Annotated in this window: 55 protein-coding genes and 7 pseudogenes; 34 read left to right on the top strand and 28 right to left on the bottom strand. The window is 60.3% G+C overall.

The window, feature by feature from the left end:
• Positions 1-65: 65 nt before the first annotated feature.
• The gene (locus tag J8I87_RS23600; RefSeq protein WP_209934376.1) at positions 66-872 is read right to left on the bottom strand and encodes a phytanoyl-CoA dioxygenase family protein; all 807 of its coding nucleotides are present in this window, start codon (positions 870-872) and stop codon (positions 66-68) included.
• 104 nt (positions 873-976) lie between these two features.
• Between J8I87_RS23600 and J8I87_RS23595 the strand changes: the two genes are divergently transcribed.
• Positions 977-1,885, top strand: coding sequence for a LysR family transcriptional regulator (locus J8I87_RS23595; RefSeq protein ID WP_209934374.1), 909 nt, complete (start codon positions 977-979; stop codon positions 1,883-1,885).
• Between the two features lie 622 nt (positions 1,886-2,507).
• Here the strand turns inward: J8I87_RS23595 and J8I87_RS23590 are convergent.
• From J8I87_RS23590 to J8I87_RS23540, 11 genes and pseudogenes are all read right to left on the bottom strand, one after another.
• Positions 2,508-3,281, bottom strand: a complete 774-nt coding sequence (locus J8I87_RS23590) for a polymer-forming cytoskeletal protein (RefSeq protein ID WP_209934373.1) — start codon at positions 3,279-3,281, stop codon at positions 2,508-2,510.
• A gap of 207 nt (positions 3,282-3,488) precedes the next feature.
• Positions 3,489-4,039: pseudogene (locus J8I87_RS23585) on the bottom strand (tyrosine-type recombinase/integrase).
• A gap of 645 nt (positions 4,040-4,684) precedes the next feature.
• Positions 4,685-5,017 (bottom strand): non-heme iron oxygenase ferredoxin subunit, encoded by a 333-nt coding sequence (locus J8I87_RS23580; protein WP_209934371.1) that lies wholly within the window; start codon positions 5,015-5,017, stop codon positions 4,685-4,687.
• Position 5,018: 1 nt separating this feature from the next.
• Positions 5,019-5,375 carry an SUF system Fe-S cluster assembly protein gene (locus tag J8I87_RS23575; RefSeq protein ID WP_209934369.1) on the bottom strand — a complete coding sequence of 119 codons (357 nt, stop codon included), beginning with the start codon at positions 5,373-5,375 and terminating at the stop codon, positions 5,019-5,021.
• Between the two features lie 28 nt (positions 5,376-5,403).
• Positions 5,404-5,859: a Fe-S cluster assembly sulfur transfer protein SufU gene (gene sufU, locus J8I87_RS23570; protein ID WP_209934367.1), complete on the bottom strand. Its 456-nt coding sequence runs from the start codon at positions 5,857-5,859 to the stop codon at positions 5,404-5,406.
• Positions 5,856-7,109: a cysteine desulfurase gene (locus J8I87_RS23565; protein WP_209934366.1), complete on the bottom strand. Its 1,254-nt coding sequence runs from the start codon at positions 7,107-7,109 to the stop codon at positions 5,856-5,858. Before J8I87_RS23565 ends, sufU begins: the two co-directional genes overlap by 4 nt.
• Positions 7,106-8,431 carry a Fe-S cluster assembly protein SufD gene (gene sufD, locus J8I87_RS23560; protein ID WP_209934365.1) on the bottom strand — a complete coding sequence of 442 codons (1,326 nt, stop codon included), beginning with the start codon at positions 8,429-8,431 and terminating at the stop codon, positions 7,106-7,108. Before sufD ends, J8I87_RS23565 begins: the two co-directional genes overlap by 4 nt.
• A gap of 7 nt (positions 8,432-8,438) precedes the next feature.
• Positions 8,439-9,233, bottom strand: coding sequence for a Fe-S cluster assembly ATPase SufC (gene sufC, locus J8I87_RS23555; RefSeq protein ID WP_209934363.1), 795 nt, complete (start codon positions 9,231-9,233; stop codon positions 8,439-8,441).
• Between the two features lie 14 nt (positions 9,234-9,247).
• Positions 9,248-10,696, bottom strand: coding sequence for a Fe-S cluster assembly protein SufB (gene sufB, locus J8I87_RS23550; RefSeq protein WP_209934362.1), 1,449 nt, complete (start codon positions 10,694-10,696; stop codon positions 9,248-9,250).
• Complete coding sequence (locus J8I87_RS23545) at positions 10,693-11,241, bottom strand: SUF system Fe-S cluster assembly regulator (RefSeq protein WP_209934361.1); 549 nt, start codon at positions 11,239-11,241, stop codon at positions 10,693-10,695. The genes sufB and J8I87_RS23545 overlap by 4 nt, the downstream gene beginning before the upstream one ends.
• Positions 11,242-11,374: 133 nt before the next feature.
• Positions 11,375-11,596 carry a hypothetical protein gene (locus J8I87_RS23540; protein ID WP_209934422.1) on the bottom strand — a complete coding sequence of 74 codons (222 nt, stop codon included), beginning with the start codon at positions 11,594-11,596 and terminating at the stop codon, positions 11,375-11,377.
• 585 nt (positions 11,597-12,181) lie between these two features.
• Here J8I87_RS23540 and J8I87_RS23535 point away from each other — a divergent pair.
• The 4 genes from J8I87_RS23535 to J8I87_RS23515 all read left to right on the top strand — a co-directional run bounded on the left by J8I87_RS23535 (position 12,182) and on the right by J8I87_RS23515 (position 17,079).
• Positions 12,182-12,409, top strand: a complete 228-nt coding sequence (locus tag J8I87_RS23535) for a hypothetical protein (protein WP_209934360.1) — start codon at positions 12,182-12,184, stop codon at positions 12,407-12,409.
• Entirely contained in the window at positions 12,402-12,608 is a 207-nt protein-coding gene (locus J8I87_RS23530; protein WP_209934359.1) for a hypothetical protein, read from the top strand. Before J8I87_RS23535 ends, J8I87_RS23530 begins: the two co-directional genes overlap by 8 nt.
• A gap of 1,133 nt (positions 12,609-13,741) precedes the next feature.
• Positions 13,742-14,473 carry a protein-L-isoaspartate(D-aspartate) O-methyltransferase gene (locus J8I87_RS23520; protein WP_209934358.1) on the top strand — a complete coding sequence of 244 codons (732 nt, stop codon included), beginning with the start codon at positions 13,742-13,744 and terminating at the stop codon, positions 14,471-14,473.
• A 101-nt stretch (positions 14,474-14,574) separates the two neighbouring features.
• A complete protein-coding gene (locus tag J8I87_RS23515; RefSeq protein WP_209934357.1) occupies positions 14,575-17,079 on the top strand; it encodes a spermidine synthase in 2,505 nt (834 codons plus the stop codon).
• Between the two features lie 63 nt (positions 17,080-17,142).
• On the opposite strand, the gene J8I87_RS23510 is transcribed toward J8I87_RS23515, so the two are convergent.
• The 4 genes from J8I87_RS23510 to J8I87_RS23495 form a co-directional block, all read right to left on the bottom strand.
• Positions 17,143-18,051: a M28 family peptidase gene (locus J8I87_RS23510; protein WP_209934356.1), complete on the bottom strand. Its 909-nt coding sequence runs from the start codon at positions 18,049-18,051 to the stop codon at positions 17,143-17,145.
• A gap of 397 nt (positions 18,052-18,448) precedes the next feature.
• The gene (locus tag J8I87_RS23505) at positions 18,449-18,661 is read right to left on the bottom strand and encodes a universal stress protein (RefSeq protein ID WP_409518791.1); all 213 of its coding nucleotides are present in this window, start codon (positions 18,659-18,661) and stop codon (positions 18,449-18,451) included.
• 71 nt (positions 18,662-18,732) lie between these two features.
• Entirely contained in the window at positions 18,733-19,131 is a 399-nt protein-coding gene (locus J8I87_RS23500) for a PIN domain-containing protein (protein WP_209934354.1), read from the bottom strand.
• Positions 19,128-19,373, bottom strand: coding sequence for an AbrB/MazE/SpoVT family DNA-binding domain-containing protein (locus J8I87_RS23495; RefSeq protein ID WP_209934353.1), 246 nt, complete (start codon positions 19,371-19,373; stop codon positions 19,128-19,130). The genes J8I87_RS23500 and J8I87_RS23495 overlap by 4 nt, the downstream gene beginning before the upstream one ends.
• 257 nt (positions 19,374-19,630) lie before the next feature.
• On the opposite strand from J8I87_RS23495, the gene J8I87_RS23490 reads away from it, so the two are divergent.
• Genes J8I87_RS23490 through J8I87_RS23470 form a run of 5 tightly spaced genes read left to right on the top strand, consistent with a single transcriptional unit; the run spans position 19,631 to position 24,212 of the window.
• A complete protein-coding gene (locus tag J8I87_RS23490) occupies positions 19,631-20,779 on the top strand; it encodes a c-type cytochrome (protein WP_209934352.1) in 1,149 nt (382 codons plus the stop codon).
• A 13-nt stretch (positions 20,780-20,792) separates the two neighbouring features.
• On the top strand, positions 20,793-22,547 hold the full coding sequence (ctaD, locus tag J8I87_RS23485) for a cytochrome c oxidase subunit I (protein WP_209934351.1): 1,755 nt from the start codon (positions 20,793-20,795) through the stop codon (positions 22,545-22,547).
• Positions 22,544-23,155 (top strand): cytochrome c oxidase subunit 3, encoded by a 612-nt coding sequence (locus J8I87_RS23480; protein WP_209934350.1) that lies wholly within the window; start codon positions 22,544-22,546, stop codon positions 23,153-23,155. The genes ctaD and J8I87_RS23480 overlap by 4 nt, the downstream gene beginning before the upstream one ends.
• A complete protein-coding gene (locus J8I87_RS23475; protein WP_209934349.1) occupies positions 23,152-23,859 on the top strand; it encodes a heme-copper oxidase subunit III family protein in 708 nt (235 codons plus the stop codon). Before J8I87_RS23480 ends, J8I87_RS23475 begins: the two co-directional genes overlap by 4 nt.
• Positions 23,860-23,867: 8 nt before the next feature.
• Positions 23,868-24,212, top strand: a complete 345-nt coding sequence (locus tag J8I87_RS23470; RefSeq protein WP_209934348.1) for a cytochrome C oxidase subunit IV family protein — start codon at positions 23,868-23,870, stop codon at positions 24,210-24,212.
• A gap of 19 nt (positions 24,213-24,231) precedes the next feature.
• Here the strand turns inward: J8I87_RS23470 and J8I87_RS23465 are convergent, their stop codons facing one another.
• The 3 genes and pseudogenes from J8I87_RS23465 to J8I87_RS23455 form a co-directional block, all read right to left on the bottom strand.
• Positions 24,232-24,378: a hypothetical protein gene (locus J8I87_RS23465; protein ID WP_209934347.1), complete on the bottom strand. Its 147-nt coding sequence runs from the start codon at positions 24,376-24,378 to the stop codon at positions 24,232-24,234.
• A gap of 165 nt (positions 24,379-24,543) precedes the next feature.
• Complete coding sequence (locus J8I87_RS23460) at positions 24,544-25,086, bottom strand: hypothetical protein (RefSeq protein ID WP_209934346.1); 543 nt, start codon at positions 25,084-25,086, stop codon at positions 24,544-24,546.
• Between the two features lie 88 nt (positions 25,087-25,174).
• Positions 25,175-25,429, bottom strand: a pseudogene (locus J8I87_RS23455) (DUF1488 domain-containing protein).
• Positions 25,430-25,623: 194 nt separating this feature from the next.
• Between J8I87_RS23455 and J8I87_RS23450 the strand changes: the two are divergent.
• The 3 genes from J8I87_RS23450 to J8I87_RS23440 all read left to right on the top strand — a co-directional run bounded on the left by J8I87_RS23450 (position 25,624) and on the right by J8I87_RS23440 (position 27,341).
• Complete coding sequence (locus J8I87_RS23450; protein WP_209934344.1) at positions 25,624-26,145, top strand: hypothetical protein; 522 nt, start codon at positions 25,624-25,626, stop codon at positions 26,143-26,145.
• 318 nt (positions 26,146-26,463) lie between these two features.
• Entirely contained in the window at positions 26,464-26,640 is a 177-nt protein-coding gene (locus tag J8I87_RS23445; protein ID WP_209934343.1) for a hypothetical protein, read from the top strand.
• Between the two features lie 203 nt (positions 26,641-26,843).
• Positions 26,844-27,341: a DUF2244 domain-containing protein gene (locus tag J8I87_RS23440; RefSeq protein WP_209934342.1), complete on the top strand. Its 498-nt coding sequence runs from the start codon at positions 26,844-26,846 to the stop codon at positions 27,339-27,341.
• A gap of 186 nt (positions 27,342-27,527) precedes the next feature.
• On the opposite strand, the gene J8I87_RS23435 is transcribed toward J8I87_RS23440, so the two are convergent.
• The 3 genes from J8I87_RS23435 to J8I87_RS23425 form a co-directional block, all read right to left on the bottom strand.
• Positions 27,528-27,941, bottom strand: coding sequence for a hypothetical protein (locus tag J8I87_RS23435; RefSeq protein ID WP_209934341.1), 414 nt, complete (start codon positions 27,939-27,941; stop codon positions 27,528-27,530).
• A 358-nt stretch (positions 27,942-28,299) separates the two neighbouring features.
• A complete protein-coding gene (locus tag J8I87_RS23430) occupies positions 28,300-29,019 on the bottom strand; it encodes a hypothetical protein (protein WP_209934340.1) in 720 nt (239 codons plus the stop codon).
• Between the two features lie 212 nt (positions 29,020-29,231).
• The gene (locus tag J8I87_RS23425; RefSeq protein WP_209934339.1) at positions 29,232-29,498 is read right to left on the bottom strand and encodes a hypothetical protein; all 267 of its coding nucleotides are present in this window, start codon (positions 29,496-29,498) and stop codon (positions 29,232-29,234) included.
• Between J8I87_RS23425 and J8I87_RS23420 the strand changes: the two genes are divergently transcribed.
• Positions 29,497-30,117, top strand: coding sequence for a sel1 repeat family protein (locus J8I87_RS23420; protein ID WP_209934337.1), 621 nt, complete (start codon positions 29,497-29,499; stop codon positions 30,115-30,117). The two genes, J8I87_RS23425 and J8I87_RS23420, sit on opposite strands and share 2 nt — an antisense overlap.
• 70 nt (positions 30,118-30,187) lie before the next feature.
• Here J8I87_RS23420 and J8I87_RS23415 read toward each other — a convergent pair whose 3' ends face one another.
• Positions 30,188-30,382, bottom strand: coding sequence for a hypothetical protein (locus tag J8I87_RS23415; protein WP_209934336.1), 195 nt, complete (start codon positions 30,380-30,382; stop codon positions 30,188-30,190).
• 244 nt (positions 30,383-30,626) lie between these two features.
• Here J8I87_RS23415 and J8I87_RS23410 point away from each other — a divergent pair, with 244 nt between their 5' ends.
• Together J8I87_RS23410 and J8I87_RS23405 are read left to right on the top strand one after the other, a co-directional pair.
• Positions 30,627-32,012 (top strand): hypothetical protein, encoded by a 1,386-nt coding sequence (locus J8I87_RS23410; protein ID WP_209934334.1) that lies wholly within the window; start codon positions 30,627-30,629, stop codon positions 32,010-32,012.
• 178 nt (positions 32,013-32,190) lie between these two features.
• Positions 32,191-32,385, top strand: coding sequence for a hypothetical protein (locus J8I87_RS23405; RefSeq protein ID WP_209934333.1), 195 nt, complete (start codon positions 32,191-32,193; stop codon positions 32,383-32,385).
• A 267-nt stretch (positions 32,386-32,652) separates the two neighbouring features.
• Here J8I87_RS23405 and J8I87_RS44865 read toward each other — a convergent pair.
• Both J8I87_RS44865 and J8I87_RS23395 read right to left on the bottom strand, forming a co-directional pair.
• A pseudogene (locus J8I87_RS44865) lies at positions 32,653-32,857 on the bottom strand (DUF2970 domain-containing protein).
• Between the two features lie 161 nt (positions 32,858-33,018).
• A complete protein-coding gene (locus J8I87_RS23395; protein ID WP_209934331.1) occupies positions 33,019-33,744 on the bottom strand; it encodes a cysteine hydrolase in 726 nt (241 codons plus the stop codon).
• Positions 33,745-34,425: 681 nt separating this feature from the next.
• On the opposite strand from J8I87_RS23395, the gene J8I87_RS23390 reads away from it, so the two are divergent.
• From J8I87_RS23390 to J8I87_RS23370, 5 genes and pseudogenes are all read left to right on the top strand, one after another.
• On the top strand, positions 34,426-35,085 hold the full coding sequence (locus J8I87_RS23390; RefSeq protein WP_209934330.1) for a carbonic anhydrase: 660 nt from the start codon (positions 34,426-34,428) through the stop codon (positions 35,083-35,085).
• 39 nt (positions 35,086-35,124) lie between these two features.
• Complete coding sequence (gene cynS / locus J8I87_RS23385; protein ID WP_209934329.1) at positions 35,125-35,595, top strand: cyanase; 471 nt, start codon at positions 35,125-35,127, stop codon at positions 35,593-35,595.
• A 189-nt stretch (positions 35,596-35,784) separates the two neighbouring features.
• Entirely contained in the window at positions 35,785-37,023 is a 1,239-nt protein-coding gene (locus J8I87_RS23380) for an ammonium transporter (RefSeq protein WP_209934328.1), read from the top strand.
• Between the two features lie 243 nt (positions 37,024-37,266).
• The gene (locus J8I87_RS23375) at positions 37,267-37,491 is read left to right on the top strand and encodes a DUF2798 domain-containing protein (RefSeq protein ID WP_209934418.1); all 225 of its coding nucleotides are present in this window, start codon (positions 37,267-37,269) and stop codon (positions 37,489-37,491) included.
• A gap of 140 nt (positions 37,492-37,631) precedes the next feature.
• Positions 37,632-37,712 (top strand): annotated as a pseudogene (locus J8I87_RS23370) (IS6 family transposase); the annotation flags it as partial.
• A 44-nt stretch (positions 37,713-37,756) separates the two neighbouring features.
• Here the strand turns inward: J8I87_RS23370 and J8I87_RS23365 are convergent.
• Positions 37,757-38,458, bottom strand: a complete 702-nt coding sequence (locus tag J8I87_RS23365; protein ID WP_209934327.1) for a FadR/GntR family transcriptional regulator — start codon at positions 38,456-38,458, stop codon at positions 37,757-37,759.
• Positions 38,459-38,725: 267 nt separating this feature from the next.
• Between J8I87_RS23365 and J8I87_RS23360 the strand changes: the two genes are divergently transcribed.
• The 9 genes and pseudogenes from J8I87_RS23360 (at position 38,726) to J8I87_RS23320 (ending at position 48,080) form a co-directional block, all read left to right on the top strand.
• Positions 38,726-40,258, top strand: coding sequence for a sugar ABC transporter ATP-binding protein (locus J8I87_RS23360; RefSeq protein WP_209934417.1), 1,533 nt, complete (start codon positions 38,726-38,728; stop codon positions 40,256-40,258).
• Positions 40,251-41,282 carry an ABC transporter permease gene (locus J8I87_RS23355; protein WP_209934326.1) on the top strand — a complete coding sequence of 344 codons (1,032 nt, stop codon included), beginning with the start codon at positions 40,251-40,253 and terminating at the stop codon, positions 41,280-41,282. The genes J8I87_RS23360 and J8I87_RS23355 overlap by 8 nt, the downstream gene beginning before the upstream one ends.
• Before the next feature lie 34 nt (positions 41,283-41,316).
• Entirely contained in the window at positions 41,317-42,264 is a 948-nt protein-coding gene (locus J8I87_RS23350; protein ID WP_209934324.1) for an ABC transporter substrate-binding protein, read from the top strand.
• A gap of 66 nt (positions 42,265-42,330) precedes the next feature.
• Positions 42,331-43,347 carry an aldo/keto reductase gene (locus J8I87_RS23345; RefSeq protein ID WP_209934323.1) on the top strand — a complete coding sequence of 339 codons (1,017 nt, stop codon included), beginning with the start codon at positions 42,331-42,333 and terminating at the stop codon, positions 43,345-43,347.
• Positions 43,344-43,793, top strand: a pseudogene (locus tag J8I87_RS23340) (amidohydrolase family protein); the annotation flags it as partial. The gene J8I87_RS23345 and the pseudogene J8I87_RS23340, both read left to right, overlap by 4 nt.
• Before the next feature lie 131 nt (positions 43,794-43,924).
• Entirely contained in the window at positions 43,925-44,932 is a 1,008-nt protein-coding gene (locus tag J8I87_RS23335) for a zinc-binding alcohol dehydrogenase family protein (RefSeq protein ID WP_209934321.1), read from the top strand.
• 22 nt (positions 44,933-44,954) lie between these two features.
• Positions 44,955-46,115 carry a mannitol dehydrogenase family protein gene (locus J8I87_RS23330; RefSeq protein WP_209934320.1) on the top strand — a complete coding sequence of 387 codons (1,161 nt, stop codon included), beginning with the start codon at positions 44,955-44,957 and terminating at the stop codon, positions 46,113-46,115.
• Complete coding sequence (locus J8I87_RS23325; RefSeq protein WP_209934319.1) at positions 46,112-47,638, top strand: UxaA family hydrolase; 1,527 nt, start codon at positions 46,112-46,114, stop codon at positions 47,636-47,638. Before J8I87_RS23330 ends, J8I87_RS23325 begins: the two co-directional genes overlap by 4 nt.
• 103 nt (positions 47,639-47,741) lie before the next feature.
• On the top strand, positions 47,742-48,080 hold the full coding sequence (locus J8I87_RS23320; RefSeq protein WP_209934416.1) for an L-rhamnose mutarotase: 339 nt from the start codon (positions 47,742-47,744) through the stop codon (positions 48,078-48,080).
• Between the two features lie 225 nt (positions 48,081-48,305).
• Here the strand turns inward: J8I87_RS23320 and J8I87_RS46365 are convergent, their stop codons facing one another.
• Entirely contained in the window at positions 48,306-48,464 is a 159-nt protein-coding gene (locus tag J8I87_RS46365) for a CBS domain-containing protein (protein ID WP_209934317.1), read from the bottom strand.
• Positions 48,465-49,346: 882 nt separating this feature from the next.
• Between J8I87_RS46365 and J8I87_RS44860 the strand changes: the two are divergent.
• Positions 49,347-49,481, top strand: a pseudogene (locus J8I87_RS44860) (IS3 family transposase); the annotation flags it as partial.
• Between the two features lie 36 nt (positions 49,482-49,517).
• Here J8I87_RS44860 and J8I87_RS23310 read toward each other — a convergent pair.
• A pseudogene (locus J8I87_RS23310) lies at positions 49,518-49,894 on the bottom strand (DUF4158 domain-containing protein); the annotation flags it as partial.
• A gap of 763 nt (positions 49,895-50,657) precedes the next feature.
• On the opposite strand from J8I87_RS23310, the gene J8I87_RS23305 reads away from it, so the two are divergent.
• The 3 genes from J8I87_RS23305 to J8I87_RS23295 all read left to right on the top strand — a co-directional run.
• Positions 50,658-52,859, top strand: coding sequence for a type I secretion system permease/ATPase (locus J8I87_RS23305; protein WP_209934315.1), 2,202 nt, complete (start codon positions 50,658-50,660; stop codon positions 52,857-52,859).
• Entirely contained in the window at positions 52,843-54,261 is a 1,419-nt protein-coding gene (locus tag J8I87_RS23300; RefSeq protein ID WP_209934313.1) for an HlyD family type I secretion periplasmic adaptor subunit, read from the top strand. Before J8I87_RS23305 ends, J8I87_RS23300 begins: the two co-directional genes overlap by 17 nt.
• 151 nt (positions 54,262-54,412) lie before the next feature.
• On the top strand, positions 54,413-55,415 hold a 1,003-nt coding region (locus tag J8I87_RS23295), incomplete at its 3' end, for an Ig-like domain-containing protein (RefSeq protein ID WP_209934312.1).

Below are 55,415 nucleotides of genomic sequence, written 5' to 3'. Positions count from 1 at the left end.
CGGTTGACGTGACTTGCCGCTGCTCGCCAGGTACACGCGCCCTGGCGAGCCACGCCCGCGCAAGTTCAGCCGATCTGAACTCTGTCGAGAATCTCGTCCGACCCAACCTCGAGAGGAGCGAAATTGGTCGAGCGCACATAATCCGGTCGCGGCTGCTCGACTTCTTCAGGTTTGTTCTTCACCTGGTTGTAGACGACATAGGCCTGCCATCTATCGTCGCCCGACAGGTTGTGACCCGACGAATGCACGATGTTGGCGTCGAAGAACACGACCGTCCCCGGGCGGCCGATGATAGGCACGGCCTTGGGATGGCTGGACAAGATATCGAGCATCGTCGGCTTGGGTACCACGTAAAAGCGGTACCCGGTTGCCTCATCGAACGCCGGATCGAGTGAACCCAGTTTGTGGCTTCCAGGGATGAAGTAAAGACATCCGCCCATTTCGGTCGGCTCGTCGAGCATGACCAACGCGGTTGTCATTCGCGGCTCCTTCACGCCGTCGATATGCCAGGTGCCGAAGTCCTGATGCCATTGCCAGACGGAACCGTCGATTGCCGTCTTCAGATTGCACTTCGTGTGATAGACGTAGAGTTCGGGATCGTCGATCAGTTGTTGTGCCGGCTCGAGCAATCTGGGAGAGCGCACTCCGGAGTGAAAAACGGCGGATGCCGTCGGACTTTCGGTCTCGTGCACTTTGTAGATCGTCTTTGCGATGCCGCCCGTTTTTTCACGGACAAGATGGTCGGTGTCGATCTTCTGGATTCGACGCAATTCGCTCTTCATATGCTCGACTTCTTCTTCCGAGAAAAGCTCCGGCAGAACAACGAACCCATCGCGCTCGTACGCTTCCAACTGTGACGCGGTAAGTTTCATGAGGGGATCTCCTGACTCGTTGGTGTGATGTCACGATCCTAAGAGCGATCACGTTCAATGTAAAAGATATAATAAGTTGCGTATCGATACCTAAGAGGTTCCAAATGGAACTGCGTCATCTTCGCTACTTTCTGACGGTGGCACGCACACTCAACTTCACGAAGGCGGCGGATGAACTGCACATGGCGCAGCCGCCGTTGAGCCGGCAGATACGGGAACTGGAAGAGGAAATCGGCGTAGCGCTTTTTGAGCGCCGGGGCAAACGAGTGCTTCTTTCATCGGCGGGCCAGGTTTTCGAAGATCGGGCCAAGCGAATTCTGGCGGAGACGAACTCTGCGATCGTGGATTCGCGACGCGCAGCAAGAGGGGAAATCGGCCGCGTAGCGGTCGGGTTCTTCGAACACATCGCGTACACGCTGCTGCCACCGCTCTTGCGTGAATTCCAGCAGCGTTATCCCGCGGTGACAGTCGAACTTCGATGGTTTTCTTCTGCGGAACAGATCAATGCCCTGAACCGAGGGGACGTCGATCTGGCATTCGTCCGCTCTTTGCCACCGGATACGCAACTGAACAGCGTCTTGTTGCTTCGGGAGCCGTTTTACGTTGCCATCGCTAAGGACAATCCACTCGCCGCCAAACGGCAGATTTCCATCAAGGACTGTATGCAGTTGCGCGTGATCAATTATCAGAAGGATGTCGCGCCGGACTATCACGCCACCATCAACCAGTTGTGCGCACTTGCCGGATTTTCTCCTTCCACGAGCTTTGAAATGGGGCAGATCTACGCGTCCCTTGGCCTCGTAAGCGCCGGGTTTGGTGTGACGCTCGTACCTGCGTCGGTTCAACGAACGCACATGGACAACGTCGTTTATCGTCCGCTGCGCGAACAGCACGCGCAAAGCGAACTCTACCTCGCGTGGAAGGAACCCAACCCGCCCGCTGCGCTAGGCTCTTTTGTTCACCTCGCGTGCGAAATAGCCGCGCACGCACCGGGCAAAGCGAAGGTCGAGTAAGGCAAGCGGTACGACTTCAATTGTGATGAACAGGTTAGTTTTTCCGGTTGAACTGTCAGCACAACTGCTTTGATTTGCGGCCGCCGTATGTAGCGCTGATTTGACTGCTTGTCCGATCGCAGGTGACGGACAGCTATACGGTGCAAAGCCGCCGTTCGACTGTCCTACCATGCCTTGGAAACCAATGACTGCACATGGCCGGTTGCCGAAGATCGCAGTTCGTACGCGGTGCATCCGCTGCAAGCGCGGCACGAACTTCCGGACTCGACCCACTACGGCCGCTCGGTTGAGCTGTGCCCCGACGGCTGCTTGGAAGCTGATAACGGGCTCTCACTGTGGGCGTCGAAAAGAGATCGCGGCCCTCTGAGCTCTGGCCAGCTGCGACAAAATCCTTGAGTGAGAAAGTAGAAGTATCGAATGGCGAGCGTTCCGCCTCCACTTTTTCACGAACTTGCACGGCGCCAGACGTCTTGCTACACAAAGACTTGGCGGCTTCCGCCAATAGTTTGTCGGGACCATTAAAAATATAGTCTGTGTCACCTTGCCACTGTTTAATCAGCTTGTCGGCCTTGTCCGTTTAAGCGTTGCAAACGCTCTATCACAGGAGCGTGTCCATACTGTCTTACGGGACGGTCACGTCAGCCGGCGTGCTCCACAAAAGTCCTGTGTTGTCGTTAGGATCCGCCGTTCTATCCGTAGCCACCAACGTATATCTACCTTCGTTAAGACCTAAAAGGGCTGATTTTCCAGATACAGGGAAATCACTATCGGAGGTCGCCGGATTGCTTTCATGCACGATGATATGGATGTGGTCTATGAAGCCAGAACTCATCTCGATCAGGAAGTTATGTTTACCATTATTAATGTTCGGCGTTATCTTCAGGGTCGGTCGAGTTCCCGGGATCGGCGGACTGACGGGCACCCCAAAATTTGTTCTCCCGCTCGTTGAGCGGATGCTTTGAATTTCGTTCTCAAGTGTCGCAAATTTATCGAGCAGGTTCTGCCCGCTTACGGTGAGGCTTCCCTGGATTTCGGCATTTCCACCTGTAGTGAGTTGTCCCTCGATACCGACGTTTCCCAGAATGCGGCCACCGACTGTGAGATCGTTCTGCACCTCGACGCTCCCCTCGAACTTACCGGCAGGACCAGGACTCCCCTGAGCGAAGAGGCCAAATTGGGTTCCCACTGCGACCACCCCGACCTGACCTTCACCAAAAACTCCAGTGCCGTTTCCATCGGCATTGCCCCTGACTCCAATACCTCCCAGCCCGCTCTCGGGATTGATGCCGTTAGCCTCGGCAAGGATGGCAACGCCTCCACCGTTTGGCACGCGGATTGAAAATGCTTGTTCTGTTGTCGGAAAGTTGGCATCTATAGGCAAATCTAGCGTTCCCATTTGTCCCTCCAGTCTGCAGGCCCCGAAAGATTGCTGAGCTTGCAGCGGAAAAACGAATCCCTTGCTTAGATTTTGAACTCACACTAGCGTGTGGACCCTTAAGGTCCGAACCTTGGCGCAAAAGAGACGCATGAGTATCCGGCGAAGCGATAGCATGAAAGACTACAACTGGCCGGTCAGCGACCAATCGCTAACCGGCCCGACAACCTAGACCTCCGTCTGTTCGGCCATTTCAAGTGCGTCATCTACCTCGATGCCGAGGTAGCGCACTGTACTTTCAAGCTTCCGGTGGCCGAGCAACAACTGAACAGCCCTGAGGTTCTTCGTACGACGATAGATCAAAGACACCTTGGTCCGGCGCATCGTATGGGTGCCGTAGGCAGTGTCGTCAAGGCCGATTGACGCGATCCACCGATGAACCAGCCGGGCATATTGCCGTGTCGACAAGTGCGGAGAGTCGTGAATTCTGCTCGGGAACAGGAAGTCGGTTGCGTGCAAGCCCGCATGCCTGATCCATGCTCCCACGCTTTCACGAGTCTGTTCGGTAATCTCGAACTGTACAGGCCGTTGCGTCTTCTGCTGCATGATCGTCGCGCGGCTAGCGACGTGTTCGCCGTGACAAACGTCGCGCACGCGCAGCTTCGTCAGATCACATGCCCGAAGCTTGCTGTCATGGCGAGATTGAACATTGCCAGATCACGCACGCGGGACGAAAGCTGCAGGCGCACGCGTATCGCCCAAATCTCCTTCAGCTTCAGCGGCGCTTCTGGCCCGTCGCGTCGTACAGGCGCTGCTCAGTAGCGACGAACACTTCGTTTCCAACGCGTAGTGCCGGCAAGGCAACAAGGAGCAACCCGAACGGCAATCTCAAACAACCAGTTTTGCATGGCTGTGAGCACGCCAGTGCCGTGCTCACAGCCATGCCATAGCATGACAAACCGACGGTGCGTCAAGCGTCCGCTTTGCCGGGCTGGCGCCCGCGCTTGACGAGTCACACATTCATGGAGAACTGCACCCGCACAGCGATGACGAAAAAGGTTGAACCAGCACTCTGAAGCCTGTTTTTCGTGCCGGCTGCCGTCTCCCGGCGAGCCGCGATTTTGCTAAGGACAGGGTGCGCGGATCTCATCGAGGCTGCGGGCGTGCTTCAGCAAGCGCCCGACGGGCAAGCCGGATACACATGCATGCAGACCGTTTCGACATCACGAACACGAAGCTTGCAAAAGGCGTCGGGTCCATACAAGCACGAAAAGGACGATTACCCCAGAGTCATAGCGCGAACACAAAGGTGACCTACATGAGGCCGGCATGACGTTTCGATATGGCACCGTGCCCTTCACTGTAGAACACTATTCGTGTAACAGGTCCATACCGCGTCGGTCCGATGCCTCGTCGCCCCCCTTTCAGAAAGCATTCTCGTCCCACCGCGCGTCGCGCACCTGCACGATACCGGCCTCGACGCGCACCGGAAACACCGCCACGTCCTCATAGGCGGGTGGCGCAAGCACCCTACCCGTTCTGATGCAGAAACGCGCGCCATGCCGTGGACACACCACCACGTCGCCCTCTACTTTGCCGCCCGTCAGGATGCCGCCATCGTGCGGGCAGATATCTTCGATCCCGTAACAGGTGCCATCCAGGTTGAACACCGCCACCTGTGCGCCGTCTACGTCGACACTACGCACCGAACCCGGTGGGAAATCCGTCATCGCCGCGACATCGACCCAGTCTGACATCTCAAAGCATCCCCAGTTGCAACCGTGCGGCCTCTGACATCCGCTCTTTTGTCCACGGCGGATCCCACACCAGTTCCACTCGTACGCCGGTCACGCCGGACACCGAATACACCGCGTCCTCGACCGTCGCAGGAAACGTCTGCGCGACGGGACAGCCCGGCGCAGTCAGCGTCATGCGGATCACCACGTGGCCCGCTTCGTCGTCCACTTCCAGGCCATATACCAGCCCCAGATCGTAGATGTTGACGGGAATCTCCGGGTCGAATACTGTTCGCAACGCTTCGACCACGCGCGCCCGCAGATCGCCGTCGGCAGGCTCCAGCGCGTCAGCCCGTTTCAACCAGTCGAATGCGTTCATCGCTTCTCACCTCCTTGCACTCTTTGCGTCACTCCGTCGTTATGGTGCCGCGCTCGTCCTGCAAAGCCGCGCGCAGCGTATGCCATGCCAGCGTCGCGCACTTCACGCGCGCCGGAAACTCGCGTACGCCCGAGAGCACCGCGAGTTTGCCGAGCCCCGCCTCGCGTTGCGTCGGCGCGCCCGCAGGCGTCGTCACCATGTCGTGGAACGCTCCGAAGAGCGCCTCTACTTCCGATTCGGTGCGGCCCTTCAGCGCCTCCGTCATCAGCGATGCTGACGCGATGGCGATCGCACACCCTGCTCCCTCGAAACCCGCGTCTTTCACGACACCGTCTTCAATGCGCAGATACAGCGTGATGCGATCTCCGCACAACGGGTTATGCCCCTCGGCCTTGTGATTCGCGTCCGGCAGCGGATGACAGTTTCTCGGTCGCCGGTAATGGTCGAAGATGACTTCCTGATACAGGTCGCGCAGACTGCTCATGGCCCGAACACCTCCTGCACGCGCGCCATTGCTTCGACGAGCGCGTCGACGTCGGCTCGTGTGTTGTATAGCGCGAATGATGCGCGCACGGTTGCCGGCACGCCAAAGCGTTGCATGACGGGCATCGCGCAATGATGGCCGGCGCGCACCGCGACGCCGCGGGAATCGAGAATCGTGCCGATGTCGTGCGCGTGAACATGATCAAGCACGAACGACAGAATGCCCGCCTTTTCGTGCGCGGTGCCGATCAGCCGCAGATGCGGGATTGCGCACATCGCGTCCGTCGCATACGCGAGCATGTCAGCCTCATGTGCTCCAATCAGTTCGTGGCCGATTTCGCTTACATAGTCGAGCGCCGCCGCGAGCGCGATCGCGCCGCAGATGTTCGGCGTGCCCGCCTCGAACTTCCAGGGGATGTCGTTATAAACGGTCTTCTCGAATGTGACCGAGCGAATCATGTCGCCTCCGCCTTGCCACGGCGGCATTGCTTCAAGCAGGTTCGCCCTTGCGTACAGCACGCCGATTCCAGTCGGGCCATAGACCTTGTGCCCCGAGAACGCGTAGAAGTCGCAATCGAGCGCGCGCACATCGACGGGCAGATGGGCTATCGCTTGCGCACCGTCGAGCAGCACCGGCATGCCGTGCACGTGGGCGGCCTCGATCAGCCTCGCGACCGGGTTGATGCTGCCAAGCGCGTTCGACACGTGTGTGATCGCCACCATGCGCGTACGTGCGCCGAGCATCCTGCCGTACGCGTCGACATCGAGTTCGCCGCTATCGTCGATCGGGACGACCTTCAGGACCGCGCCCGTCTGCTCGCATACGAGCTGCCACGGCACGATGTTCGAGTGATGTTCCATCGCGCTGATCAGGATTTCGTCGCCTGGTTTCGCGGCAGGACGCAGATAGCTCTGCGCGACAAGGTTGATCGCCTCCGTCGTACCGCGCACGAAGACGATTTCCTCTGCGCTTGCCGCATTGACGAAGCGCGCAATCCGTGCACGTGCGCTTTCGTACTCGTCGGTGGCGCGCTGCGACAACTGATGCACGCCACGATGCACGTTCGCATTCATGTGCTCGTAATAGGCGCGCTCCGCCTCGATCACGGCTGAAGGCTTCTGGGCGGTCGCCCCATTGTCGAGATACACCAGCGGCGCGCCGTGCACGCGTTCGCGAAGAATCGGAAAGTCACTTCGCCAGCGCAACACAGTATTGGTGTCCGGGATGCGCACAGGTTCGATTGGCTTCATATCAGCCCCCGAATATGCTCACCTTCCGGCGTACGCGCCAGGAGCAGTTTCGTCAGTCCACTGCGCACGACGCCGATACTGACGCGCTCCACGCTATCGCGCGCAAACGCCCATACCAGCAACGCCCGCGCGATGCGTTCGTCGATACCGCGCGAGCGCAGATAGAACAGCTGATTTCCGTCGAGCTGGCCCACGGTTGCGCCATGCGTGCACTTCACGTTGTCGGCGTGGATCTCCAGTTGAGGCTTCGTGTCGATCTGTGCGTCACGCGACAACAGAAGGTTGTAGTTCGCCTGATGCGTGTTGGTCTGCTGCGCGTCCCGCCGCACGATCACGTTGCCATTGAATACGCCATGCGACGCGCCGTCGAGCACCCCGCGGTAGTATTCCCGGCTCGTGCCATGCGGCTTCTCGTGATCGATGCGCGTGTGATGATCCACATGTTGTCTCGCGCCTACGAAATACAGTCCGTTCAGCTCGGCGCGAGTGTCGACCGCCTGCAGCCGCGTATCAATCTGGGTGCGTGACAATGCGCCGCCGAATGCAAACGAGTGTGAAGTGAAGCGACTCGCCTGTTGCTGCGTGACATCGACGCGTGCAATGTGGAAGGCGCTACGCGCTTCCTGCTGGACGCGACAATGCTGGACATCCGCCTCGTCGCCGGCCACGATTTTCGTCACCGTGTTGAGGAGATACGCGTCATCTGCGATACCGACGTACTGCTCGACAATTGAACAGCGCGAGCGCGCGCCCGCCAATATCACATTGAAAGGATGCATCGCGAGCCCGGCTTCGTCGGTCAGGAACAGCGTGACAAGCGGCGCGTCGATCGCACTGTCCGGCGGCAGCAGGACCACATATCCGTCGCTCAGGAATGCCGTGTTCAGCGCCTCGAAGCCATCTCGCGGCGCCGGCTGTGCAACGATGTCCCTGAGCCGCTCCGGCATCTCGCGGATCGCGCGCGTCAAACCGCCGACGAACGCGCCTTCCGGCAACATCGGCACGCGCGACAGCCTCGGCATATGGCAGCCGTTCACGAATACGAGCCGGCCCACCGTGTTGTCGGGCACGATGTCGTCCACGATGCGGGCAACATCCAGGTCACCACTGCGTGACGACGTGAAGTGCCACGGCCGCTTCGCGATGGTGGCCACATTCGTGTACTTCCAGTCTTCCAACTGCGTCGTGGGAAAGCCGACCGCTTCGAACTGCTCGAATGCGTGGCGCCGCGCGCTGCGCAACCATGCAAGTTCCGCGCCGGGCAGTGTCTTCGACAGCGTCTGGAATGAATGATGGAAGTGCTCGAGCGCCCGTTCACTCATTTGAGGTCTACTCCTTGCGGTCGTGCGCGGCAGGCAGCCCGGACTGCGGCTCAGTGGGTGCATTCGCACTGAGCCAGCCGTAACCCTTGCGTTCCAGTTCAAGCGCCAGTTCGCGCGTCCCCGACTGCGCGATTCGCCCCTGCGAAAGCACATGCACGTAATCGGGCACGACATACTCAAGCAGACGCTGATAGTGCGTCACCAGCACAATCGCGCGGTCGGCGCAGCGCAACTGATTGACACCCCGAGCAACCACCTGCAACGCGTCGATATCGAGGCCCGAATCAGTTTCGTCGAGAATCGCGAGGCGTGGCTCCAGTACCGCCATCTGCAGTACTTCGTTGCGCTTTTTCTCGCCCCCGGAAAACCCTTCATTCACCGCGCGATACAGCAGGCTTTCGTCCATCTGCATGAGCGCCATTTTCTCCTTGACCAGTTGCAGGAATTCCATTGCGTCCAGTTCGGGCTCGCCGCCATGCTTGCGCTGCGCATTCAACGCTGCCTTCAGCAGGTACACGTTGCTCACGCCCGGTATTTCGACCGGGTATTGAAACGCGAGAAAAAGACCTTCCCGTGCGCGTTGCTCCGGCGCTAGCGTGAGCAGGTCATGGCCCGCGTACTGCACGCTGCCGCCTGTCACGCGGTAATGTTCATCGCCGGCCAGTACATGGGCAAGCGTGCTCTTGCCTGAACCGTTCGGGCCCATGAGCGCGTGCACCTCGCCCGCGTTTACGGACAGATCGATGCCGCGCAGAATCGGCTTGCCTTCCACTTCAACGCTCAGGTTGCTGATTTCAAGCATGATCCTTGCCCCTGTCAGCCTGTGCTGCCCTCCAGACTCACGCCGAGAAGCTTTTGTGCTTCGACGGCGAACTCCATAGGCAGCTCCTTGAATACTTCCTTGCAAAAGCCGTTGACGATCATCGACACCGCATCTTCCTCCGACAGGCCGCGCTGCCGGCAATAGAACAGCTGATCCTCGCCGATGCGCGACGTCGAGGCCTCGTGCTCGACTTTCGCGGTCGGGTTTTTCACCTCGATATACGGAAACGTGAGCGCGCTGCACCGATCGCCGAGCAACAGCGAATCGCACTGTGAATAGTTGCGTGCGTTCTCCGCTGACCGGGCCATTTTCACGAGCCCGCGATAGGCGTTCCTGCCATGGCCGGCGGAAATGCCCTTCGACAGGATCGTGCTGCGCGTGTTGCGGCCCAGATGGGTCATCTTCGTGCCCGTGTCGGCCTGCTGATAGTTGTTGGTGAGCGCCACCGAATAGAACTCGCCGACCGCGTTGTCGCCCTGCAGGATCACACTCGGGTACTTCCATGTAATGGCGGAGCCCGTTTCGACCTGCGTCCAGGAAATTTTCGAGTCTGCTTCACGGCAGTCGCCGCGCTTCGTCACGAAGTTGTAGATGCCACCGCGCCCGCGCGCATCGCCCGGATACCAGTTCTGCACCGTCGAGTAGCGAATCTGGGCCCCCTCCAGCGCGACCAGCTCCACCACCGCGGCGTGCAACTGGTTCTCGTCACGCATAGGTGCGGTACACCCTTCGAGATAACTGACGTACGCTCCCTTGTCCGCAATGATCAAAGTGCGCTCGAACTGCCCCGTGCTCTGTGCGTTGATGCGGAAATACGTGGAGAGCTCAATCGGGCAGCGTACACCCGGCGGGATGTAGCAGAACGACCCGTCGCTGAATACCGCGGAGTTGAGTGCAGCGAAGAAATTGTCGGTGGGTGGCACGACCGAGCCGAGATATTGCCGAATAAGTTCAGGATGCCTCTGTACTGCTTCCGAAAACGAACAGAATACGATGCCGAGCGCGCCGAGTTTTTCACGAAACGTCGTCGCGACCGACACACTGTCGAACACTGCGTCCACTGCCACGCCGGCGAGAATCTCGCGCTCCTGCAGCGGCACGCCAAGTCTCTCGTACGTGCGCAGCAGTTCCGGGTCAACATCCTCCAGACTCTTTGGTCGATCTTTCGACGCAATTGGCGATGAGTAGTACGCGATATTCTGGTAGTCGATGCGCGGATGCTCGACCGTGGCCCACTGCGGCTCGCTCATGGTCAGCCAGTGCCGGAAGGCAGCAAGGCGCCATTCGAGCATGAAATCAGATTCGTTCTTCTTTTCGGAAATCAGGCGGATGACGTCCTCGGAAATGCCGCGAGGCAATGTATCCGATTGCACGTCGGTCACGAAGCCATGCGGGTATTCGCGCCGGATCAATTCGTCGATTCTGGATTCGCTGGAACTCACGCCTGACCTCCGCTTTCAACGGTGCGGCCGCGGTGTTGCTGGCTTGCTGGTGAGACCGGAATCACACGCCTTTGGCCGATTCCCGGATGTGCCAGCGGCAGAAGGCGGCGCGCGTGAATCGCGCTGATGTCGCCCTCGCTCAGCGTCGGTCCTGCCATATCGGCCAGCGATACCTGGCGCAGCGCATCAAATATCAGCCGGTTGACCTTCTGCCAGTTGGCGCGCGCACTGCATACCGCCTCCTGCGTGCACAGCCCCGGTAGAGCGCTGCATTCGGTCATCCCGAAGGGGCCGTCGACAGCTGCAATGACGTCGGACAACGTGATCCGCTGTGGAGGAAGCGGCAACTGATAGCCACCGCTCACACCTCGCACCGACACCAGCACGCCACCACGCGTGAGCATCTTCATCACCTTGGACACCGTCGGCGCGGGGATGCCGGTGGTTTCGGCGAGGCTGCCGGCAGTCTTCACGGCCTGTGGATCGCGTGCCATCGTGATCATGATCACTGTGGCATAGTCGGCAAGCTTGCTCATCCGCAACATGGGTGTCTCCCTGCGAATCGGTACCTGTTTAGTCCTGATTCACTGACAACATTAGCACTCCTTTTCACGAATAGACGAAAGACATCACTGCACGTGAGCATTCTTGCTGTGTCGTTACGATCGGCGCGGCAATTCAGGAATCTTGTTCTTTAAGCAGTTTGTTAGCAAGGACGCGCGCTGCGTCTCGTGCCTGATCCTCGTGCACGAAGTCCATTTCGGTTTCGTGCGGATCGTCCGCTTCGGGTTCGGCCCCCACTTCTCGCAGATGAACGATTCCTCGATAAGTGCCCGCACCAGTCTTCATCACACGAACTCGTGCGATGTGCGTGGTGGTTGCGTAGATTTCATCTTTCATGGCGACATCAAATGAATCGCAGCATGAGCACTATTATGGGTTTCTCTGCGGCTACCGTGACCGCCTCGATCGGGAGATAAACGCCACAGGAATCGTCGTGGCCTTCTTCGGCGTCAATCGCTCGCGCGTCCATTCGAGCGTTCGCGAACCGACCGTTCTGAAGTGACCGGCTTCGCTAACCGATGAGGCGTCGCAAGTACATCGCCGGCAACCCGTTCGCATGCCGCATGTCGAAGACCTTGTCGCTGTCCTCGATACAATCGGTCCTGACGACGATCCGCATATTGCAGAGATCCCGGCGATGCTGATCTGCATGGTGCCATGCTGGTAGCGCCCGCGTATAGATGCGGCCTCCGCGATGCTCGGCGCAGCGAACAAGCCGGTGAAGGTATTCGGCCTATGGTGCGGTCCACCTGGTCTGACCGTAAGGACGACGATAGTGACCATCGGAGAAACACTCCATACCATTCGGAAAGTCGTGCGCGACTTTGTGGTGCAAGACAGATGGCACCAGATGAAGACACTGGAGCTGATTGACGAGAGCAGACCCAGCACGAAGTCGATGATGCAGCGAATGTCGGCGCGATGGCAATCTCGCAAGCCGCGCGCGACATTCTCGCCGAGCGTGCGCGCCAAGTGCGGCTAGACGGTTGGACGCTCGAACACGATGACGAGCATGAATGCTGTGAACTTGCCGATGCTGCTGCCTGCAACGCATTGCATGCGAGCGGTGTGCAGATCGCGACGATTGCCGAATACTGGGCCTTCGGACGCGGAATGGTGAAAGGCGACAATGCCACGCCGCATGCGTGAAAATGCAGGCACGCTAATCATCACGGAAATCGACCGCATCGACCGCATCGCTCTATCGGCATCTGCAGAGAATGGTAGCCAATCAATGAGGAAATGCGCCCAGCAATACCGCGAGCTTCCACAAAGCAAGCGCGCACAAAATTCCGAGGATTGTCGCAATGAGAATCTGTCGCTTGCACTGAGCCGGATCGTCGATTGAATGCCGATGGGGTATGTGAATCAGTCGCATTACGGCCACCTCAATCATGGGTTGCCTTGTCCAAATACTAGCACGCGCGTAAATGCGTGATGGCTCCGCAAAGATCGCCCCCTGAGAGAGACCAGTAAAATCCGAACTACCAATGATGTTCGTGCCGCGAACGTCGGCGTGGAGGCCGTCGAATGTATCGCTGCCAATGGCGGGGAACCCTATGTTCAATTTTTCAGTTGAAGGTGACGGCTATTGGCTCCCGGCCAGCATGAGAGTCGCCGGATGCACGATTTCCTATCTCGCCGCCTGCCGCTCCCACCGCGATGGCGAAAGATGTTCAGCGTTATGAATATCTGCTCAACTGCGCGCTGATAGAGGCTCAACGATATGTAGGGGATTTGGATTTCAAAGACTTCAAGGCAAAGCGGCGCGAAAAGCACGATGCCGCTAGGCGAGGGTCTCCTCAAAGATGCGGCGCCATGTGCGCTTGCCGGTCAGGCGGTAGGCATCCGCGTACAGCTTCACAAGCTGGCCGTTGTCAGAGAGCATTTTCTCGAAGTGCGGCACGGCTCAAGCTCAACGTGCGTCGACGCTATAGCGGTCGAGCCCGCCGCCGAGCGGGTCATAGATGCCGCCCGGCCGCCATGTGGTCGAGCGTGCGTTCCAGCGCGTCAAGCAGCGCGGGTTCGCCGGTTTCGTTCAAGACGTGCAGCACGAGGCCATAACAGCTGGGGTTCGGGAGCTTGGGCGCGCCACCCCCATAGGCTTGGTCAGCGTTCCGCACCAAGGCGCGAGCTGTCTGTGCCGGCAAATCTCGACTTGAGGGTATTGCCCGCCCTGGTTTGCCTGGGAAGTGATGCGCTCGCATATTACGGGATCAAGGCCATTGCATCGTAACGGGACGCGCGTCTGTAGCCACTTCCACGCGATGAAGTGGCCCGAGCCTGGCATCCTCATTCAGACGTCTGTCAGCTGTATCAGCACATGCCACCGCGATCGTGCCGCAAAGCAACGAGCGACACGACGAGCTCGGCGGCCGCGCCGCACACGCGGCGTGCGACCGGACCCGCCCTGCCTCGTCGCGTGTGCGGGCGTAGAATTGCAGCAGGTCAGGCTACATGGGCCGCACGGTGAAACCAGTCATGCTGCGCTGGCTGCGCACCCTGATTCCAGCAATCGCATTGGCGTGGATGTCTTCCGGCGTTCACGCGGCCGACGATTTTGCGGCCCTTCGTGCGCAAATGATCAAGGACATCGCGGAGCTCACCGCCGAAACCTTCGTCGCAACCGGCAGACCCGCCATCGATCCACGCGTGCTCGCCGCGATGGAACTGGTGCCTCGCCACCAGTTCGTCCCGGCTGGCGAGGAGCGCAACGCCTATGAGAACCGACCGCTGCCGATCGGCTATGGCCAGACCATTTCACAGCCGTACCTTGTCGCGCTGATGACCGACCTGATGACGATCAAGCCCACTGACGTCGTGCTGGAAGTCGGCACCGGCTCAGGGTACCAGGCGGCGATCCTCTCGACCCTCGCGCGAGCGGTATATACGATCGAAATCATCGAGCCTTTGGGCAATGCGGCGCAGGAGCGCTTGCAGCGGCTCGCGTATAGGCGCGTGGAAACCAGGGTAGGAGACGGCTACTACGGGTGGGAAGCACACGCGCCTTACGATGCCATCATCGTCACCGCCGCCGCGAGCCATGTCCCTCCTCCTCTCGTGCGGCAGTTGAAGCCGGGCGGGAGGATTGTCATTCCAGTTGGCGCACAGTTTCTGACGCAATACCTGCTGCTGATCACGAAGTCGAACGACGGGACCGTTTCCACCCGACAGGTTCTGCCCGTCAGCTTCGTGCCGCTCGTCGGGCACTGATTCTGCGCGTGAATCAGGCGACGCAACGGGACGGCGCGAACCTGCACGGCAGCATTGGCTGAGCGCGCCCCGTCCCGCATCCCCTTCGGGTTCACGCAATCATGCCTGCCGCGCCGCTGTTCGCCCTCTCCCTGCTCTCGGCCGCAGCGCTCGGTTACGAGCTCCTGTTGATGCGACTCTTTTCGATCATCCAATGGCATCATTTCGCGTACATGATGATCAGCGTCGCGCTGCTGGGTTACGGAGCGGCCGGTGCGATGGTCGCCCTGGCGCAGCGCTGGCTCGCGCCCCGGTTCGCGGCCGTGTTCGTCAGCGGCGCGGTCCTGTTCGGCGTTTTTGCGGTCACCTCGTTCGCTTTCGCTCAGCGTGTCGCGTTCAACCCGCTGGCGATTCTGTGGGACCCGCGCGAACCTTTGCGCCTGCTCCTGATCTATCTGCTTCTGCTCATTCCTTTCTGTTGCGCCGCGACCAGCGTCTGTCTCACCTTCACACGGTTCAACGATCAGATCCCCCGCATTTACAGTTTCGACATCGGCGGAGCGGGCGTGGGGAGCGTCGCGATCATTGGTGCGCTATTCGTGTTCCATCCGCTGGATGCGCTGCGATTACTGGGTGCCGCGGGCGTCGCGGCAGCGGCCCTGGCATGCGTCGAATGCCGCTGGCACCAGCAGTGGTTGCCAGCCCTGCTGCTCGGCGCCGCGGCTTTGTTGGCCGCCGGCCTGCCACGCGACTGGCTCGCATTGCGGCCGTCAGAGTACAAGGAATTGAGCCAGGCCCTGCGCATCAAGGACGCGCACGTGGTCGCCGAAAGCTCCAGCCCACTGGGTCTCGTCACGGTGGTGGAGAGCCCCTTGATTCCCTTCCGCCATGCGCCCGGGCTGAGCCTCAACGCGACGAAGGAGCCGCCGCTGCAACTCGGCGTGTTTACCGACGGCGACGGACTGGCCGCGCTCGATCGCTATGACGGACGGCGCGAGCCGCTCGGGTACCTCGACTATCTGACTTCCGCACTTCCCTATCACTTGCTGCGGCGACCCAAAGTCCTCGTTCTCGGCAGCGGCGCTGGCGTCGACGTGTTGCAGGCGTTGTATCACGAAGCGAGCGCAATCGACGCGGTAGAACTGAATCCTCAGATAGTCGAAACGGTGCAGCACCGCTTCGCCGACTTTTCTGGCAAGCCTTACAGCGCACCCAACGTTCGCCTGTTCACCGGCGACGCGCGGGGTTTCGTTGCCGCCCGCGGCGAGCACTACGACCTCATTCAGGTCGCGCTGCTGGATTCGTTCAGTGCCACCTCGGCTGGCCTTTACGCACTTTCCGAGAGTTACCTGTACACGGTGCAGGCGTTTCAGGACTATCTGCGGCATCTCAACCCGGGTGGCATGCTGACGATCACGCGCTGGGTCACGCTGCCGCCGCGCGACGTCCTGAAGCTGTTTGCGACGGGCGTGCTGGCGATGGAGAACGCCGGCGTGACGCAACCGTCTCGCCGGCTCATGCTGATCCGCGGCTGGAACACCGCGACGCTACTGGTCAAGAACGGTGAATTCGACGACGCGGACATCGCCGCGCTGGGCAGCTTCTGCCGTGCCCGTTCGTTCGACGCCGGATACTACCCGGGGATGCAGGCCGCCGAAGCAAATCGCTACAACCTGCTTGATAGGCCCTACTTCTTCGAAGCCGCGCGTGCTCTGTTGAGCCCCGGGCGAGACACGTTCTGGGCACGCTACAAGTTCGACATCCGCCCCGCCACGGACGACAAACCGTACTTCTTTCACTTCTTTAAATGGCGTTCGCTGCCCGAGTTTGTCGCGCTGAAGGGGCGAGGCGGCCTGTCGTTGCTGGAATGGGGCTATCCGGTACTGATCGCAACACTGCTTCAGTCCACGTTAATGGCCATCGCATTGATCCTCTTTCCACTCTGGGTGATGGCGCGCCGCCAGCGCACGGCTCATGGTTCGCCGCTTCTAAGGGCCACGTCCCGCAGCAGTGACGCCACCCCTTCGGTGGCGGGGATATCCGGACGTAGAGTCGCTATCTATTTCGTCGCGGTTGGCTTTGCCTTCATGTTCATCGAAATCGCGTTCATCCAGAAGTTCGTCCTGCTCCTGAGCCACCCGCTGTACGCTGTCGCCGTCGTGCTATGCGCGTTCCTTTCGTTCGCGGGACTTGGAAGCCGGTACGCGCAGCGCCTGCAGGGCCGCAAGGTGCTGGCCAGCTACGCGCTGCGGCCGAGCAGGAACACGAATCGCTGGCCGGTCGTGGCAACGGCCATCGCTGCGATCTCCGGCATCTCGCTCGTCTACCTGCTCGTGCTCCCTGCTCTGTTCCCGTTGCTGATCCCGCTACCCGATCCGGCCAGGATCGTGATTGCCGTGATACTCATCGCGCCGCTCGCGTTTGCGATGGGGATGCCCTTTCCGCTGGGGCTCAGCCGCGTTGCTGCGGGCGCCGAAACGCTCGTGCCCTGGGCTTGGGGCATCAACGCTTGTACTTCCGTGGTGGCTGCAGTTCTGGCCACGGTACTGGCAATTCATCTAGGCTTTACCGCAGTGGTCGAGATAGCGGTCTTGCTCTATCTTGCCGCGGCGGCTGCCTATCCTTGATCCGGAATGATCCCGTTAGATTCGGCGTGGGTTCCGAACGGGCCCGCGCACTCATGAGCGGGATCAAGCTGAGCACATGCCGGGGCCGGTGGGCGTCGGCACCAGCGACGCGACGCTCACTGCGAGGCCGAGCGTCACGGCGGCCATGCGGCCGTAGTCGAGTGTCGCGGGGACATCGTGCGCGGTATGGTAGTGCGGATTGCGCAGATACGCCGTGTCCGTGACCATCACAGCCGGATAGCCTTCGCGCCAAAAGGAAGAGTGATCGCTCAACGCGACGCCCGGCACCCACCACGGCAACGCCGCGCTTTGCAGCGGAAAATCCGACGAGGCCCGAAACGCGTTGGTTAGCCATCTCAGTCGCTGCGCCGAGCGAAGGTTGGAAACGAAGCCGATGAAATTGCCGCTTGACGGATAGAAGTAACGTAGCAGCGGCGGATACGCCTGGGTGCCCGGCTCGTCCCGGTAGTAGCCGAGCATCTCGAGCGACAGCATCAGGCGAATGCGATCCCTTCGCAGGCGCGCGGCCCTCGCATACCGCAGGCTTCCCATGTCGCCGCGGAAGAAAAACGGCGCTTCCTCATTCACGAACGCGACGCAGCGCATCGTGTACAGGGGCGCAAACGCCTGAAACAGGAACATCGTCTCGAGCAGCGCTGCGACGCCGCTGGCGTTGTCGTCGGCTCCCGGACTGCCGCGTACCGTGTCGTAATGCGCACCCAGTACCATGATTTCGTCAGGCTTAACACTGCCTGGTAGCACCGCCTCGATGTTCGCGCACTGGACGCCTCGCACCAGATAGTTCTGACGCGTCACCGCGCAGCCATGTATCGCCCATTGCCGTTCGATATAGTCGGCAGCCGCGTGCAGCGCAGCCGGGCGGAACACGTTGCGCTCGCCGATGTCTCCGGCAAGGACGTTCACATGGCGTTGCAACGCCGCAGCCAGGTCGGACACGCTCGCAGTCAGCATACGACTTCCTCCGCCACGTCGTAATCGGCCGGCAGGGGAGCGGTTGCAGGCGGGTGGTTCGATGCGTGTCGACGCAGGCGATGCACGGATTCCCGCTCGCCCTCCCGCCGTCGCGGTCACGGTAAAAGCGTCCTGTCGCCATCCGATGGTATCAACGTAGCCGTCAGCCGCGAGAATTCAAGGCTAAACGCGTGCGTGGATGCGGACCTGCAACGCTTTTCAATCGAGACTGAATAATCAGGATATTCTCGCTCTGGCGAACGAGAACTCCCCGCCTCACCGTCACGCTGAAGCGGAAGCGCTCCATGAGCCTGCTCATTGGACGCGGGACAAGGATTGTCTGCGTCGATTTATGGTATGACCTGTTAATGGCACCTGATTCCTTTCCACGACTCGCCTAGACAGTTACCGACGACCTGACCAACAGTGCGGGAATGTCGCTGTGCGTGAGGACCTTTTGCGTCTCACTGCCGGGCAGGAGTGCGCGTACCCACGGCGGCCATGAGAGGCCATGAGAGGCCATGACGATGAAATCGCATTTATGACGTCCACATCGGGAGGATCTGGCATTGGCACGCGGAATAGCACGCCAAGCGCGAAGGCTGTTCACACGCAACGAGAAAGTGCCAAGTTGAGCTCTTCGGTCTTACTCCCTTTCGCTTTATCGGCTCGCGCCGTGATTTACTTAATCAGCTGCATCCCGGCGACCTTCGAAGCCGTCACGTCGAATGTGGCCGTGTACTCGCATTCGGCGACATGCCCAGACCGCTCGATCAGGCAGTCCGCGAAATCCGCCTTGTCTGAGGCCGCGAAGACACGCAGTGCCTTTCGCACCGTGTCCGCACTCTCCACGATCAATTCCTTGGTGCTGATCATCGAATCAATGATGTCCTTCATCTGATCGCGCTCGACGCCGTAGCAGCGCTCGAGAACCCATACGACCTCGACCAGCGCGACCTGCGAAACGTACCCCAGCCGCTCAGCCGACAGGGACTCCATCAGCGCCGTCGCCCTTTTCGACTGCACGGCGTCGTCCTGCGCGAAGTAGCGGACCAGCACGTTCGCATCAAGTCCGATCATCGCGCGGATGCTCCCTGCTCCGCGATAGCCCGATTCATGTCCTCGATCGACACCGGTTTAACGGGTTTCTTCACGATGCCCTTAAGCGAAGCAAGAGAGCGCGTGGCCGGATAGACCTCGTACCGGCCCGTCGCCTCGTTGAAGCTAAATTCGATCCGATCTCCCGACTTCAAGCCAAGATGATTGCGCACGTCCACCGGTATCGTGACCTGGCCCTTAGATGTGATGGTTGCTGCCGTCATAGCGCCCTCCCTGCGCCTTACTTTAAGGTAAGGAGACACAAAGGGCAAGTGCAGGGGCAAACCCTGCTTCCCCTTGTGCTGGCTTGCACGATGCAGAGGAGAGGACTACCTTTGCTTTAGAGCCGCTTACGACGCTCAGCGAAGCGGTCCTGGCAGAAGTGCCGGCGCAGACAGTACGAAGTACGGCAAGGCGGCACAACGACGCCAAGAGCTTTTTTGTTAGCGGCTCCAGCGAGTGACGTGCAGCGAGGTGGCCTATGGCGCTTGCGATTGCCCTGAGCCTGATCATCGTATTGGCGGTAGGGTTTCACTTTGCCAGTCCCTGGTGGATCATACCGATCGCCTCGAACTGGGTGCGCATGGACGACATGCTGACGATCACGATCGTCATTACCGGCGCGCTCTTCATCGCGATCAACCTGTTCATCGTGATCGCACTGGTGCGCTACCGCCACCGCAGGGGTCATCGCGCTGCTTACGAGCCGCACAACAAGCGGCTGGAATGGTGGCTGATCAGCCTGACCTCTGTGGGCGTGGCAGCGTTGCTGGCACCGGGGCTTTTCGTCTACGCGGACTACGTACGGCCGCCGCCCAACGTGCTGCAGATGGAAGTGCTCGGCCAGCAATGGCAATGGCGCTTCCGCTTTGCCGGCCCCGGAGGCAAGCTGGGCACGACAGACGTGCGCTACATCAGCAACGACAACCCCTTCGGCCTGAACCCCGGCGACCCCAACGGCCGTGACAACTACCTGATCGAGACGTCCGAGGTGCACCTGCCGCTCAACCGGCCAATCCAGGTCCTGACGCGGTCGCGCGACGTGCTGCACGACTTCTACGTACCGGCGTTCCGTGCGCGAATGAACATGGTGCCCGGCATGGTAACGACCTTCTGGTTCACGCCGACAAAGGCAGGGCGTTACGACATCCTGTGCGCGCAGCTTTGCGGCATCGGGCACTCCAACATGCGCGGCGTGGTCGTGGTGGAAGACGAAGCATCGTTCTCGCGCTGGCTGGCGCAGCAGAGCACGTTCGCGCAGCGGCAGCATGCCAAGGTGCAGGCCGCACCCGCCGCTGCAGGCGGCAGTGCCCAGGCGCTTGCTGACCAGGGCAAGGCGCTCGCGGAGGTCAAGGGCTGCATCGCCTGCCACACCGTGGACGGCAGTCCGCGCGTGGGCCCCACCTGGAAGGGCCTGTACGGCAAGATCGAAACGATGGCCGACGGCAGCGCCGCGAAGGTGGACGAAGCCTATCTGCGCGCCTTCATCCGCGACCCGAAAGCCCGCGTTGTGAAGGGCTTCGCACCCATCATGCCGAACTTCGACCTAAGCGAGCAGGAGCTGACCGCGCTGGTGGCCTACATCAAATCGCAAGGCGGCCCAGCCGCCAGCAACGCAGCCAAACCCTAGCGGAGCAGACGCAATGTCCTACGCGCACACCGACCACGTCCCGCAAAGCTTCTGGACCCGCTATGTCTGGAGCCAGGACCACAAGGTCATCGCCGTCCAGTATTCGCTGACGGCCATCGCCATCGGCCTTGTCGGCCTTGTGTTGTCGAACCTGATGCGGTTGCAGCTCGGCTTTCCGGGCAAGTTCAGTTTCATCGACGCCAACCACTACTACCAGTTCGTCACCATGCACGGGATGATCATGGTGATTTACCTGCTGACCGCGCTGTTTCTGGGCGGCTTCGGCAACTACCTGATCCCGCTGATGCTGGGCGCGCGCGACATGGTGTTCCCCTTTCTCAACATGCTGAGCTATTGGGTCTACCTGCTGGCCGTGCTGGTGCTGGTGTCGAGCTTCTTCGTGCCGGGCGGGCCGACCGGCGCGGGCTGGACGCTGTATCCACCCCAGGCCATCCTGCCGGGCACGCCGGGCGTGGAATGGGGCATTGTGTTGATGCTGGTGTCGCTGGCGATCTTCATCGTCGCGGCGACGATGGGGGGCTTGAATTACGTCACCACCACGCTGCAGGCGCGCACGCGCGGCATGACGCTCATGCGCATGCCGCTCACGGTGTGGGGCATCTTCACGGCGACCATCCTGGCGCTGCTGGCGTTTCCGGCGCTGTTCGTGTCGGCGGTGATGATGTTGCTCGACAGGACACTCGGCACCAGCTTCTTCATGCCGGCCGTCGTGTCGATGGGGCAGACGCTCAAGCATGCCGGGGGCAGCCCGCTGCTGTTCCAGCACCTGTTCTGGTTCTTCGGGCATCCGGAGGTCTACATCGTCGCGCTGCCGGCCTTTGGCATCGTGTCGGACCTCATCAGCACGCACGCGCGCAAGAACATCTTCGGCTACAAGATGATGGTGTGGGCCATCCTCATCATCGGTGTGCTGAGCTTCGTGGTCTGGGCGCACCACATGTTCGTCGCCGGCATGAATCCGTACTTCGGCTTCTTCTTTGCCACCACCACGCTCATCATCGCTGTCCCGACCGCCCTCAAGGTCTACAACTGGGTGTTGACGCTGTGGCGCGGCGATATCCACCTGACCGTGCCGATGCTGTTTGCCATCGGCTTCATCAGCACCTTCGTCCTGGGTGGGCTGACCGGGCTCTACCTCGGCAACGTGAGCGTGGACATTCCGCTGTCGAACACGTACTTCGTGGTGGCGCACTTCCATATGGTGATGGGCGTGTCGCCGATCCTGGTGGTGTTTGGCGGCATCTACCACTGGTATCCGAAGGTGACGGGCCGCATGCTCAACGACACGCTCGGCCGCGTGCACTTCTGGGTCACCTTCCTCGGCACCTATGCGATCTACTTCCCGATGCACTATCTCGGCATCCTGGGCATGCCGCGTCGGTATTACGCGTATGAGGGCTACAGCTTCATTCCATCTTCGGCGCAGACGCTCAACACGTTCATCACCGTCATTGCGCTGATCGTTGCGGCGGCGCAGTTGCTGTTCCTGTACAACCTGGCGTGGAGCCTGGTGCGCGGCAAGCGTGCGGACGGCAACCCGTGGCGGGCCACCACGCTGGAATGGCAGACGCCGCAAACGCCGCCGGTGCACGGCAACTGGGGCGCCGCTCTGCCCATCGTCTACCGCTGGGCGTACGAATACAGCCCGCAGGGGCAGGAGGAAGACTTCGTCCCGCAAAACCAGCCGCCTGCGAAGGCGCCTGAACCGGCCCACCCAACGCTTCAACCCGGCGAGGCACGCGAATGACCACACTGCGCCGCTCCTACGTTCCTGGCGCGCCACCTGTCATGCCGAATGCGAGCCGCATCGGCCTGATCGTCTTCATGGCGGTGGCAACGACATTGTTTTCACTGCTGCTGCTCGCCTATGCAATGCGCATGCGCGAGCCCGACTGGCAGCCGATCCCGCATCCGGCGCTGCTGTGGTGGAACACCGGCGCGCTGGTGCTGGCAAGCATTGCCATGCAGCGTGCCCGGCAGATAACCTTACACCGCGCGGCGTGGCTGGTGTCCGGCGGGGTGCTGGCGGCCGTGTTCGTGATCGGACAACTGGCCGCCTGGCGCATGCTGTCGGCAGCCGGGCAGACCATCACCGTCAACCCTTCCAATAGCTTTCTCTACCTGCTCACCGGCCTGCACGGGTTGCATGTGCTGGGCGGACTGGTGGCCTGGGCCGTGACGATCGCGCTTCTCCAGCGCTCGGACCCCTTCAGAGCCCACCGCGCCATCGCGCTTTGCGCCATCTACTGGCATTTCCTGCTGGCTGTCTGGCTCGTGCTGCTGGCGGCGATGTGGTGGATCACCCCTGGGTTCGTCGCCGCCATCTGCGGGCCGCTTTATGGAGCCGCGCCATGACCACGCCCACGCTCCCCACCGAATCCGCTGCCACCACGCCCACCGACCACGGGCCTGACGGCTGGCGCGGCATCGTCACGGACTGGTCGGCCGACCGCGAAGCCTTCAAGGTGCCGTGGGGCAAGGCGATGATGTGGATCTTCCTGCTCTCGGACACCTTCGTCTTCAGCAGCTTCCTGATCGGCTACATGACGGTGCGCATGTCGACCACGGTGCCGTGGCCTGACCCTTCCAAGGTGTTCGCGCTCACTGTGGGCGGCGTGGATGTGCCCTTGCTGCTGATCGCCATCATGACGTTCATCCTGATCAGCAGCAGCGGCACCATGGCGATGGCTGTCAACTTTGGCTACCGGCACAACGCAAAGCGCGCTGCCGCACTGTTGCTGGCGACCGCGCTGCTGGGCGCAACCTTCGTGTCGATGCAGGCCTTCGAATGGAGCAAGCTGATCTTCCATGAAGGTATCCGCCCTTGGGGCAACCCGATGGGCGCGGCGCAGTTTGGCGCGTGCTTCTTCATGATCACCGGGTTCCACGGCTTTCACGTGACCTGCGGTGTGATCTACCTGCTGCTGACCGCACGCAAGATCCTGCAGCCGGGGTTCACCGAGCACGGCAACTTCCAGATCGTCGAGATTGCCGGCTTGTACTGGCACTTCGTCGACCTGGTGTGGGTGTTCATCTTTGCGCTATTCTATTTGTGGTGAGGTAGACCATGGACCATACCGATCCTGCCCATCGACCCGACGCCGCGCTCGGCCAGCAGCATCCGATCGGCATCTACCTGAAGATCTGGGCCCTGCTGTTCGTACTGAGCACGATGTCGTACATGGTGGATTACTTCCACGTGCAGGGCCTGCTGCGCTGGGCGCTGATCGTCGTGCTCATGATCGCCAAGGCCGGGCTGATTGTGTCGATTTTCATGCACATGATGTGGGAGCGGCTGGCGCTGGTTTACGCCATCCTGATGCCGCCGCTGTGCCTGCTCGTGGTGCTGATGGTGCTGATGGCTGCCGAAGCGAATCACACCTTCGGCACGCGAGAACTCTTCTTCCACTGACCCCTGCGCCGACCGTTCCTCAGGAGAAGGCCGTTGCGTCCAGCGCCTGGGTGAGATCAGTCAGCAGGTCCGCTTCGTCTTCAAAGCCGACCCAGACGTTAGTCAGGCCGACAAAATGTCGGGCCACACGTTCGTAGCCATCCACTACCTCCAGCGGTTTCGTCAATCATGGAATCCGCTGCCGCATACTTTCACGCAGCAGCGGGGTTCATGGATCTATCCGCACGGGGCGTGCCTGGAACGCACCGCTCTGAATACAAAACGACCCGACAAATCCCGGGCCGTCTTTGTTTCCTGGCTCGCTGAAAACCTCAGCGAAAATACCTTCAAATCAGGCGTGCTTCTCACTGAATTCGTCGAGCGGCACAGGCTGCTTGAGCGGATCGAAGTCGGCCCACCGCCCTTGTTGCCAGCGGCCGGTCGCGCGTTCAATCGCCGCGCCTCCCGCCTCGCGCAGCACCCGTGCGGCATCCGACTGGCTGTCCGGCGACACGTGTACGGCCACCAGCACGCCGGATTCACGGGTTTCTTCGTTGCTGGCTACACGCGTGCGCATCATCGCGCCGACCAATGAACCAACATACGCACTCACCGCAGCCGCGATCAGCGACACGATAAGCGGCGCCGAAAACGCTGCGAAGATTCCGACGCCGACCATGGCACCAACCACTGCGCCAATCGTGATGCCAATCTCGGCACCCACCGGCGCCTCCCTCGCGTTTGCGTCGGTGATGGTCTCGATTCCGTGCTGGCCGCACGGATTGACAAAAAACAGTGTGACGTCCTCCTCCACGAAACCGGCATTGAAGAGCCGTTGTGCCGCGTCTTCAGCGGCGGGGAATGTCGTAAAGCGTGCTGCGACGATGAGTGACATGTGGCCTCCTTTCATCGTTGACTAGCGGTTGCAGACTATACCGCCCCACCTCACCGGACATAGGTGCATGCGGTGGCACGCGCCGGGACTATGCCGTGGTGCCGCGATCGGGTTCCATGCCGTCCACTCTGAACAGTCCGCTATGTAACACTACTCCTTGCCGCCGTTCTGGTCGATCGCTTCCGCGCAAACCGAACGGATACGATTGTGGCCGTTGTCGAAAGCAGCCATTAAGGTGGATTCCGGTGCGGAATGGGCCGCGAAATGATCTTCCAGCGCCTCGGCGGTAATTGCCGCATTCAACCGGCTCGCCATCGACGCACGCCGTAAAGCGCACTGTCAGATTCGCTCGCGAGCTGGAGGACTACGTGTTAGCGCTGGCGTCAAATTCGTCCAAAACGGTCGGTTTGAAATTCACATTGATGAAGCGATAACGCGGCGGTGACGCGCTGATAGGTTTCGATGACATTCAAGTTGCCGATGACAGACTAAAATGAATTATCCGAATCAATCGGGAGACAAATTGTGCAACTTCACATGGATTCCCATCATTTCACACACGGCCAGCTCGACTGGCGGGCAGCCGTGCTGGCAGGCGTCATCGCAGGCGCTGTGTTCCTGGTGCTAGGTGTTATCCTGATGGCACTGACGGCGGGCGGAAGTCTACTGGAGCCCCCACGCATGGTCGCCGCGATCATTCTGGGACGAGGCGCATTGCAATCGCCGCAAGCAGTCTCAATTGGCGTCGTCCTCGCGGCCTTTGTGGTGCATTTTGCCCTTGCCATCGTATTCGCGCTTGTCCTCGGTCTGATCATGACGTCATTCAACCTTGACTCGAGCATGGGGATGGCTTCACTGGCGGGTGGCGCTTTCGCTGTAGCCGTTTACCTGATTAATTTCTACGGCATGACACGGCTTTTTCCGTGGTTCGCCGAAGCGCGCAACGGGGCCAGCGTGTTCGCTCACATCGTCTTCGGCATCGTTGCGGCCAACCTGTACATGAGACTGGAGCGCAAAACATCCCGCGGGGTCAAAGCGGACGCGGGCGGCCCGTCGTAGTCCGGTGCCGTGCTGATCAACCGGTCTCCAGAGCAAAGAAGGCTCGCCGCGCAACAACATAAGCACCTCGTCGAGATCGTCATGCTCGGCCACTGCGGTGAAAGCGCCGGTCGACACGTGCGAGGATGCTGCGCGATAGACGCGCCGCGCGTCCCTGAATGATCCGGTCGGAGACGCGTGAGAGCACATATGACGCGGCGAGCACCGCCAGCACTGTAGCGACGAAGAGCACGAGCGACGTCTCCCGGCCACTCTGCGGTTGCGCAGGACGTGACGAGCCGGCTGCCTCCGGGCGTGTTCATCTTCCCGGACGCGCCGGTGCCGGTCGACACTCGGATGCTCGTCGTCAGGGTGCTCGATGCCGAGACCGATGCGAGCGGAACGATGACATTGCAAGCGGCGTGGATACTGCAATCGAGGCAGCCCGCCCTCGCTACCTTGACGCAACAGGCAACGCTCAAGGCGGCGCTGGACAACCGCGGCGCGGCGGCGTAAGCCGCTGCGCTGAGTCACATTCTCGGGGCGTTGGCCGACCGGATCGCCGCGTCGATCGTCGCACGCTGACAAGCTGGGAATGCCGATACATCCCGCGTTGTTCGACGAGGGGCGGCGTCTCGAACGTGTGATGATTAGAAGGCAGAGTGACAGAGCGGCACATTGCGCGTCACGAATGGCTCCATGACGCGGGACTTTCGATCATGTACGCATACTTCAGACGGTCGTACGGGCCTGGCCCTTTCGACGGCGAGGGATGTGTGCCGAGCCGCGAGTGGCGCATCAAGCGCAACTGCTCCCTAACGCCGCGGCAGTCGCTCGCCGCGACCGCGTTCCTCATGGCGCTCGTCCTCGCAACCGGCGTGGCAGCGGCATTCGCATTCGGCGTGTGGCTCGCGCTGCCCTTCTCGATGCTTTGCACCTTGTCCGTCGGCATCGCCTTTATCGCCTACTCCAGGCACGCGACGGACGGCGAGGTGCTGACGTTTGCACCCCCGTTCGTGATCGTCGAAGCACACGAGGGCGGACGCCGCACGATTCATCGGATGAATGCGGCCCGCTTGGCCGTGTCTCTCGACAGCGATGGCGTCGTCTACCTTTGCGACGGCTGGCAGCGTATTCCCGTCGGGCGGCAACTGCCTGCTGCCGCCCGCACGGAGTTCGTGCGTCAATTGCGCCGCTTTATCGTGGCCGACTGTTGACATGCCGGCCGATGATTGCTCGGCATGTCTGATCGGCCTCACAGCAACCCGCCGAGCGTCCCGACGATGCCGATGCCGCACGCGATGCTCACTGAAATGATCCGCGCCACGCGAAATGCTCCGCGCACCTGCTCCGCAGCGGGCAACAGTGCCGCTCGCCAGCGCGATCAGCCTTCCTGCAACCAATCAACGGCAGCAGCAAGCGTTGAGCGCCTGGGTGGCGATGTTGAGCGACAGAACGTCCGGCATGCACGCGACGAACACGGCACTGCCGGTCACCGTAGACCCCGTAGACCACCGCGCCTCGAACGGATGCAAAGCCAGTGAACGACGCTGGCCTGGGATTTCACCGAGGCCCCACGCGAGGGCGAGGGACGACACAGCGCCGCCACCATCGTAGCGCCGAGCGCGCCCATACCAAGACCGCCCCGCCCAGCAGCACACAAAGCGCGTCGGCGATCTGTCCGACGTCATGCAGCGGCACATGCCCGGCGTTCTTCGCTCCGCCATCGTGACCAGCACCCCCGCGGTCAGCAACTGGGTCAGCCCGGCACCGAACGCGGTATCGCGACGCTCGGCATCGCTGTCTGCGGCCGACATGCCCCTTTCGACGACCGCCGACGCTGATAGGGGCGCTTCAGAAAACGGAAAGTAAAGCACGTTAGCGACAGGCGATTGTCGCAAAACGGCCCCTTCCTCTGCCGCTCGACGCCAGCTGTCCGCTACGACTCGTGCCAAGGGATGATGTTGAAAAAATCGTGTTTTGGCTGCTGATGTTTAGGTTTGTAGGATGCTCGCCCTTTACCGTGCATATGGGCCCGCACCCACAAGGGCATGCGGGCCGGCGTCGTGGCCTACCCTTGATTTTCAAGCCTTTTGCGACGGTAGGTTGGTCCTGATTCGTGAGCCCATGTCCCTTCATGCCGGGTCGCGAGATGTGGCAAGGCAGACAAGCTGTTCATCGGTCGTACCAAGGCAACTGGTCTCGCGCGAGTTTCGCGGGCAAGGCCTCAAAGAATCCTCGCACCGCGTTCACAGCGGCGTCGAAATGTTCAGGAGCAAGCATCAGGTCGACTGAGCCGGGGTCCTGAACGGGAGAGTTTTCATTCGAATTGAAAAGCTCTGGTGCAATCGCCTCCAGTTCCCTCGCCGCCGTTCCACGACCGTGCTTCACGACATTGGCGATGAGGCGCAACAGCTTCAGCCCCGGGTAAAACGGCTGACTTTCGAACGGCGTGCCATCTTTATTCCAAGTGAAACAGTTCAGCCACTTTTCCAGTGCCTTGAAATCGGCTTTGGATACCTGGCGTGAGAGAGATTCGTGATCGGTTTGCGGCGATCTCAAAGCCCAATACACGATCTGTTTGGCCAGTTGTTCCCAGAGGTGATATAGCCCGGCCATCGCCAATCCCAGCATCTGCCGAGGTATTGCATCGAAATAAAGGAGCTGCCGCGTGTTGTGATAATCCTCTGCTTCACTGAGGCAGCGGAAGGTCGTGTCATCGTTGATATCGAATTCGGCCCACTGCCCTTGCAGCCATTCCCGAAAGCTTTTGTCTTCCTCCTCCCCTTGCGCCTTGAGGTCGTCGAACAAGGGAAGGACCTTTTCGGTTACCGCCTCGGCGTAGGCATCGACTGCGTCCAACCCGGATCGCCGATCAGGAATATCGGACCACATTGCGACCTCCCGGCAGACATGTTCGGCGACGGCGGTCTCACGTGGAAGCGTGCCGAGGCTCCGCTAGTCATGCCGATCCATGTTCGCATGAAGCCGGTTGCGAGGCCAGCCGATGGTAGCCACAGGTTTATGTTCAGCGCTAGGCCCATGGCCCTGAGGGCGGCCGAAACCATTCAACTACAGGAAAACTCTGCCTCGACCCGTGGATAGGATCAGTCCAGCTTGAACTGTCCGACAGAAGCGGCGAGGCACCCTGCGTTGCCCGCCGCACTTTCATCGAAGGCGCAGCGCAGGTCAATCGAATGGTCCTGCGCAAAGCGAAGGAAGCCTTTTAGCGCGTACGCCGCGACTGTGTTTTCTCGCCAGGCCGTGCGATGTACCACTTTGTATCCGGCGGCGAGCGTAACAGACCACAGGTTGCAATCGGCAAGAGGTGAGCTAGAATCAGGTGCATACATCACCACGGGATTGCTCACCATGCAAATGGAAAGCTGGTTCGGCACAATCGAGCGCGAATGGCACCAGTTGCGCCGCGCCGACCCCACACTGGATGTCGAAAAGTTTTCTCGTCACGTCATCGCGGCAAACAAGACCGGATTCCTGTCGCCCGAGTCGCTCGCCGCAATCGCAAACGCACTTCTCACCAGCACGTTAAGCCATGCACCACGTCTGGGCCGCTGGTTACTGGAGCGCATTGGCGCGAACCGCCACCCGGCCTGGCGAATGGCAATGGCCATCTCCCTGGTCACACCAACAGGAGGAGAGGCGGACTTTGAAAGAGGTAACGCGATTCTTCAAGATGTCATGAAGGATGAGACCGCGGACGGTCCTCTGCGCGGCATGGCCGCCGCCGCGCTGGCTGACAGCGCCCGGCTCGGGCGGGGCATGCAGGTGGACGTGAGCGGTGCGCGCTCACTCTACGAGCACGCCATTGAACTGGGGCACAAAGCTTCCGCACACAATCTCGGACTTTTCTGGGAGGGCGTGTGGGGAGCAGAAGACAGGAGCGTTGTTCCGGACCGCACAAAAGCCATGCAGAGCTATCGACGCGGTGGCGATGACAAACGTTGCCAACGCCGTCTTGAAGCGCTGCGTTAATGCCCTGCCCGCCTGCCAGTCGAGCGGGTGCGGGTCGAAGATCCTGAAAAGCACCCGACGATTTCTCTCATCAATGGATAAAGGCAAGGTTACGGAGGAGAGACTCTCCTTGCGCCGTGATGCGAGGGCGCACTGCCCCGTCCGCAAGTCGCTCCAGTGCGACAAGCTGGCGTTCAAGCAATGTACCCAGTTCTTCCAGACCGGCAATGTGATCGGCGGCGTCCTTGACCAGCATCAATGTTGCAAATTCATGGGCGCTCAGCACGGGATGCTCCTGATGCAAAGAGAGACACGCCGGTCGTCAGGTTTTGACGGGCGTTCGGTGACGAGCCACAACGGCGGGCTGACTGCACGAGGGCGAAAAGCTTGACGTGACAGCATGACGACGGCGTATTTGGCGCTGGAGGCCAGCGGCGGAGGACGCAGTAGCTACGGACGCATCAAATGACAACACTGGCCTCGTCTATAATCAAATGTCCAGAATATCAACGTCGCAGGAAACCTACTTTATGAGTCAACCCCGCGGGCGATATGCGGGATCCCCGGACAGCGGCCAACGCCAACCTCGCCACGTCAAGCAATCTCCGCCCGACCGGCAGGGACAACGATATGTGAAGGCGCCTCCCCGGGACGCCGCCCAGACTGCCTCCGTTTTCAAAACACGATCGTTTCAGTTTCTGGTCGATGCGGTAGGCGCCGAGAATATCGCGATCGCCCTTGAATCGAACATGACGCGCGTGGCCGAACTGATGAAGGGCGAGCGGTTCACACCCGAGACCGCCTTTCACATGGAAACCACGCTTGGGTTGCCGCACGGTTTTTTTGACCATCCCAATCCTGCGCTCGCAGCCGAGACCATTGCTCGTCTGAAGTCGCCGCTCGACTTCATTCAGACGGACGACGGACCCGACGTCGTGGCAGAAGCAACTAACCCGGCTTCTGCCCTGAACGTCGATCAGCAACCAGTTCTTGAAGATAGTGTGTCCGAGGAAGCGCAAATGCCAAAGAATGCAGCGGGCGGATCGCCCAGAGCCGTCAGGAATCGTCGAAGCGAGATGGCCGGACAGCCTGAACCTCATGCGCCGCTAAAAGCTTCGGCTTCGAAGTACAAGACCTCTCATAAAACGCCCCAGCAGCAACCGCTGGCATTAAGCGACAGCGCCGAGGTAGAAAACATCCGACGCGCGAACCTCCACCTTCTCACGGTTCGCAAGGGATCGAAAGTACGACTTGGCGTGGTCATGGAGATGAGTGGATTCAACATCGCCGATCGGCTACACGGCAAGAAACGCATGGACAGTGTCGAAGCAAACCGGTTCACGGAGCGGCTTGGTTTGCCAGCTGGCTGGCTGGATACGCCGCGCGCCGAAACGGAGATTCCAGAGTCGGTGTCGCGTCTGCTGACGCCTGCTCCGCGCGGTCGCGCATCCGCTCAACAACACGAGCCGCTTGCGGTAGCAACGAACGATAGCGCGCCGGAGAAGTTCGCCGACGCGAAGACGCACACGGCGCGCGCGCGGGCGGGCGTCGTGGGCGATCCGGAAAGCCACTCACCTGTATCGGCGGACGTCGCGGAAGACAACGGGAAGATCGCCGTCAGCACGCAAGCTCACGTAAATGATTTCACTGACGACCTTGCCGGCCGCTCACCTGAAGAAAGTGATGGCGGGAACGCGGCGGTCCCACCCGCATCCCCTGAGTCGTCCTCGGTCTCCGCAATACCACCAGGAAATCCGACACCGCTCCTTTTCGCGTCCGTGACCAGCCTGGACAATCTTCACGGTATCGCACCGGTAGCGGAAGCATTGATCAAGACGCTCGCAGGTAAAGCACGCACGGGTCGACTGGACGAACTGAAGGCCCTGGAACTGCTGCAGCAGGCAGTCCTGTTGTAAGCCGGCGGTGGCGTACCAGGCCCCTCGTGCCCTGACGCATAAGCGCATCGAGGTGGCCAACAATTACGCCACCAGGCTCGCGATGCCAGTTATGCGACGTCAACGAAACCGATCCTGATGCGTTATGGCAGTGGACGACGTAATGAATCGTCGCGTTAATCCCTACTGGAGACATCCAATGAAGAAGCTTGCTGCCGCCCTGATTACCTCCCTGTTTGCTACTGTCGCGTTCGCCCAGGCTTCCGCCCCTGCTGCGACCGCACCGGCAGCCACCGCGACGGCTCCGGCCCCGACCGCCACGACGCCAGCGCACAAGACGACGAAACACGTGCACAAAGTGAGTCACCACGTGACGCACAAGAAGGCGGCGTAACAGGAGATGGCCTCGGCGTGAAGTATCAGAACCCTGCTCCGGCAGGGTTTTATGCATTGAGCGATCGGCACTGCACAGGGTAATCGTTCGTTCGGGTACGCAGACTTCCGATTGCCCAAATGGCACTCCCGCGGCATGGAAATTGAGCCGACGAGCTGGTTAGAGTGCTGAATTCTTAATGAATGCAGCGACTCGGCTTGGCAACGTTGTTGCGTCGAGTCGCTGCCTTTTAATTTTTACTACACACATCTCAAGTCTGCGCCGACATCAAAAGCCTTGCGCCGTTGACGTGGGATGCGCGACTAGCAGCACTATTCCGATGATGCACCGCGCCCACCAGCGACGCGAGACCAACGGCGACAAAGGGTAAGAAAACAAGGTTAACTTTCGCGAAATCTGCCTAGTGTGAAGCCTTTTTTCGCACGCCAAAGAAGCTCCACAACACGATACGGATCATACCGAGAACGTTCATGATTCGGCCGTATCAGACTTTCGTTGCGACGCAACCATAGTGCGCCGTTTCAAAGATCGATCACAAAAGAAGTAGGGGAAATTCGAGGGAAGCAGATGAGTTGCCGGCCGACGATTCGCTTACTGGGCGTCCCCCACTCACATGTTGCGATCGATGCATCGTTAAGATGATGCGTCAGCGTTGCCGAGCAGTCGCCTGACCGTATCGTCGACGCTCCACAGTGCGTTCGCGATATAGCGGAAGTTGACCAGCGCGGCATGATAGCCATCGCCTTCGGGCACCTTCGGGCCGGCGACTGCGTCGCGCACCACCGCAACTTCGAAGCCGTGCTCAAGTAGATCGCGCAGATGCGATTCCACACACAGGTTTGCCGCCATCCCCGCAAGGATCACCTGGTCCACGCGCTGCTTGCGCAACTGCAGGGTCAGGTCATTGACTTGCGGACCATACAGCTTGTGCGTCGAACAAATGATGGTCTTGCCATCCTCAATGTATGGCTTCAGTTCCGGAAGGAAGTCCGCGCCGGAGCCGCGGAAGTTCACCACCGTCAAAGCGCCCGGGCGGTCGAACATGCCTAGGGCGTGCTGAAAAATTTCCGCTGGGCCCTGCAGCTTCCACGAGTGGTCATGCGGGAAGTAGTAGTGCGGTGAAACCGCAACCGTAATGCCCGCTTGTTTCGCTGCCTTGAAAAGACGGATCAGATTGGGAACCAGGTTCTGCTCCGTCACGCTTTCTCCGACGACTGCCCAACTGCGGCCGTCCGGACTCATGAAATCAATCTGTGGATCGATGACCACAAGCGCCGCGCGCGCCAGGTCAAGCTTCATGTCGGAACGCGGCAAGGCGGGATTGACGGGATCTGCGTATTGCGAGTGTTGGTTACACATGTGGAATGCCTCTCAATCAGGTTGGATAAATGCCGACAGAAACGAGTCGATGACATGTGGGTGTTCATTCTTACTCGATTTTCAAGATCACGCATGTCGTTTCCTTGCGCGAAGAAACGAGCTTATATATTCGTGGATTCTGCATGCTACGTCAGCTATACGTTGCTAGCGAATGTTGGCGAATGTTGGCGAATGTTAGCGATTGCGATTTGTCGTTGCGCCTGTGACCCTGACAAATCAATTCGTCTATAAATCACATCTGAACGAGTTCACCAGGAAAATCTTGTAGTTCTCATGGGGGCCAACAATGCGCAATCTTCACTTTCATTCAGTCGAAAACGTCATGGACACGCTGTCAGCAGGATTTACAAACAAACTACACCGCCGTCGTGATTTTCATCGCCGTTGCAAAGGAAACTCAAATCTTGGTGTTGCGGAAGCGTTCGACACTAAGGGATTGCCAAGCCCACTAATCCTTAACTTGCACTTTTCATATTCGAAGTCGTAGTCTCGCGAAGCTCGGCCTCAAAGATACCGCCGGCTGAGCCCGCCGTAGGAGTGCTGTCCTGTCTGCTCGATAAGAAATCCTTTCCATTTGAACTATCTCTTCCATACCGCCTATTTGCATCAGAGCCCCTTTGATCACCGAGATTACCTACGACGTGGAGCTAGTTGCTAGTTATGAAAGACATCATCGACGGATTCCTGCGATTTCAGCGAGATGCGTTTCCCACGCGGAAAGAGCTCTTCAAGAGACTGGCGACGAGCCAGACACCCAGCGCCCTGTTCATCTCCTGTTCGGACAGTCGCATGGTCCCGGAACTGGTAACTCAGCGCGAGCCGGGTGACCTCTTCGTCATCCGCAACGCCGGCAATATTGTGCCGGCATATGGTCCTGAACCCGGCGGCGTATCGGCGACGGTCGAATACGCGGTGGCGGCGCTCGGTGTCACAGACGTCGTCATCTGTGGACACTCGGACTGCGGTGCCATGACGGCCATCGCAAAGTGCAAGTGCCTTGACCATATGCCTGCCGTCGCCAACTGGCTGCGCTATTCGGATTCCGCCAAGCTGGTCAACGAAGCCATCGAACATTCGTCGGATCGCGAGCGCGTCGGCTCAATGGTGCGCGAGAACATTGTCGCCCAGCTCAACAACATCCGGACCCACCCGTCCGTTGCGCTAGCCCTCTCACAAGGCCGCCTGACATTGCATGGCTGGGTCTACGACATTGAGACCGGCTCCATCGAAGCCCTTGACAGCGTTACCCGCCGGTTTGTCTCGCTGGCCGAGCACCCCGATGTAACCGCGACGCCGAATGAATATTCGGTCGCTGCATAAGTAGTAATCGTTGAACCCCATCCCTCCAAGGAGCACATCATGGTCCAGTCGCAATATACCCAGACGTCCCGTCAGGCACTCACCGACACCATCCTCGAAGCGAAAGCCCGCAAGGAGCTGACGTTTGACGCAATCAACGAGGGCTCGGGCCTGAGCCTGGCGTTCGTCACGGCTGCCTTGCTCGGCCAGCACCCCCTCCCCGAGCACGTCGCAAAGCTCGTAGCCGAGCGCCTTGAACTGGGTGAGGAGGCAGCCCGCCAGCTGCAGACGATTCCCCTGCGCGGCAGCATCCCCGGCGGCGTGCCGACCGATCCGACCATCTACCGTTTCTACGAGATCGTCCAGATTTATGGTTCGACACTGAAAGCGCTCGTCCATGAAAAGTTTGGCGACGGCATCATTAGCGCGATCAACTTCAAGCTGGACATCGAGAAGGTGCAGGACCCCGAGGGTGGCGAGCGTGCCGTTATTACGCTCAATGGCAAGTATCTGCCGACCCGGCCTTACTGATACCGGGCGATCCAATACCTGCCCGCTGGCTTGACGCTTCTGGCCCGCAAGTCAGGACCTCAAGTCAGGACCTCAAGCCAGCACCTAAAGATCTGCTGTCCGGATGCGCTGCCTTGTTTCGTTGAAAAGACGCGGCCGCGCATCAACCGATACAACTATTTCGAACATCCACCGCACGGAGTCGAGGCAATGAGCATCCCCATCTCTTCCGCAAACATCGGAAACACAGCGTTTATCTTGCTTTGCGCCAGTCTGGTCATGCTCATGACCCCAGGGCTCGCATTCTTTTATGGCGGGCTTGTTGGACGAAGGAACGTGCTGGCCATCATGATGCAAAGCTTCATGTCGCTAGGGTGGACAACGATATTGTGGTTTGCCTTCGGATACTCCATGTGCTTCGGCCCGAGCTGGCATGGCATCGTCGGGGATCCGACCTATTATGCATTCCTCCACGGTGTAACGCCGCAAAGCATGTATTCGGGCAACAACGCTGGTATTCCGCTGATCGTGCATATTGCCTATCAGATGATGTTTGCGATTATCACACCTGCCCTTATTACGGGTGCCTTTACGAATCGAGTGACACCGCGTGCTTATTTCCTCTTTCTCACGGGCTGGCTGGTACTCGTGTATTTTCCGTTCGTGCATATGGTGTGGAGCCCCGATGGAATCCTTGCGAAATGGGGCGTTCTCGATTTTGCCGGAGGCATTGTTGTTCATAATACGGCGGGCTTTGCCGCACTGGCATCTGTTTTGTTTGTCGGTCAGCGGTATGTGGTCGAAAGCAAACCGCACAACATACCATTGATCGCACTGGGTACCGGACTGCTCTGGTTCGGCTGGTACGGCTTTAACGCGGGGTCGGAGCTGCAGGTGGATCCGGTCACAACCGTGGCATTTCTCAACACCGATATCGCCGCATCGTTTGCAGCAGTTACCTGGGTAATTATCGAATGGCTCCAGCATAAGCAGCCCAAAATTGTTGGGCTGCTTACCGGTTCGGTTGCAGGTCTGGCTACCATAACGCCAGCAGCCGGATATGTCTCACTTACGGACGCTGCATTGATCGGGATTATTGCCAGTCTTGTCTGTTATTGGGCGGTGGCACTCAAGAACAGGATCGGGCTGGATGATGCGCTTGACGTTTGGGGTGTGCATGGCGTTGGCGGTCTGATCGGTACGATTCTTCTGGGAATCTTCGCAGCGAAGTCGTGGAATCCGACGGGACCGGACGGTCTGCTCGGTGGCGGGTCAGCATTCTTTGCCAAGGAGTGCGCGGCTGTAGTCATCTCGGGCCTCTGGTCATTTCTGTTTACCTACGGAATGTTGTGGGTGATCGACCGGATTACACCTGTTCGTGTCACGCGCATTATTGAAGAGCGTGGTCTCGACGTCGAATTGCTTGGTGAGAGTGCATACGAATCGTAGAACTCATACAACATTTCGATTTCGGGTTCGAGAATTGATTATCGACAGACGTGCAACAAGAGTGATCCGTGTATTGCGCCGGAGTTTAGTAATTTGGAAATTCCGGCTCTAACACCTCAAATAAAGAGAGCGAGCGGGTCGCTAGATACTTTCTTGGTGAGCATTGAATCTATTCCGAGCACATGGCAAAAAAAGGACACGTTACATGCGCGCTACGCTTGAACAGAAGTCGAGGTGATTAAGATGATTAAGGTGTCGATGCGTTATAGACATTTCATTTATGGTGTCATTCAGTCTGGACTGACTTGTTCGATTGCGGCTGCGATTGCAAGCTTCCCATATCTGGAACAGGGCCTGTTTATGCAACACTGGTTAAGATCTTTGGGCATTTCGTGGCTGACAATGTTGCCCGTTGTCGTTATGGCAGCGCCTGTTATCCGTCGACTCGCAGAGTGGATTACCGAATGACTGTGTTCGTGACGCAAATCCGAGACGGATATTTACGCCTTACACCTTTACCCATGTGTAGATAAAGGTTCTCGTGCAAATAGTGAAGGTGGATCGGTTAAAGTGTTGCTCCCCGATCTCATCATCCGACAATGAGCAAGCTGAAGCTGCGTGATCTTGTTGGGATGATGGTCGAGCGCGGCCTGTCGCTGGCCCACACGACGATCCTGAGGCCGGTCAACAGCAGCTACGCTGCTTCCGATACGGGTCCTGCGGAACGGCCGAACTAGCCATCACGCTGGAGTAATTCACCCGCTATCCAGCGTTCGCCCGACGCTTTAAGGTGCATGCGCATTGCGGTTTGCGCCGCAATCGGGTCACCTGTCTGCAATGCCTTGATGATTTCCTCATGTTCCCGTACTGCAGCCGACCAGGTCTCACTACTTTCAGAGTGATCGCGAATGGCAGCAGCGATGGGGTCATGGCGGCTATCGAACATCTCAGCGACGAAACGGCTCAGAACCGAATTGCCAGCTGTCTCGGCAATCAACATGTGAAACTGCCGGTCTGCATCAACTGGCGATTTACCCGCCGCTGCCAGACGTTTCATTCGTTCGACAGTGCGGCGCAACTTGTCGAGCGTGGCTGCCGACAGCTTGCCCGCAGCGAGCACGATGACCGACCCCTCGATGGCCATCCTGGCCTGCATTAACTCCGAAGGGCTTTCGCCGAGTACGGGTACGGTGCTGTCGCCGCCCTCCTCAGGAGCGCGGACATAGACACCCGATCCCATACGTATCTCTATCTGGCCACCGATCTCTAACGCAATCAATGCTTCGCGCAGCGAAGGACGCGATACCCCCAGGACAGTCGCGAGCTCGCGTTCGGGAGGCAGGCGCGTGCCAGGCGCCAGCTCGCGCTGGTGGATCAGAGAAAGGATCTGCGTCGCTACAGATTGGTAAAGCCGCTTTGGCTCGGTTTGCTTCATTGGCGCGAAGTTTTTTGGTCGGTGGCCCGCCGAATCGGACCTCCAACCAATCTTAGCACAGCCGCGCTTGCCTTGATTGGCGGGTGTTCCAGACTAGCCAGGGTTTTCCTTATCGGCTGAACGGAACAGTTTTATCCAAATTGGCTTGACCAAATCAGCGGCTCTAAGCTTTAATAATTTCCAGATTGGCCTAGCCAGTTGGTCGCCGGTCCGGTGCACCAAACGAAAGAGGCCACAAGAATGGAGACGCGAGTGACACGCCACAACATGCTGCGCCAGCCCGGGTCCGCGCCTGAGCCACGGTTGTTTCCGGAGGTCCTTACACTCAAAGGTGTCGGGAAGCGCTTTCCAGGTGTCATTGCTCTCGATGGCATTGATCTGCGTCTGCACGCAGGTGAGGTGCATGCAATCTGCGGAGAAAACGGTGCCGGCAAGTCCACGCTGATGAAGATCATCAGCGGCCAGTACCGCGCGGATGAGGGTGTCGTGTTGTATCAGGGCAGACCGGTACAGTTTTCTTCAACGTCGGATGCACAGGCGGCGGGCATCGCGATCATTCACCAGGAACTGAACCTGGTGCCCCATCTGTCGGTCGCCGAGAACATCTATCTCGCGCGCGAACCCATGCGCGGACCATTCGTCGACTACCGCAGGCTGAATGCCAACGCACAGAAGTGCCTTCAGCGCATCGGGCTGAACGTGTCGCCGACCACGCTGGTCGGCGCGTTGTCGATCGCGCAACAGCAGATGGTAGAGATCGCGAAGGCACTGTCACTGGACGCGCGCGTGCTGATCATGGACGAGCCCACGTCCTCCCTGACGGAGTCGGAAACAGTTCAGCTGTTTCGCATCATCAAGGAACTGCGCGCCGACGGAGTCGCGATTCTTTATATCTCGCATCGACTCGACGAGATGGCGCAGATCGTGGATCGCGTCACGGTCTTGCGCGATGGCCGTCACATCGCAACCAGCGACTTTGCATCCACGACGGTCAATGAAATTGTGGCGCGAATGGTAGGACGTTCGCTCGACGACGCCTATCCGCCGCGCCAGTCAATTCCCACGGACGACACCCTGCTACGCGTGCAAGACCTGCAAAGGACAGGGACGTTCGGTCCGTTGTCCTTCGATCTGCGCAGGGGCGAAATCCTTGGCTTCGCCGGGTTGATGGGCGCAGGGCGCACGGAAGTGGCTCGCGCCATCTTCGGCGCGGAGCGGCCGGACGCCGGCACGATCATGCTCGGCGACACGCCTGTGTCAATCGGCTCGCCACGCGAGGCCATCCGTCACGGGATTGCGTACCTGTCCGAGGACCGCAAGAAAGACGGCCTGGCACTGTCGATGGCCGTCGCCGCGAACATCACCCTTGCCAACGTCCGGGGCGTTTCGTCGCGCGGCTTTCTGCGCTTCTCCGAAGAGACCTCGATCGCCGAGCGTTACGTGCGAGAACTCGGCATCCGTACCCCGAGCGTCAGGCAGATCGCGAGGAACCTGTCAGGAGGCAACCAGCAGAAGATCGTCATCAGCAAGTGGCTATACCGCGGCTCGCGCATTTTGTTCTTTGACGAACCGACGCGCGGTATCGACGTCGGCGCGAAATACGCGATCTATGGGCTGATGGACCGGCTCGCCGCGGACGGCGTTGGTGTCGTGCTCATCAGTTCCGAGTTGCCGGAACTGCTCGGTATGACCGATCGCATCGCCGTGTTCCACGAAGGACGCATTACCGCTGTCCTCAACACAAGACAGACCAGTCAGGAGGAAATTCTGCACCATGCATCAGGGAGAAGCCATGCTTGAAATCACATCCGGCCAGACGCAGGCCATCGAGCGGCATGCGCGGCAGCGCCGTCGTGACCTGATTCAGAAGTTCGCCGCACTCGGCAGCCTCGTGGCGTTGATCGTCGCGTTTTCACTGACGAGTGCCGCATTCTTCTCGGTCGGCAACCTCATGACGGTCGCGCTCCAGGTTACATCCATTGCGTATCTCGGCGTGGCGGCAACGTGCGTCATCATCACCGGCGGCATCGACCTGTCCGTAGGGTCCGTACTTGCGCTGGCCGGTGTCGCGGCTGCGCTGCTGGTCAAGGCCGGCGTGCCTGTTCCCGTCGCGATGCTGGGCGGCATGCTGGTCGGCGCCGCGTGCGGCTGGGTCAACGGCATCTGCGTCACGCGGATGGGGCTGCCTCCCTTCATCGCCACCTTGGGCATGATGCTGGTCGCCCGCGGTCTCGCTCTGCAGATCACAGGTGCAAGACCGGTTTCGGGACTCGGCGATGCGTTCGGCGAACTGGGCAACGGCGCCCTCTTCAAGATCTCCCATATCGGGGCGGATGGTTTTCCGGACACTGTCTTTCCTGGCATTCCCTATCCCGTCGTCATCATGATCGTGCTGTTTCTGGCCGTCTCTGTTCTGCTTTCGCGGACATCACTTGGCCGACACATCTATGCAGTGGGATCGAACGCAGAAGCTGCGCGGCTTTCCGGCGTCAATGTGCAGGGCGTCAAGCTTTTCACCTACGTGCTGTCCGGATTGCTTGCCGGCGCCACCGGCTGCGTGCTGATGTCGCGCCTTGTCACTGCCCAGCCGAACGAAGGTGTGATGTATGAGCTCGATGCCATCGCCAGCGCCGTGATCGGCGGCACCTCGTTGATGGGCGGCGTCGGCACGATCTCCGGCACGGCCATCGGCGCGTTCGTGATAGGCGTGCTGCGCAACGGTCTGAACATGAACGGCGTATCGAGCTTCATCCAGCAGATCATCATCGGTGTTGTCATTCTCGGCACCGTATGGATCGACCAACTCCGTAACCGGAAGATGTAGTCAGCAACGTCAAATCACAATCGAGGAGCGAGACATGAAAAAGTTGACCCTGATGGCTGCGGCCGCAACGATGTGCGCGGTGTTCAGCGCGCACGCACAGGCCGCGGGCGGCGAAATTGCCGTCATCGTCAAGACGGCGAATTCGAACTACTGGCAAAACGTGCAGAAAGGCGCCACCGCTGCGATGGCCAACGCGAAGGGGTACACGATGACGTTCCAGGGCCCCGCGGCGGAATCGGCCATTGCCGATGAAGTCAACATGGTCGAGAACGCAGTGAACCGGCACGTCGCTGGCATCGTCCTCGCGCCGTCCGATCCCGACGCCCTCGTTCCCGCCATGAAGAAGGCGTGGGAAGCGCATATTCCCGTGGTGCTGATCGACTCGACGGTGTCGGAGGCTGGCAAGCAGTACTACCAATCGTTCCTGTCGACCGACAACGTCAAGGCGGGCGAACTCTGCGCGAAGGCGATGATCGATCGCGTTGGACAGACAGGCAAGATAGCCGTCATGTCGTACGTGCCGGGTGCAGGATCCGAAGTCGGCCGCGTCGGCGGATTCCGCAAGTACATCGCCGAGCATTCGAAGCTGCAAGTAGTAGGTCCTTTCTATTCGCAGTCGCAGATGGCGAACGCACTGAACCAGACGACCGACGTGCTGTCGGCCAACCCGGATCTGAAAGGCATCTTCGGCGCGAACGAGCCGACGGCCGTCGGGATGGGGCGCGCGCTTCAGCAAGCAGGTAAAGGCGGAAACGTCATTGCGATCGGCTTTGACGGCAACCAGGACCTGCAGGGCTTCGTTCGCGACGGCACGATCCAGGCGATTGCCGTGCAGAGCTCCTACCAGATGGGCTACAAGGGCATCGAGACCGCCGTCAACGTGATCGAACGCAAGCCTGTGTCGAAGCAGGTCGATACGGGCGTGATGCTGGTCGAGAAACAGAACCTCGACTCGTCTGAAGCAAAGAACGTTCTCTACTGACGGACGGGCGCGGACGGGACGGTTCGAAGCCCGTCCGCCCGCCGATCAATCACCACATAACTCTCGATGAAAGCCAACGGAACGCGCGAGCTGCCAGCAAGCGGACTGGCGATGACCACACTTGGCCTCGGCTGTTCACAACTGGGCGGTCTTTACAGGCCGATGCAAACGGCAGACGCCAGCGCCCTGGTGGACTGGGCGTGGGACGCGGGCATTCGCTATTTCGACACGGCACCGTTCTACGGCTATACGCTGTCGGAGCGACGAGTCGGTCAATCACTGCAGATGCGCGAGCGCGAACATTACGTGCTGAGCACGAAAGTCGGGCGTCTCATGCGTCCCGACGACACGGTTCAGCCGGGCGACGATGGCTGGGCGCAACCGTTGCCCTTCCGGCCTCACTACGACTACACGTTCGACGGCATCATGCGCTCATACGAGGATAGCCAGCAACGTCTCGGCATGAAAAAGATCGACGTGCTGTATGTTCACGACATCGGCATCGCGACGCACGGCGATGCGCATGGACGTTATTGGCAGCAACTGACGCGAGGCGGCGGATTCCGGGCGCTCGCCGAGTTGCGCGAGTCGCGTGCCGTCTCCGCGATCGGACTCGGCGTCAACGAGTGGCAGGTCGCCGTCGATTCGATGCAGGAAGCCGATCTCAATCTCGTTCTGCTCGCGGGCCGCTACACGCTGCTTGAACAGGATGCGCTCACGCCCTTGCTGGACCGATGCGTCGGCGCGCAAACGCGGATTGTCGCTGCTGGCGTATTCAATTCGGGCGTGCTTGCGGGCAATGGCAAGTTCAATTATGGCGACGCTCCGCCCGATGTCGCGCAGAAAGTCGCGCGCCTCGCCGCCGTGTGCGCGCGCTTCGACGTTCCGCTTGCCGCTGCGGCGCTTCAGTTTCCGCTGGCGCATCCCGCCGTCGTCTCATGCGTGGTCGGTGCGCGCAGCATCGATCAGTTGAACAAGAACATCGAATGGCTCGAAACGCCCATTCCGGACCAGCTCTGGCAAGCGTTGCAGCGCGACGGCTTGCTCGCCGAATCGGCGCCCGTACCGGAGGTCTGCGCGTGACGTTCCGGATCGATGCGCACCAGCACTTCTGGCAGATCGCGCAACGCAGAGGCGCCTGGCCGCCGCCAACGCTCGACGCCATCTACCAGGATTTCGGACCCGAGGACCTTGCTCCTTTGCTCGCGCAGTTCAACGTGCAGGGATCCGTGCTCGTCCAGTCCCTGCCCACGCATGAAGACATCGAGTATCTGCTCGATCTTGCGTCGCAAAATCACTTCGTCCGCGCAGTCGTGGGGTGGGTGGATCTGAAGTCGCCGGACGCGCCGCCAAGGTTGGCCTCGCTCGCCCGGCATCCGAAGCTTCGAGGCATTCGGCCCATGCTGCAAGACCTTGCCGACGACAACTGGATCGCCGGTCCGATGCTCGAGCCTGCGATCGAAGCGATGCTCGCGCATGACCTCAGTTTCGACGCGCTCGTCAAGCCTCGTCATCTACAGGCGCTGCTCGGTGCGAACAGTGCTGCGACCGTTTTCCTGGTCCCGAAGCACACCCCCCGTCTTCGGCAGCAATGCATTCCATTTCTACAGAATCGATCGGCCATCCGGCCATCGAGTCGCTCAATCCTAAGGACGTCACAATGCTCAGCGTCATCTGCGAATCGCCCGGCGTTCTGCGCCACGAAGACCGCGAACCGCCTCACCGCGTAGACGGCGAGGTACTGCTGCGCGTCAGTCGCGTCGGTATCTGCGGCACCGACATGCATATCTATACGGGGAACCAGCCGTATCTCGAGTATCCGCGCGTGATGGGACACGAGCTGTCCGCCATCGTCGCTGAGGCGGAGACCGGCGCGCACGTTGCGCCCGGCGACGCCGTCTACGTGATGCCCTATCTGTCCTGCGGGACATGCGTTGCGTGCAGACAGGGAAAAACGAATTGCTGCATCAATATCAAGGTATTGGGCGTGCATCGCGATGGCGCGTTGGCGGAGTATCTATCGGTGCCCGCGCAGTTCGTTCACAAGGCGGACGGCGTTACGCTCGATCAGGCGGCGATGCTTGAATTCCTCGCGATCGGCGCACACGCGGTTCGCCGTGCCGACGTATCGGCCGGCCAGCGGGCGCTCGTCGTGGGCGCGGGGCCCATCGGCATGGCCGCCATGCTGTTCGCAAAACTGCGCGGCGCAGTCGTTACCTGCCTGGACACCCGCGCAGACCGTCTGGCGTTCTGCCGTGAGCACATTGGCGTTTCCACCGTTTCCATCGGGCCCGTTGACGCTGACGAACTTTCGGCGCTCACGGCCGGCGAGTTCTTCGACGTCGTGTTCGACGCGACTGGGAACATCAAGGCGATGAACCGGGGCTTCGAGTTCATTGCGCACGGCGGCAAATATGTGCTTATCTCGATCGTGCCGGGCGAGGTCACGTTCTCCGACCCGGAGTTTCACAAGCGCGAAGCGACGCTGCTCGGCAGTCGCAATGCTACTGCGGAAGACTTCGAGACAGTGCTGGACGCGATGCGCGCGGGCCTCATCCCGGACAAGGCGCTGAACACTCACCGGATGAGCCTCGCAGACGTGCCAACCGAGTTTCCAAAACTGATGGAGCCGGGACAGACCGTCGTCAAGGCTTTGGTCGAGTGCTAAACGAAACGGCAGGATCGTTCGAATGAGTCAACCCATTCTTCAGTTCGGCACCAGCCGCTTCCTGCAGGCACATGTCGCCCTGTTCGTCTCGCAGGCGCTCGAGCGCGGTGATGCGCTCGGCGGCATCACCGTCGTGCAAACCACCGACAATCCGTCGAGTTATGCGCGTATCGCGGCATTGAACACAGGGAACAGCTATCCCGTGAAGATCCGCGGCTGGCAGAAGGGCGCGATCGTGGACACGGTGATTCAATGCCGCGCCGTGCGCGCAGCGTGGATCGCTGCTCGCGACTGGGCGCTGATCCGCCATACCGCGATTCATGATGTACGCGTCATCGTGTCGAATACGGGCGACGCGGGCTACCGCCTCGATGAGCGCGACTCGGCCGCACTGCTCTCGCCAGACGCACAGGTACCGCGCAGCTTCCCGGCCAAGCTGCTTGTGCTCCTTCACGCACGATGGCGCGAACGGCCCGACTGTGGCGTATCGGTCTTTCCCTGTGAGCTGATCGCGAGCAACGGCGACACGCTGTGCGATAGCGTGCTGGGTCTTGCCAAACGCTGGCAGCAGCCGGCGGCATTCATCGAATACCTGTCGCAGCGATGCGTGTGGGTCAATTCGCTCGTCGACCGAATCGTTTCAGAACCGATCGAACCCGTGGGCGCCGTGGCCGAACCCTATGCGCTGTGGGCGATCGAGCGACGCGCAGGCATGGAACTGCCGTGTACGCACGAAGACATCGTCGTCACTGACGATCTGCGTACCTACGAGCAGCTCAAGCTGTTCTTTCTGAATCTTGGGCATACCTGGCTAGCCGATCAGTGGCTTGCCCAAAGCCGAAGCCCGAGCGAAACGGTCGCCGATGCAATGAACGATGCCGCGCTACGCGAGAGCATCGAGGCTGTGTGGGAGAAAGAAGTGATGCCTGTCTTCACTGCGATGGGTTTGCGCGCCCGCGCTGAAGAGTACGTCGCGAGCGTACGGGAACGGTTGCTCAATCCGCATCTGGATCACCGCATCGCTGACATCGCAAACAACCATGTAGAGAAGGTGCGGCGGCGAATCGTGCCGCTCATGGATCTGGCGGATTCGCTATCGATTGCGCCCCGTCAGACGCGTCTTCGTGAACTGCTTACGCGGCATGGAATGGCACCTTCGATAAAAGAGGCGGACGCATCATGAAAGACCAGACCGTCATCATTCTTCACAGCGACGACAACGTAGCCGTGGTGCTGCGGGCAATCGAGGCCGGCACGTCAATTGAGGCCGGCGGGCAATCGGTTCTAGCCAGAAGTGCAATTCCGGCTGGCCACAAGCTGGCTATCCGGCACATTCCGCGTGGCAGCGCAGTGACGAAGTACCGGCAGACCATCGGTGTCGCGCTGAGTGATATTGAGCCAGGTGAGCACGTGCACGTTCACAACGTCGGCATGCCCGAGCATCACCCCCATTGCTCGGTGCACGACGATGCTCTACCCGTCCCCACGGCTGCTGCGCAGTCGGAGACTTTCCACGGCTTTCTGCGCTCGGACGGACAGGTCGGAACCCGCAATTATGTCGGGGTCGTTGCCAGCGTCAATTGTTCGGCGAGCGTCTGTCACGCGATCGCGGACGCTTTCAGAGGCGACGCCATGGCCCCGTTTGAGGCGGTCGATGGGGTCGTTGCCATTACCCATCAAAGCGGTTGCGGAATGTCTGCCGCGGGTGACGGCATGACATTGCTTCGCCGCACCCTTACCGGCTACGCCCACAATCCCAATTTCGCAGGTGTATTGGTGGTGGGGCTCGGCTGTGAAGTCAATCAGGTCAGCGGCATCATGAATTCGCTTGGCGCTGACCGCCCCGCTCTTGTCCAAAGCCTGGTCATACAGGACGAGGGCGGCGTACGGGAGACGGTGGCGCGCGGAATAGCGATCGTCCGGGAGATGTTGTCCGCGGCCAACCGTTTGACGCGTACAGCGGTTCCCGCCGCGCGGCTGAAGGTGGGGCTTCAATGCGGCGGCTCGGATGGGTATTCGGGGATCACAGCGAATCCCGCGCTCGGCGCAGCTGTCGATCTGCTCGTACGCAGCGGCGGCACGGCGATTCTTTCTGAAACGCCCGAGATCTACGGCGCAGAGCACCTGCTCACACAACGGGCCACGTCAGCCGACCTCGCGCAACGACTGCTCGACAAACTGCGTTGGTGGCAGCGATATGCCTCTGAATCAGGCGGTGATATGAACAACAACCCCTCACCGGGCAACAAGGCGGGTGGCATTACCACCATCCTCGAGAAATCGCTAGGGGCAGTGTCGAAGGGTGGAACCACCGCGCTCGCCGCTGTCTATGACTATGCTGAACGCGTCTCAATGTCCGGCCTGGTGTTCATGGACACGCCCGGCTATGACCCGGTGTCAGCGACTGGTCAGATTGCGGGCGGTGCCAATCTGGTTTGCTTTACGACCGGGCGAGGTTCGGTGTTCGGCTCCAAGCCGGTGCCGACCATCAAGCTCGCGACAACCACCGGACTGTTCGAGCGAATGCGCGCGGATATGGATTTCAACTGCGGTCGGATTGTGGACGAGTCGCTCACGGTGGAGCAAGCGGGTACTCAGCTCTTCCGACTGATGCTGGACGTCGCGTCCGGCAGGAAGACCCAGAGCGAGCGGAATGGAATCGGCGACCGTGAGTTTGTGCCCTGGATGCGCGGCGCAATCATGTAAGGCTCCTCCGTGTATCGCGCAAACATTCGCTTGACGATAACTGCTGGCACTTGCGGATACGTCTTCCTTACACAGTACTCGTTTCTTCTTGGACAAATTCACTATGCGTCACTGTTTCGCGCTTGATCTGAAAGACGACCACGCATTGATCACCCGCTACGAGGAGTATCACTGCAAAGTTTGGCCAGAAGTGCTGCAGCATCTACGTGAGCATGGCGTCGTGGATATGAAGATTTTCAGGCTGGGCACGCGCTTAACGATGGTAATGGACACCGATGATTCTGTGTTCGATGCAGAAGCGATGTCGGGGGCGGCTGAAACAAATCCGGTTATCCGGGCTTGGGAAGACTTGATGTGGCGCTTCCAAGCTGCGACTCCCTGGACGCCGGCGGGCCAGAAATGGGTTGCGATGAAGGAGATATTCGACCTGCGACACGCATGAAAAACATCGCGACGTGCCAATTGCCCAGTTGCTTTGCGTTTCTTCCGCGGTTACTGACGCATTGAGGGCTGCTATCCAACCACCTTGTGGGCGCCTTTCCAGTAAAGGACGCTTGGCCGGCAACGCGCGCTGCAGGCGAAAGGTCCGCTTGGAAGCGGTTCTCGGACCAGTTCTGACGGCGGCGCGGAGTTTTTCGAGTGGCCGACCATGACCAACTTGGAAAATTTAACAAAAAGAAAGCAGGTCATGAATTCGCAAGAGGCCGACAAACACTTTGTTTGACAGTACGGGCAGCACGGACAGCTTTTGGACTTCGTTCTCCATCCTGCGAAGCGCATTAACTGCAAGTTCATCTCCGTCGATCGTGTGGGGACGGCTTGTCATGATTGACGAGGCTTGCATCGAGGCAAACGGCAACCGGTGCGAAAGATATGACTCTTGCGTCACTCGCGTCACGGGCTGATTGGCGGAACGAACCCTTCCTACGTCGATTCCGCAAGGCGACCGGCTTGACGGCCATCGACTACTGCCAAAGACTGCGTGTTGGAAAAGCGCGCGAGTTGCTGCAGTTCACGTGCACGCCCAGCAGTGTCCATTGGCGAAGTCGACATAAATGGTGGCGATCCCGACATATCGCATCAGTCACCATCCCTCACAAAACCGACGGGCCGGCTGCCACCGTATGGTGGGCCGGGAGACGGGAACGCCCCACGCGCATGCCAGATTGCTCTGGCAAGAGATCAAAGGGGCGTTCCGCAGGCAGCAACCGGAAATCGGCTCTTATAGATTACGCAACGTTCCTGGAATCTCAGGCTTTGAAGTGGTACGCCTTTCCCATGCGCAAGGAGGAACGGTGCCTGGTTCGTTATCGCGGTGCACTCGTCGAGGCCCGCAATGCTGGCCTGATCAGCCCGTCGACCGCTACCATGCGGATGCGCCAGGTTGTTCATTTCTATCGTTGGGTTCAGGCACGCGGTCTGTTTTCTCCTGCATCGCCGCTCTGGTGCGACAGGATTGTCTACATCAGCTATTTCGACTCCGTTGGTTTTGAAGGACCCTTGCGAGGCTTACGACCGACCTTGCGATACCCAATCGCACGCGGCCGAGAGAACGGCTTGAGGACGGTCTGCTGCCGGTCTCGGCCGCAGACCGGGATGCGATTCTCGATTTCGCCCACGAACACGCCAGCCCGGAGCTGTTTCGCATTCTCTCGCTGGGTTTCTTTGCCGGGATGCGCCTGGGACGATCTGCGACCTCAAGCTCGAGACGCTTGAGCATGCCGTTGCAGTCAGCGAATATATCGAAATGTTCTATAACCGGCAGCAGCGCACGCAGGAACGTCTGGACTACCTGTCGCCCGCCGCATTTACGCAGCGATTCTATCGGGATCGAAACGCTGCTCGACCTGTTGGCATCCACCAATTCCGACCGACCTCACTCGGCCATCGGTCGGAATCCAAGCGCCTGATATGCGAGGACCTGATGATCAATGAGTGTGCTGGCACGCGTTTCATGCAGTGTCCGCAGCGTACCGAGGTCGGGCGGATCGAGGTCGGGCGGATCGAGGTCCAGTTGCGCGCCAAGGTGCTTCCAGAGCACACTTTGGGAACTTGCCTGTAGGCGTCAAGCGTACGGCCGCTCATCCGGATAAAGCCCATGTGGAGCGCGATGGCAAGCCGGTATAGTTCGCCACGACGCGCCTCGATTAGCGCGCGTTCCTTCGCCGAGAACGTGAAGAACGTGGCAAGATCAAAGTCGGTGAGGTCGCGAGGGATTTGCCGGATGCCAAGATAAGTGACTTGCCAGTGTTCCATCGTGCTCGCCTTGAAGCGAATGACGGACCACGAGCATGGCGATAACGAATGACGGGGCGACGCGACTGCCTGCGCAAAATTGAGGAGGCCGGGGACCGAAGGCACGCGAACCCGCATCGCACCTACAGCGCGCTACCGTCGCAAAATGCATTCGAATCAAGGGAGCACCTTATCGGCAAGCACTGGCTGCCGCCGCTGAAGCGCGCGCCCGACACTATAGCTAGTCCGTACAGGATCTCTCGTAGTTCTACTGACACTTTTGGCGGTGAAGCGGATCGCAACCTGCGTCCCGGTTCACTGCCCTCCTTCCTCTACGGACAGGCGGCTCACGTCTCTCTCGAGTAAAAGCGCGCGAGGAACGAGCCAGACGTTTCAGGACTGCAACATTTTTGGCGCGGGAAATTCACGCCGCACTGCATCACACGCCGACACTTTGAGGCCCGACGGCACGGGGCTCCCGACGTGCTGCTCCGGGCATTTGTCGGCTAGAGCAGGTTTCAGTTGTGAAACAAAATCGTCTGCTTTTTCCGTCGGCACGCGAGTCTCAAGATGTACGTTGCGCGCCGCGACGCGCCGGTGCACGCATGGCGCGGTAATTGCTATCAGCCCTTCCCAAGAACAGTAGCTGAACACGCGGCTACAAGAACGACCATAAACAAAAACGGGGTTCAACATGCACAGGGCCGGGGACTTCCCGACAGGAATTCCAGCATCGTCGCGATTGCTGGAACGAGCAGACCACGTACGTGCCGGCGTGCTGTAGATGCATTCCGCCACGACAGGAACCACGGCCGGGTCGCCGGGACAACGCGCTGCCCGAGAATGGGACGTTCGTCCAGCGACCGGCATCGAAGACGATCCTTTGCTGGGTTGCCTGCTCGTCCTGGCACGGCTCTTCGACAGGCCAACGCAAGCCGACACGCTCATTGCCGGGCTGCCGCTAAACGGCCAGCATCTGACGCCCGACCTCTTTGTTCGAGCCGCCGCTCGCGTGGGAATTTCGGCGAGACTTGCGAAGCGCTCTCTGGAGAGCATCTCCGATCTCGTTCTGCCCGCCGTTCTGCTGCTCGACAACAGGCAGGCATGCGTGCTCGTGCGCAGAACCGCGGACGGCAGCCTGCGCGTCATCCTGCCTGAGACAGGCACCGGCGAACAGGAGATCAGCGCAGAAGTTCTGCAGCAACGCTATGCGGGCCACGTGCTGTTTGCACGACCCGCGCACCGGTTCGACGAGCGCAGCGACGAGAGCGCCGTGCCTCGCGTCCGCCACTGGTTCTGGGGCGTGGTCGCAACGGCTTGGCCCATCTACGGCGAAGTGATGCTCGCATCGCTACTCGTCAACATGTTCGCGCTGGCGATGCCGCTCTTCACCATGAACGTCTATGACCGGGTGGTGCCGAACCACACGTTCGAATCACTATGGGCACTGGCGGCGGGCATCATCCTCGTGATCGTGTTCGATCTGCTGATGCGAACGTTGCGCGGTTACTTCATTGACATCGCCGGCAAGAAGATCGACGTGATCCTCTCCGCCAACATGTTCGAGAAGGTGCTGGGCATTCAGATGTCTGCGCGTCCGCCGTCGGTCGGCGGGTTTGCTTCGGGCATTCAGGAATTCGAGGCGGTAAGGGAGTTCCTCACCTCCGCGACGGCTGTCGCCGTGATCGATGTTCCGTTTTCGGTCGTGTTTTTGCTGGCGATGTTCTGGGTGGGCGGCGCACTCGCATGGCTGCCGGTTGTCGCGCTGCCGCTCGTGGTCGGCGTCGGTATCGCCGTGCAGGGCCCGCTTGCGAGAGCCGTCGAATCCACGCAGCGCCACGCAGCGCAGCGGCAGTCGCTCCTCATTGAAACGCTGGTGGGCCTCGAGGCAATCAAGATCACGGGCGCCGAAGGCCCGATGCAAACGAGGTGGGAGCAGTCGATCGGCGAACTCGCGAGGCTCGGCCTGCGCTCACGCTTTCTTTCCGGATGCGCGGTCAACTTTGCCAGCTTTGCGCAGCAGATCGCCTATCTCGCCGTCGTTTTCTGCGGCGTCTACATGATCGCCGACGGCAAGCTGACGACGGGCGGCCTGATCGCCTGCACGACCTTCGCGGGCCGCGCACTGTCTCCGATGGGCCAGGTCGCGACGCTCCTTACCCGCTACCACCAGTCGCGCAGCGCGCTCGCGTCGATCGGTCAGTTGATGAACCTGCCCGGCGAGCGCCCGGCCGACAAGCGCTTCGTGCATCGTCCGACGCTGCGTGGCGACATCGAATTCAGGAACGTCAGCTTCGCCTACCCTCGCCAAAGCGGCGCGGCGCTCGATGGCGTTTCGTTCCGCATCGCCGCCGGAGAGCGCGTGGCCATAATCGGACGCGTTGGTTCCGGCAAGACGACTATCGAAAAGCTCATCCTGGGCCTCTATCCGCCGACTTCGGGCAACGTGCTGATCGACGGCGTCGAACTGCGTCAATGGGACCCTGCCGCCCTTCGGCGCGGGATTGGACACGTGCCGCAGGACGTCATGCTCTTCAGCGGCAGCGTCAAGGACAACATCATGCTCGGCGCGCCCGGCGCGGACGATGCCGCCGTGCTGCGCGCCGCGCAGATTGCAGGCGTGACGGATTTCGTCAACCGCTTGCCGAACGGCTTCGATCTGCCTGTGGGCGAACGCGGGGAAGCGTTGTCGGGAGGCCAGCGGCAGGCCATCGCCATCGCGCGCGCGGAACTGCTGGCGCCACCCGTGCTGGTGCTCGACGAGCCAAGCAGCGCAATGGACAACCGCTCCGAAGAGATGTTCAAGGCCAGACTGGCTGCCGAACTGGAAAGCCGCACGCTGATCGTCATCACGCATCGCGCATCGCTGCTTTCGCTGGTCAACCGTGTGATCGTGATGGATCAGGGCCGGGTCGTCGCTGATGGCCCCAAGGACCAGGTCCTCGCCGCTCTTGCAGGGAGGACGCTCCATGTCGCTGCTGGCTGAGTCCAACGCCGATTCATTACGGCGGGGCCGCGTCATGCTCGCCAGGCTAGCCCGCCAGACCGTCGCGGCGCTGCGGCCGCGTGCGGACGACACCGCGTTCATGCGGGAGACCAGCGCAGCCGTGATGGAGGGGCCGCGGTACTTCACTCACTGGATTCTCTGGTCGACGCTGGCTTTCTTCATTACCGCGCTGACGTGGGCGGCGCTGGCGCAGATAGACGAAGTCACCGTCGGAGAGGGAAAGGTCATTCCGACCAGCCGCGTGCAGGTGGTGCAGAACCTGGAGGGCGGCATCGTATCGGAGATCATGGTGCACGTCGGACAGACCGTGCAGAAGGACCAGCCGCTGATGCGCATCGACGACACGCGTTTCACCTCGTCGTACAAGGAAGGACAGGCAAAGGACTCCGCACTGATTGCGAGGATCGCGCGCCTCACCGCCGAGGCAAACGACACGCCGTTCGTCGCGCCCGCCCGGTTAGAAGCGACGAACCCGGCCCTGCTGAATGAAGAACGATCGCTCTTCGAGTCGCGACAGCGCGAGTTGCACACGAACCTCGCGGTGCTCAGGCAGCAGGCCGAGCAGCACCGGCAGGAGCTGTCCGAGAAACGCGCACGGGAAGCTCAACTGCAGCACAGCTACAGCCTTGTCGCGAAGGAGCTCGAGATGACGAGCCCGCTCGTGCAGAAGGGCGCGGTATCCGACGTCGAAGTGCTCCGGCTCGAGCGCGAAGCCAACGACATGAAAGGCGATCTCAACGCAACGCGGCTCGCGATGCCGCGCCTGGAAGCCGCCTATAGCGAGGCTCGTCAGAAGATGGATGAGCTGACCGCACACTTTCGCGCCGAAGCGATGAAGGACCTGAACGACGCGCGCGCCGAACAGGCCGCCTTGAGCGCAGCCAATGTAGCGCTGGAAGATCGCGTTACGCGCACGCTGGTGAGGGCTCCCGTGAAGGGCATGATCAAGCAGATCAAGATCAATACGGTCGGAGGCGTGATTCAGCCGGGCATGGATCTGCTGGAGATCGTGCCTCTCGACGAGACGCTGCTGATCGAGGCACGCGTGCGCCCATCGGACATCGCGTTCCTGCATCCGGGGCAGGATGCCATGGTCAAGCTATCCGCGTATGACTTCTCCATCTACGGCGGCTTTCCCGCGACCGTCGAAGACATCAGCGCTGACACGCTGTTGCCCGAACATCCCGCCGAGAAACCTGACAGCTACTACCGGGTTCTGGTCCGCACGAATACGAACAAGCCGGACGGACAGAGCCAGCCAGTGCGGATCGTGCCGGGCATGATCGCTACCGTCGACATCAAGACAGGGCGCAGATCAGTACTGCATTACCTGCTCAAGCCCGTGACCAAGACGAAGGAAGCGGCGCTGCGCGAGCATTGAAGAGACATGACCGGCCGCTTGCGGCGGGCGTTGGCTTCATCATCGCTCGAAGGTACGGCCATCGAGTTTGCAAATCCGCAGTGTCTGCCGCGACGACAGGCACGGCGGGATGTATTTCAGTTGACACATATCGACAATAACGGGGAGCAACATGGCGACGATCTCGAACGGAACCGCGGTTTCCATCAGCAATACGCCGCAGGCGAACAACGATCTTTTTACATCGGCGCAGACGGGACTGAGCGGCAGTGCGCTCAGCGTTGTCTATCTGAACGTCATGGCCAACGACCAGGGCGGCGCGGCAAAGACACTCTACTCGCTCGACTCGGGAACGGAAGCCACGGTATCGCTCGAGCAGAAGGCCCTGCTGACTCAGGATACGGCGCGAGCTGAAGCCGTAAGCGCGGACTACAGCGCACACGGCGCGCACATCTGGATCACGGCGGACGGCAAGGTCGGATACGACGCGAGCCATCTGGATGCGTCGTGGCTCTCGCAGAGTTTCAGTACCGCCGGCTGCGCGCAGGACAGCTTCACTTATGCAATCCGGCTCGGCAACGGGACGCTGAGCTGGGCGACCGCGTATGTCGATATCGCGCCGCCGCCGCCCTCGGTCACGCTTGCGCATGACATGGGGGCTTCGAATACGGACGGCATCTCGTGCGACGGCACGCTGGCTGTCAGCGGAATTGCGCATGGCGCGAACGTCGAGTACAGCGTTGACAACGGGGCGCACTGGAGCAGCAGCTTCAGCGCAGTCGAGGGGCTGAATACTGTGCAGGTCCGGCAAACGGACGTTGCGGGCAATACCTCGGCCGCGTGCTCGTTAAGCTTCACGCTCGACACGTCAGCTGCGGCTGCACCAGCCGTCGCGCTCACGTCCGACTCGGGCCGCAACGCCAGCGATCACATCACCAATACCGGCACGCTGAACGTCACGGGCATCGAGGCCGGTGCCACGGTCCAGTATTCGGTTGATGGGGGGCATACCTGGAGCGGAAGTTTCAGCGCTACCGAAGGGATGAATACCGTGCAGGTCCGCCAGACCGATGTCGCCGGCAATGTCTCCGGCGCGAGCGGCTTCAGCTTCACGCTCGACACGTCGGCGGCGGCACCGGGCGTTGCGCTCGTGACCGATTCGGGCAGCAGCACCA

The sequence above is a fragment of the Paraburkholderia sp. LEh10 genome, assembly GCF_017814945.1.
GTDB lineage: Bacteria > Pseudomonadota > Gammaproteobacteria > Burkholderiales > Burkholderiaceae > Paraburkholderia.
The sequence above is the reverse complement of the archived record's forward strand: the minus strand, read 5'-3'. Positions and strand labels throughout refer to the sequence as shown.

Excerpts from the sequence above, each read along its gene's own strand:
- J8I87_RS23600 (WP_209934376.1), bottom strand. The coding sequence starts at position 872 with ATGAAACTTACCGCGTCACAGTTGGAAGCGTACGAGCGCGATGGGTTC.
- J8I87_RS23595 (WP_209934374.1), top strand. The coding sequence starts at position 977 with ATGGAACTGCGTCATCTTCGCTACTTTCTGACGGTGGCACGCACACTC.
- J8I87_RS23590 (WP_209934373.1), bottom strand. The coding sequence starts at position 3,281 with ATGGGAACGCTAGATTTGCCTATAGATGCCAACTTTCCGACAACAGAA.
- J8I87_RS23580 (WP_209934371.1), bottom strand. The coding sequence starts at position 5,017 with ATGTCAGACTGGGTCGATGTCGCGGCGATGACGGATTTCCCACCGGGT.
- J8I87_RS23575 (WP_209934369.1), bottom strand. The coding sequence starts at position 5,375 with ATGAACGCATTCGACTGGTTGAAACGGGCTGACGCGCTGGAGCCTGCC.
- sufU (WP_209934367.1), bottom strand. The coding sequence starts at position 5,859 with ATGAGCAGTCTGCGCGACCTGTATCAGGAAGTCATCTTCGACCATTAC.
- J8I87_RS23565 (WP_209934366.1), bottom strand. The coding sequence starts at position 7,109 with ATGAAGCCAATCGAACCTGTGCGCATCCCGGACACCAATACTGTGTTG.
- sufD (WP_209934365.1), bottom strand. The coding sequence starts at position 8,431 with ATGAGTGAACGGGCGCTCGAGCACTTCCATCATTCATTCCAGACGCTG.
- sufC (WP_209934363.1), bottom strand. The coding sequence starts at position 9,233 with ATGCTTGAAATCAGCAACCTGAGCGTTGAAGTGGAAGGCAAGCCGATT.
- J8I87_RS23545 (WP_209934361.1), bottom strand. The coding sequence starts at position 11,241 with ATGTTGCGGATGAGCAAGCTTGCCGACTATGCCACAGTGATCATGATC.
- J8I87_RS23540 (WP_209934422.1), bottom strand. The coding sequence starts at position 11,596 with ATGAAAGATGAAATCTACGCAACCACCACGCACATCGCACGAGTTCGT.
- J8I87_RS23535 (WP_209934360.1), top strand. The coding sequence starts at position 12,182 with ATGGCAATCTCGCAAGCCGCGCGCGACATTCTCGCCGAGCGTGCGCGC.
- J8I87_RS23530 (WP_209934359.1), top strand. The coding sequence starts at position 12,402 with ATGCGTGAAAATGCAGGCACGCTAATCATCACGGAAATCGACCGCATC.
- J8I87_RS23520 (WP_209934358.1), top strand. The coding sequence starts at position 13,742 with ATGCTGCGCTGGCTGCGCACCCTGATTCCAGCAATCGCATTGGCGTGG.
- J8I87_RS23515 (WP_209934357.1), top strand. The coding sequence starts at position 14,575 with ATGCCTGCCGCGCCGCTGTTCGCCCTCTCCCTGCTCTCGGCCGCAGCG.
- J8I87_RS23510 (WP_209934356.1), bottom strand. The coding sequence starts at position 18,051 with ATGCTGACTGCGAGCGTGTCCGACCTGGCTGCGGCGTTGCAACGCCAT.
- J8I87_RS23500 (WP_209934354.1), bottom strand. The coding sequence starts at position 19,131 with ATGATCGGACTTGATGCGAACGTGCTGGTCCGCTACTTCGCGCAGGAC.
- J8I87_RS23495 (WP_209934353.1), bottom strand. The coding sequence starts at position 19,373 with ATGACGGCAGCAACCATCACATCTAAGGGCCAGGTCACGATACCGGTG.
- J8I87_RS23490 (WP_209934352.1), top strand. The coding sequence starts at position 19,631 with ATGGCGCTTGCGATTGCCCTGAGCCTGATCATCGTATTGGCGGTAGGG.
- ctaD (WP_209934351.1), top strand. The coding sequence starts at position 20,793 with ATGTCCTACGCGCACACCGACCACGTCCCGCAAAGCTTCTGGACCCGC.
- J8I87_RS23480 (WP_209934350.1), top strand. The coding sequence starts at position 22,544 with ATGACCACACTGCGCCGCTCCTACGTTCCTGGCGCGCCACCTGTCATG.
- J8I87_RS23475 (WP_209934349.1), top strand. The coding sequence starts at position 23,152 with ATGACCACGCCCACGCTCCCCACCGAATCCGCTGCCACCACGCCCACC.
- J8I87_RS23470 (WP_209934348.1), top strand. The coding sequence starts at position 23,868 with ATGGACCATACCGATCCTGCCCATCGACCCGACGCCGCGCTCGGCCAG.
- J8I87_RS23460 (WP_209934346.1), bottom strand. The coding sequence starts at position 25,086 with ATGTCACTCATCGTCGCAGCACGCTTTACGACATTCCCCGCCGCTGAA.
- J8I87_RS23450 (WP_209934344.1), top strand. The coding sequence starts at position 25,624 with ATGGATTCCCATCATTTCACACACGGCCAGCTCGACTGGCGGGCAGCC.
- J8I87_RS23440 (WP_209934342.1), top strand. The coding sequence starts at position 26,844 with ATGTACGCATACTTCAGACGGTCGTACGGGCCTGGCCCTTTCGACGGC.
- J8I87_RS23435 (WP_209934341.1), bottom strand. The coding sequence starts at position 27,941 with ATGTCGGCCGCAGACAGCGATGCCGAGCGTCGCGATACCGCGTTCGGT.
- J8I87_RS23430 (WP_209934340.1), bottom strand. The coding sequence starts at position 29,019 with ATGTGGTCCGATATTCCTGATCGGCGATCCGGGTTGGACGCAGTCGAT.
- J8I87_RS23420 (WP_209934337.1), top strand. The coding sequence starts at position 29,497 with ATGCAAATGGAAAGCTGGTTCGGCACAATCGAGCGCGAATGGCACCAG.
- J8I87_RS23425 (WP_209934339.1), bottom strand. The coding sequence starts at position 29,498 with ATGGTGAGCAATCCCGTGGTGATGTATGCACCTGATTCTAGCTCACCT.
- J8I87_RS23410 (WP_209934334.1), top strand. The coding sequence starts at position 30,627 with ATGAGTCAACCCCGCGGGCGATATGCGGGATCCCCGGACAGCGGCCAA.
- J8I87_RS23405 (WP_209934333.1), top strand. The coding sequence starts at position 32,191 with ATGAAGAAGCTTGCTGCCGCCCTGATTACCTCCCTGTTTGCTACTGTC.
- J8I87_RS23395 (WP_209934331.1), bottom strand. The coding sequence starts at position 33,744 with ATGTGTAACCAACACTCGCAATACGCAGATCCCGTCAATCCCGCCTTG.
- J8I87_RS23390 (WP_209934330.1), top strand. The coding sequence starts at position 34,426 with ATGAAAGACATCATCGACGGATTCCTGCGATTTCAGCGAGATGCGTTT.
- cynS (WP_209934329.1), top strand. The coding sequence starts at position 35,125 with ATGGTCCAGTCGCAATATACCCAGACGTCCCGTCAGGCACTCACCGAC.
- J8I87_RS23380 (WP_209934328.1), top strand. The coding sequence starts at position 35,785 with ATGAGCATCCCCATCTCTTCCGCAAACATCGGAAACACAGCGTTTATC.
- J8I87_RS23375 (WP_209934418.1), top strand. The coding sequence starts at position 37,267 with ATGATTAAGGTGTCGATGCGTTATAGACATTTCATTTATGGTGTCATT.
- J8I87_RS23365 (WP_209934327.1), bottom strand. The coding sequence starts at position 38,458 with ATGAAGCAAACCGAGCCAAAGCGGCTTTACCAATCTGTAGCGACGCAG.
- J8I87_RS23360 (WP_209934417.1), top strand. The coding sequence starts at position 38,726 with ATGCTGCGCCAGCCCGGGTCCGCGCCTGAGCCACGGTTGTTTCCGGAG.
- J8I87_RS23355 (WP_209934326.1), top strand. The coding sequence starts at position 40,251 with ATGCTTGAAATCACATCCGGCCAGACGCAGGCCATCGAGCGGCATGCG.
- J8I87_RS23350 (WP_209934324.1), top strand. The coding sequence starts at position 41,317 with ATGAAAAAGTTGACCCTGATGGCTGCGGCCGCAACGATGTGCGCGGTG.
- J8I87_RS23345 (WP_209934323.1), top strand. The coding sequence starts at position 42,331 with ATGAAAGCCAACGGAACGCGCGAGCTGCCAGCAAGCGGACTGGCGATG.
- J8I87_RS23335 (WP_209934321.1), top strand. The coding sequence starts at position 43,925 with ATGCTCAGCGTCATCTGCGAATCGCCCGGCGTTCTGCGCCACGAAGAC.
- J8I87_RS23330 (WP_209934320.1), top strand. The coding sequence starts at position 44,955 with ATGAGTCAACCCATTCTTCAGTTCGGCACCAGCCGCTTCCTGCAGGCA.
- J8I87_RS23325 (WP_209934319.1), top strand. The coding sequence starts at position 46,112 with ATGAAAGACCAGACCGTCATCATTCTTCACAGCGACGACAACGTAGCC.
- J8I87_RS23320 (WP_209934416.1), top strand. The coding sequence starts at position 47,742 with ATGCGTCACTGTTTCGCGCTTGATCTGAAAGACGACCACGCATTGATC.
- J8I87_RS46365 (WP_209934317.1), bottom strand. The coding sequence starts at position 48,464 with ATGACAAGCCGTCCCCACACGATCGACGGAGATGAACTTGCAGTTAAT.
- J8I87_RS23305 (WP_209934315.1), top strand. The coding sequence starts at position 50,658 with ATGCATTCCGCCACGACAGGAACCACGGCCGGGTCGCCGGGACAACGC.
- J8I87_RS23300 (WP_209934313.1), top strand. The coding sequence starts at position 52,843 with ATGTCGCTGCTGGCTGAGTCCAACGCCGATTCATTACGGCGGGGCCGC.